The sequence below is a fragment of the Bradyrhizobium sp. NC92 genome (genome assembly GCF_025200865.1).
GTDB lineage: Bacteria > Pseudomonadota > Alphaproteobacteria > Rhizobiales > Xanthobacteraceae > Bradyrhizobium.
Window position 1 is genome coordinate 1,527,998 of the sequence record NZ_CP104171.1, and the last position, 56,118, is coordinate 1,584,115.

Consider the following 56,118-nt stretch of genomic DNA (forward strand, 5'->3'; position numbering starts at 1 on the left):
TGATGGGCGTTCGCCATCCCAGCATCTGCGCAACGTCCCCCGCGCGGAAAGCAACCGAAGCTGCCCAGGATGGCAGCTGCAGGCGGTACGCCGGCCTCCAGCGCAGCCAGGTCCGAAACAGCCCAACCGCGTCGCTGAAGGCGATCTGCCGTGGGCCGGCCAGATCGATGGCGATGCGGCAAGGCGCGCCCGGCTGCAGAAAGAACAGCACGGTCTCAACGACGTCGTCGAGATGCACCGGTTGAATCGCCGCCGTGTCGGGCACGACCGGTAGAATCGGCAGCGCCGCCAGTCCTCGCAACAGCGCGCTGCCGCCAGAGGCGGCGCGGCCGATCACGACGGAGGGTCGCAGGATGACCCAATCGAGGTCGCGCGCCATCAAGGCGGCTTCGCCCTCCCGCTTGGTACGAGAAAAATCGCTGGGGGCATCGACATTGCTGCCGATGGCCGAGAACAGGACGACGCGGCGGACGCCTGCGCTTTCGCAGGCGCTGTAGAGTGCCGCGCTTCCGGCGACATGAACCCCGTGTAGATCCCGTCCCTGGAGCGCTCCGGCCAGGTTGATCACCGCATCGACGCCCGCAAGGACGTCCTTCCATTGCGAGGAATCGGTTGTGCGGGCGACGTCGAGGCTGGTATGGCGCCGATCGCGCTCTGCTGCCGGGTGGCGCGACACCGACATACATTCGTAGCCTTCGGCCGACAGCCTGGCGTGGATCGCCGAGCCGAGAAACCCTGTACCGCCAACGAGGAGAATTCGCATGACTCCTCCTTCGATCGGCAACCGAATGCCGACAAACGGCTGATCTCATCGGACGGACAAGGCGGGGCCACCGCACTTGTTCCTTCAGGCGGAACCGGTTAGCCCCACGAACCAGGCTGGCTCTATGCCGCAAGACCTGAGGCAGATGAGTCATTCACGTCATCGAGAGCTGCTGCTACAAATCGGCACAAGCCATAAGGAAGGCGACCGGGAGAGAGCGATGCCGCCCAACGGGACAGGTTCAGGCTTTGCTGCCGGCGATGTCACGCCCGCGGTGCTCGCCATCGGCCGCTCGAATTTTCCAAACGTTCTCATCGACACGCTGCGCCGGCAGGCGGACGTCGGCCATTGCATGGTGTTCGCGCTGAGCCGGGCCGGCGCGGCAAGCTGCCTGCTCGATGCCGGCAACATCCCGATCGGCGGCGATCTCGGCGCCGCCTATGCCGGCCAGTTTCACGAAACGGATCCCAACCGCGACGCGCTGTTCGAAGGCGAGGGCGGCGCGCCGATCGTGCTGCCCCACTTCGCGCCGCGCATGTACGGGGCGCGTTACCGAAAAATCTTCTTCCAGGATTCCGGCATCGTCGACAAATGCGCGACCGCGATCTGGGCCGGCGATACCTGCTTCTACGTCAATTTCTACCGCATCGCCGCGCAGGGCCGCTTCAGCGCCGCCCAGCGCCACCGGCTCGGGACGATCGCGCCGGCGATCGCAGCCAGCGTCGCCCGCCATTTCCAGCAGACGGAGACCGCGACACCCGACCAGAACATCGCCGCGTTGTTCGCCACGCGCGCGCCGCTCTCCGCGCTGACGCCGCGCGAGCAGGAGGTCTGCCGCCGCATCCTCGCAGGCTTCAGCTCGGAGGCGATCTCGCAAGCGCTCGGCATCAGCCTGCATTCGACCCTGACCTACCGCAAGCGCGCCTATGAGCGGCTCGGCATCTCCTCGCAGAGCGAATTGTTTGCGATCGTGTTGCGCCTGCTGACGCGCAGCATGAACTAAGGCGTCGGCAACCCTGCAGCGCTCGACGAGCGCCTTGCTATGCGGAAAGTCGCGAACGATAGGGCGCGGTGAGCAGCAGCATGAAAAGCGCTCGTTCGGCCCGGTACTTTGCGGCCGCTCGGCTGGATTCCCGGCCCTGCATCACGACCGCCCCTTGAACGGTGCAGACGCTCCAGTTCCATTTCCTGCGCCTGCGCTGCGCCAGGGTCATCTCGAAAATCGGAAATTCCGGTCCCGCCATCGCCGCCGCTTCTCGCCAGAGATCCAATTTGGGCGGAGTTGAACCCGGAGCGTCGGCCTGTGTCTTCACCCATTTGGGTGAAGCGGAGCTTGCTCCTGCCGGGGCAGGCTGTTGCAGAGCTTTTTCCTGCGGCCATCCTTCGAGACGCCCGCTTAAGGCGGGCTCCTCAGGATGAGGATAGAGTTCGCGGCAGCAGTTTCAACGAGAACTGAAGCCGATGAGCCTCATCCTGAGGAGGCGCGTCAGCGCCGTCTCGAAGGACGAGGCGTGCGCGCAGGCCGCTGCTACGAGTCACGGGCGACAAGTCTGGCGTCAGTCCCTCAGCGGCAATTTGGGGATCGCGCCGAAGAGTGCAGCTGCGCTCTTCTGGTTCCGCGTTCCCGTCTTGGCGAGGACGGCCTTGACCTGCGTGCGGATGGTTTCGCGGCTGAGTCCGTGATGCGCGGCGATGTCGCCGATCGTCTGTCCTTGCGCAATTCCGCGCGCAACGCGCGCTTCGCTCGGGGTGAGATCGAACAGGCCACGAATGAGGGCAAGGCTCGGTGCTTGCGAGGCAGCGACCGGTGTCGCGATGAGAAGGCCAACCGCCCCATCGAAGAGATCGCGGGCTTCGCCCGGCATCGCAACGAGATGAAGGACCACCCGATCGAGATCGCTGGTGCGACGCGCGGCGAAGGAGCATACAGCCTTGTTCGGCGCATCGAGTTGAGCAAGGCCGGAGCGCAGCAGGGTGTCGGCCGCGCGGTCCCTGATGGCGATCCGGTCCTTCGGCAGCCATTGCAGAACATCCGTCATGGCTTCGATCAAGGCGTTCGCGGCCAGAACCCGCCCGGAGCGCGTGATCGCGAGGGCCGGTAGGCCGACCAGCGACAACGCCTCGGTTGCCGCCCGCATCCGGGTGAGGCGCCAGCGCGTCGACAGCAAAGCTGCCCGCGCGAGATGGGGGCGAAAGCGGTCGAGAAAATCGAGGTCCTGCCGCGAAAAGGCGGGCCGGCCGGCCAGTCTTTCCATGTGGAAGACGATGATCTCACCGGACGGGCTGCGGACCGCCGTCGCGCAAGCATGCTCGAAGCCCCACTTCTTGTTCCATTCCACCCGATATGGATCGCGGTCCCATTCTTCCGGCGAAAACACCTCCTGCTCGCCGACGAAGCCTGGATGATCAAGCGCCAGGAGTCTCGGCGTCGTCTCCGTCCGGCTGGAGAGGTCGCTACGCAGGAACGCCGAGAAGGCCTCGCGGATCGACGGCGACGTCACGACACCATTCCAGACACCGGACCACTGATCGGAGTCCGTGGTGATCATGACCATGCCATGCGCGCCCGCGGCATGTGCGATTTGCTCCAGGACATCAGGCCAGAGCTCCGGAACGGTCGCTGCCTCGTGGATGCGGTCCACGATCTGCTCGAAATCGATGCCCGTCATTGCTGCGCTGGACCCATCAGATTCGACCGATCTTTCAGACGCACGGCGTGCATCTTTGCAGGAGCGTTCGTGCTTTGCTCGTCCAAGGCCCTTGATACCAACCCGATTCAGCGGAACTCAATTGCTACTATTTCCCGGGTGGGCACCAATAGACGCCTAGCAGAAATCATGTTCATATTTCAACTATTTGAGAGATATTGCGTTATCCCAGCGTCGCGCGATCTCAGGACCTGGAGCCCGGGTGATCCGGGCTCCAGCGGGCCGTTGGCGGGGCGTTTCGTGTCTGCTCCGCCGAATAGGGACAGAGTGTCCCAGGGTCACATCCGAGGAGCAACAACATGACCCTACTTCCTGAGCTGGTTACCGCCGGGACCGACCGGCATGTCTTTGCGGTCATGACCAACACGATGCCGCCCCGAGATCCTGATGACGACGAAGAGGATGAGGACGAGCAAGACGATGAAGAAAACCAAACCGACGAACCGGCGGTCGTGCGCGAGCCGGACGAGGACTAGGCAGGACGCTTGGACATAGTCTGAGCTTCGGTGAGCGCGATCTCCAGCCTGCGTGCAGCGCGCTGGTCCGCCCGGCGGCTTTCAAGGTCGGTCTGATTCCGCGGGCAGACGTTGAATGGGCCACGGTTCTCGGCGCCGCAACCTATCGGCGTTCGCGGGTAGAGGAGGTGAGCATGACTCTCATATTGCTTGGAGTGCTCCTTGTTTTCGGAGGCGTGTTCCAAATGGCGTATCAGCCCATTTGGCGAGGCCGGTTCAGCGGTGGGAAGTGGCTTCGCTCCGGGAGTGATACGCTGGAGCCTGAAAGGCCCGGTAGCGGCTTCGGCGTCAAATCGAACTGGCCTGGACTTGTGATGGTCGCGCTTGGCGGCGTTTTCTTGCTGGCCGGAGCTGCCATCTGAGTTGAAAGCAGACAAGGATACACGATGGCCGAACCCGTCGAGCTGGGCCAGGCCCTGACGGGAGCGTACCGACGTTCGTGGACGCCGATATGCTTTGATGCGAGGGTGCGTATATCCGCCTGGACCTGCGCCAAATATTGCTTACGCTCGGGTTGGGAGCATCGGGGATTGGCGATGCAGCGACGGCACTTCATCACGCTTGTGAGCGGTGCGGCAGCCGCCTGGCCGCTCGCGGGGCGAGCACAGCAGGCGCGGCGGCAACACCGCATTGCGTTGGTTCATTCGGGTATCCCTGCTGATCAGCTGACCGAGAGTGCTGGCCCCTTCTGGGTGCGGCGGTTTTATCAAACGCTGCGTAAGCTCGGTTATGCCGAAGGCAGCAATATCGTCGTCCAGCGTTATTCAGCCGAGGGGCGCTCCCAGCACTTTACGTCTCTCGCCGCTGCCGTCGTTGGCAGCGATCCGCAAGTGATCGTTGTAAATCTTAACGAGCTGATCGAAGCGTTCGCCGCGGCCACGACCACGATACCGATTGTCGCGATCATGGGAGACCCGATCGCGACAGGATTGGTTGCAAACCTCGCGCATCCCGGAGGCAACCTGACGGGTGTCAGCATCGATGCAGGTTACGAAATCGTCGCGAAGCGCCTGCAAATCCTGAAGGAGGCGATGCCCTCGGCCGCTAAGGTCGCTTACCTGACATCGTCGCGTACCTTGATGGATACTCCCCTGGGATTGTCGCTTCAGAAGGCAGGGCAGGCCCTGGGCATCGTGCTGAGCTGGAATTTCCTCCCAGAGGTGAACGATGAGCAACTCCGACGGACCTTTGCCGAGTTGACGTCACAGCGGTTCGACGCTGCCATGGTTGACGCGAGCGGCAGCTTTTTGGCACGACGCGCCTCGATCACCGAGCTAGCCGGGAAACTTCATCTTCCGATCATCTATCCCTTCCGCGACTATGCGGATTCGGGTGGGCTGATCAGCTATGCGCCGGATCTCGGTGAGCTTGCCGAACGACTTGCCGTTGATGTCCACCAGGTTCTCAACGGGACCAGGCCGGGCGACATCCCAATCTACCGGCCCAGCAAATTCCACCTGGTGATCAACCTGAAGGCCGCCAGCGCCCTGAGCCTCGAAATGCCGCCGACGCTGCTTGCGCGTGCCGACGAGGTCATCGAATGAGGAAGCCATTTGCTGCGGTGCAAGGGGCTGAAAACGGCCCTTAACGAAAGTCCGCCTATGCATCTTCAGCATCCCCCGTTGTGGGCAATGCGGACCTCGCTGTCTCGCCCGCGCGTGCTTTGGTCTTGAAGGTACGCCCCCCGAGGCCGCCCGTCCCAATCGCTGGGGACAGACGGCGGCTCGCGAAGGCGCTAGCCTTGGCATCAAGGAGACGACAAGGGAGCGAAGCTTGAGCACCGCGCCGCGCATCGACATCGACCCGGCCGCCTTCTGGGCCGATCCCTATCCGATGCTCGCCCGGATGCGGAAGGAGGCGCCGATCGCGTTCGTGCCGCAGCTCGGCTCGACGCTGCTGACGAGCCGCGACGACATCTCGATCTCCGAGAAGCAGATCGACGTGTTCTCCTCCCACCAGCCCGCCGGCCTGATGAACCGGCTGATGGGCCACAACATGATGCGCAAGGACGGCGAGGCGCATCTCGTCGAGCGTCGCGCGATGTTTCCGACGGTCTCGCCGAAGACGGTGAAGGCGCACTGGACCGCCCAGTTCCAGGACCATGCGGATCGCATCATCGCTTCGCTCGAACCGGGACGGATCGATCTCATGCGCGACTTCGCGCTGCCGTTCTCCGGCGAATGCCTGAAGTCGATCACCGGCCTCACCAATATCGGCTTTCAGGACATGGACGCGTGGTCGCAAGGCATGATCGAGGGCATCGCCAATTATGCCGGCGACCCCGAGGTCGAGGCGCGCTGCCATGCGGCGACCGCGGGCATCGACGCCGCGATCGACGACATCCTGCCGGTGATGCGCAAGAACCCGGACCAGAGCATTCTCGGCGTGCTCCTTAGCTCGGGCATGCCGATGGAGAGCGTGCGCGCGAATGTAAAACTCGCGATATCAGGCGGCCAGAACGAGCCGCGCAAGGCGATCGCCGGCACGGTCTGGGCGCTGCTGACCCATCCCGACCAGCTCGATCTGGTCCTGCGCGGCGAGGTGACCTGGCTGCAGGCCTTCGAGGAATATGCCCGCTGGATCTCGCCGATCGGCATGTCGCCGCGCCGCATCGCCAAGCCCTGGACCATTCGCGACGTCTCGTTCGAGCGCGACGAGCGCGTGTTCCTGATGTTCGGATCAGCCAACCGCGACGAGAAGCATTTTGACCGCGCCGATCAGTTCGATGTGCGACGCGACACCTCCAAGAGCGTCGCCTTCGGCGCCGGCCCGCATTTCTGCGCCGGCGCCTTCGCCTCGCGCGCCATGATCGCCGACGTCGCGCTGCCGACATTGTTCGCGCGCGCGGGGCGCATCGAGCTCGCCGAGGACGAGGAGGTGCGGATCGGCGGCTGGGCCTTCCGCGGGCTGCAGAATCTGCCGGTGAGGTGGCGGCATTAGGCCGGTCGTGCTTGGGGCACGTGGCGCGTCACACGTTCGGTGTCATCGCCCGGCTTGACCGGGCGATCCAGTACTCCGAGACAGTTGTGGTTGAATCGATGGGCCACGGCGTACTGGATTCCCCGCCTTCGCGGGGAATGACAGTGGGAGAGGGGGCTTCACACCTCAGCCCTTGATCCGCGATCATGCCATTCTGCTCCTGTTTTGCCCGACGAGTCAAACGTGCTTCGGATAATACGTAAGTCATTGTTTTCGCGCGCCCCGGCTACTGTGCATGGGGTTGTTTTGCGACTTTTTGTGTTCCGTTCGTCTGGCCTGGACAAAATCCGTGCAGCTCTCACATTCGCGTGCAGAAAAATTCCATCCTCATTCGCCTCGCCGCTTGAAAGATTGATCACGCGCGCAGCATGAACCGCAGTGCTCGCATCGCTATTTTCCCGGACGTCTCGACACTTCTGACGGCCCGCACCATCATTCCGTAAACGTGAATGATGACGGCCGCCCGCGGCCCGGAGTGTGGAATGCAGCGTCGAGACTTTCTGAAGCTATCGGCTGGAACGGCGGCCGCCGCTGCGTTCGCATCACCCGCGATCGCGCAAGGCGCGGTGAAGGAAATTCGTATCGGCTATCAGAAGACCGGCGTGCTGGTCATCACGCGCCAGCAGGCCGCCCTGGAAAAACATTTCACGTCGCAAGGCATCGAGGTGAAATGGATCGAGTTCTCCTCGGGGCCGCCGATGATGGAGGCGATGAACGTCGGCAGCGTCGATTTCGGCGCGGTCGGGGATTCCCCGCCGGTGTTTGCCCAGGCCGCGGGCGCGGCGATCGTCTACGCCGCCGGCCAGCCCATCACCAACGGCCAGGGCATCCTGGTGCCCAAGGATTCGCCGATCCGCGACATCGCCGACCTCAAGGGCAAGCGCATCGGCTTCACCAAGGGCTCCAGCGCCCACAACGTCGTGGTGCAGACGCTGGAGAAGGCCGGCCTCACCTACGCCGACATCACGCCGGTCTACCTGACGCCGCCCGACGCCGGGCCCGCCTTCGCCAATGGCAGCATCGAGGCCTGGGCGATCTGGGATCCGTATTTCGCGATCGGCGAGACCAAGCAGAACGGCCGCATCCTGATCAATGCGCGCGAGGTCACCAAGACCAATTCCTTTTTCATCGCCAACCGCGAGTTCGCGAAGAACCACGGTGCCATCCTGCAGCAGATCGTCGAGGTCACAGCTGCGGCCGGCAAATGGGCCGAGCAGCATCGCGACGAGGTCGCCAGATCGCTCGCCGCGATCACCGGCGTTCCCTTGGATATCCAGACCGTCGCCGCCAACCGCGCAAACTTCGTGATCGGTCCGGTCACCGACGAGATCGTCGCGACCCAGCAGGGCGTCGCCGACCGCTTCTACAAGCTCGGCCTGATCCCGAAGCCGATCCAGATCCGCGACATCGTCTGGCGCAACCCCGCGGCCTGACCGTGCCTACAACTCTTCCCATTTCCAAAGGTCTGAACATGAGGCGTATCGTTCAACGCATGATCGCAGCCATCGTGCTCTCGATCGGCATCGTCGCCGCCGCTGTCGGCACGACTTACGGCTAGGGGCACATCGATGAGCCAATCCAACGCCAACATCCTCTGGTTCCTGCCGACCCATGGTGACGGCCGCTATCTCGGCACCGGCATCGGCGGCCGCGAGGTCAACTTCAACTATCTGCGCCAGATCGCGCAGGCCGCCGATCAGCTCGGCTATTTCGGCGTGCTGTTGCCGACCGGGCGGTCCTGCGAGGATTCCTGGATCGTCGCTTCCTCAGTCGCGCCGTTCACCGAGCGGCTGCGCTATCTCGTCGCCGTTCGTCCCGGCCTGCAATCGCCGAGCGTTGCCGCGCGCATGACCGCGACACTCGATCGCATCTCGAACGGCCGGCTGCTCGTCAACGTCGTCACCGGCGGCGATCCCGTCGAGAACAAGGGCGACGGCATCTTCCTCGCTCACGACGAGCGCTACGAGGTCACCCGCGAGTTCCTCAACGTCTACAGCGACCTGCTCGCCGGCAAGACGGTGGACGTCGAGGGTAAGCACTTCCATATCGAGGGCGGCAAACTGCTGTTTCCCCCGGTGCAGTCGCCGCGCCCGCCGCTCTATTTCGGCGGCTCCTCCGATGCCGGCATCGACGTCGCCGTCGACACCGTTGACAAATATCTCACCTGGGGCGAGCCGCCGGCGCTCGTTGCCGAGAAGATCGCCAAGGTGAGGGAGGTCGCGAGCGCGCGCGGCCGAAGACTCTCCTTCGGCATCCGTCTTCACGTCATCGTCCGCGAGACCAATGAAGAAGCCTGGCGCGCGGCCAACGAATTGATCAAGCATGTCAGCGACGACACCATTGCGCTGGCGCAGAAGAACTTTGCCCGCATGGATTCGGTCGGCCAGCAACGCATGGCGCAGCTCCATGGCGGCAAGCGCGACAAGCTCGAGATCGCCCCGAACCTGTGGGCCGGCGTGGGCCTCGTCCGCGGCGGCGCCGGCACCGCGCTGGTCGGCGACGCCCAGACCGTCGCGGCCCGCATCAAGGAGTATCAGGATCTCGGCATCGATACCTTCATCATGTCGGGCTACCCGCATCTGGAGGAAGCCTATCGGTTCGCCGAGCTGGTGTTCCCGCTGCTTGCGCTGGAGCAGCCTTCCAACGTGACCAAGCTGCATTTCAACGGCGGTCCGTTCGGCGAGACGGTCGGCAGCGATTTCCGTCCGCAGCACCGGGTGTCGCAATCATGAGCCTCATCGACAGCATTTCGCTTCCGCGCAGCATCCGCCTGCCGCGCGCCGACGGCCTGATCCAGTGGATCGTGCCGCTCGCCATCATCGCGATCTGGCAGGTCGCGAGCGTGACCGGCTTCGTGCCGACGCGGGTGCTGCCGGCGCCCAGCGACGTCGTGCTCTCCGGCTGGAAGCTGCTGCTTTCCGGCGAGCTCGTCCGCAACATCTGGGTGTCGTTCTGGCGTGCCTCGATCGGCTTCTTGATCGGCGGCAGCATCGGCTTCGCCTTCGGCCTCGCCAACGGCCTGTCGCAGCTCTCGGCCAAGCTGACCGACACCACGCTGCAGATGGTGCGCAACGTGCCGCATCTGGCGCTGATCCCGCTGGTCATCCTCTGGTTCGGCATTGACGAGAGCGCAAAGCTCTTTCTGGTGGCGCTGGGCGTGTTCTTCCCGATCTACCTCAACACGCTGCACGGCATCCGCACCGTCGATCCGCAGCTGATCGAGATGGGCCGCATCTACGGCATGACTGACGGCGAACTGTTCCGCCGCGTCATCTTCCCGGGCGCGCTGCCCTCGATCTTCGTCGGCATCCGCTTCGCGCTCGGCATCATGTGGCTGACCCTGATCGTCGCCGAAACCATCGCGGCCTCCTCGGGCCTCGGCTACATGGCGATGCAGGCGCGTGAGTTCATGCTGATCGATGTCGTCGTGCTCTCGATCCTGATCTATGCCCTGCTCGGCAAGCTCGCCGACAGCGCCTCCCGCGTGCTGGAGCGCCTGACGCTCTCCTGGCACCCCGCCTTCCAGAAACGTTGAGCAGAAATACTGTGAATCACATGCAGACAGCGCTTCGTACCTCTCTTCCCGAGACCGAGCTCGCCAGCCGCGCCAATTTCGCGCCTCACGCCCGCGTGGCGCGCGAGGAGCGGCAAGAAGAACGCCGAGTTCAGGCCAGCGGCCTGCCGCTCAGCATCCGCGGCCTGCGCAAATCGTTCGGTGACAACGAGGTGCTGCGCGGCATCGACCTTCACATTCCCGCCGGCCAGTTCGTCGCCATCGTCGGCAAGAGCGGCTGCGGCAAGAGCACGCTGCTGCGCCTGATCGCCGGGCTGGAGAAGATCGACGCCGGCAGCATCAGCTTCGGTCAGGAGATCCAGCCCGAGGACATCCGCGTCATGTTCCAGGAGCCGCGGCTGTTGCCGTGGGCCCGCGTGCTCGCCAATGTCGAGGTCGGCCTCGGCCGCGATCGTGCTTCCAGCGATGCGCATGCGCGCGCCGAGAAGGCGTTGATCGAGGTCGGCCTCGCCGACAAGCGCGACCAATGGCCCTCGGTGCTCTCAGGGGGCCAGAAGCAGCGCGTCGCGCTCGGCCGTGCGCTGGTCTCCCGGCCACGCGTGCTCGCCTTCGACGAGCCGCTCGGCGCGCTGGATGCGCTGACCCGCATCTCGATGCAGCGCCTGTTGGAGCGGGTCTGGCGCGACCAGGGCTTCACCGCAATCCTGGTGACCCACGACGTTGCCGAGGCGGTCGCGCTGGCCGACCGTGTGCTGGTCATCGAGGAGGGCCGCATCGCCCACGACGTCACGGTTAACGCCGCCCGGCCGCGCCAGCGCGGCTCGGCCGAGCTGGCAGGCCTCGAAGGCTCGATCCTGAGCCACCTGTTGTCAGCGGACGATCGTACCTAGATAAAAGGAACCCCGCTTCTGGGGAGCAACGCCATGAATGTAGTGCCCCGCGATCTCATGACCGAAATCCCCGTCTCGTCCGCCGATTTCCGCGGCGCCATGCGCCACCTCACCGGCGGCGTCAGCGTCATCACCGCCGGGCGGGGCAAGGACATCACCGGCATGACGGTGACCTCGGTGGCCTCACTGTCGGTCGAGCCGCCGACGCTGCTGGTCAGCATCAACCGCGACGCCTCGTCGTTTCCGCTGATCCGCCGCCACGGCGCTTTCGGCGTGAATATCCTCAATGCCGACCAGCTCGACATTGCCGAGCGTTTTGCCGGCAAGGGCGGGCTGAAGGGCGCGGATCGCTTTGCAGGCAGCCAATGGGTGACGGCAGTCTCGGGTGTTCCGCTGCTGGTCGGCGCGCTCTCGGCCTTCGATTGCGAAGTGGAGGAGATCGTCGAGCGCCACTCGCACGGCATCGTCATCGGCCGTGTCAGGGACATCAGGAGCTCGACCCGCACCGCCGCGCTGGCCTATTGGCACGGCCAGTACGTGGCGGTCGATCAGGACGAAGACGCGGCCAGGCTCGCCGATGTCAGTCTTCCCGCGCGCGGCCGGCGCGGCATTTGATCGCCGACGGCGCGCCTCGCGCAAGGCTGGTCTTTTCCGCCTCATCGCTCTAGAAGCGCTGCTTGAGCCTCCCGCCGGGATGACCATGGAGCGGATCGATGAAGCGCGTCGCGACTCTAGCCTTCTACGCCATCGGCGCGCTCGCGATCGCCTATCTCGCGCTCTACGCCTACGCGATGTTCTCGGGACACCCGATCGTGCCGGGCGACCCCATCCACATCTTCCGAAAGCCCGACGCGCCGAGTTATTCGTAACGGTCTCGTAGGGTGCGTTAGTTTCGTAGGGTGGGCAAAGCGAAGCGTGCCCACCGTTTCTACCCAGCGAAGCCAGATGGTGGGCACGGCGCAAGTGCGCCTTTGCCCACCCTACGGCACCGCGGTTGCGGCAATCAGCCCCTTAGAATCGCCAGCGCCAGCGCCTGCGCGCGCGGCACGATGCTGTCGATCTCCAGATATTCCTCCGGCGTGTGCGCGAGCCCGCCGACCGGGCCGAGGCCGCAGATGGTCGGCGTGCCGACCGCGGCGGTAAAGCCGGAATCGGCGCAGCCGCCGGAGAACTCGCCCTGCAGCGTGGTGAGGCCCACCTGCCTTGCGGCCGCCTGATAGTCTTCGAACAGGGCCTTCGACTCCGCGCTCTGCACCACCGGCACGAACTCGCCCTTGATCGTCAGCGTCGCGCTGGTGCCCGGCACATAGGAGGTCGCGACGATCTTTTCGATCGCAGCCATGATGCGCGCGCGATCGGCCGGATCGACATAGCGCAGATCGATCTGCCCTTCCGCGTAAGGCGCCGTCGTGTTGACGGATTGCCCGCCCGAGACGAGGCCGACATTGAGCGTGATGCCTTTGTCGAGATCGGTGAGCGCGTGGATCTGCACGATCTTGTGCGCGAGCTCGCCAATGGCGCTGACGCCGGCGGCGAAATTGGCGCCGGAATGCGCGGCCTTGCCGGTGATGGCCATATGCATGAAGATGCCGCCCTTGCGCCCGGTCACGACGTTGCCCGTGGGCCGGCCCGGCTCGGAATTGAACACCGCGCGGGCCGCGCGTCCCTCGCGCTCGATCACCGGGCGCGAGGAGGGCGAGCCGATCTCCTCGTCCGAGGTGATCAGCACCCTGATCGGATGCGGTGAGCTGCCGAATTTGTGGAAGGCGGTGGCCACGAACACGTTCATGACGAGGCCGGACTTCATGTCGGCGACACCCGGTCCATAGGCGCGGCCATCCCGGATCGTGAACGGCCGCCGCCCAGCCTCGCCCTTGCCGAACACGGTGTCGCGATGCCCCATCAACAGCACCGGCTTTTCGTTGCTGCCGGGCTTTGCCACCTCGGCATGGATCGCGTCGCCGAAGGTGGCGTTGGCCTCGCGTCGGAACGGAATGCCGTGCTCGGCAAAATGCCGCTCGAACCGCGCACCGACCGTATCGACGCCTTCCTTGTCGTAGGAGCCGGAATCGATGTTCACGACGTCGCGGAGCAGGTCGATCATCGCCTGCTTCTGCGACGCCAGCCAATCCGTGATTTGAGCTTCAGACATGTGGTCCCTCGCGTGGTTTCGGGCGGGGTTTATAAGGCCTGGCGCGAGGATGGCCTAGTCGCGTGGCGCGATCCCGTTATGCGACGAGCGCTCTCAACGCGTCATTGCGAGCGCAGCGAAGCAATCCAGAGCCTTTCCGCGGAGGAATTCCGGATTGCTTCGCTGCGCTCGCAATGACGTGCTGGCGGCCTGCATCAAGCAAAAATGCCCGGGTCTAGCCCGGGCATTCGTCGTCAGCTCGTGTGCTTCGAGGGATCACGCCCCCATCATCGGCATCCGCGGATATTCACCGGGCGTGCCCGCGGGCGGGATCGGGATGCCGCCGTCGGCATATTCGTTGAGCTTGTTGCGCAGCGTGCGGATCGAGATGCCGAGGATGTTGGCGGCATGGGTGCGGTTGCCGAGGCAGTGCTTCAGCGTCTCCAGAATCAGGTCGCGCTCGACGTCGGCGACGGTGCGCCCCACCAGCGCGCGCGTCACCTGCTCGGCGGCCATGGTGGCATGCGCCACGGCCGGTGCGGTCTTGGCGAGGTCGAGGCGGTCGCCGTCCGGCGTGATGATGGCGTCGGGTCCGATCTCGTCGCCCTGCGCCATCAGCACCGCGCGGTGCATGGTGTTTTCGAGCTCGCGGACGTTGCCCTGCCAGCGGTTGGCGGAGAGCACGCGGCGCGCCTCGGCCGAGAGCGGGCGCATCGGCACGCCGTTGGCCTCGGCGTATTTCTTCACGAAATGCTGAGCGAGCTCGAGGATGTCGGCGGGACGCTCGCGCAGCGGCGGAATCTTCAAGTTCACGACGTTGAGGCGGAACAACAGGTCCTCGCGGAACGTGCCTTCGCGCACGGCTTCCGCCAGGTTGCGGTTCGAGGTCGCGATGATGCGGATGTCCACCGGTACCGGCTTGGTGCCGCCGACGCGATCGATCACGCGCTCCTGAATGGCGCGCAGCAGCTTGGATTGCAGTCGGACGTCCATCTCGGAGATTTCGTCGAGCAGCAGCGTGCCGCCGGTCGCCTCCTCGAACTTGCCGATGCGGCGGGCGACCGCGCCGGTGAAGGCGCCCTTCTCGTGGCCGAACAGCTCGGATTCCAAGAGATGCTCGGGGATCGCGGCGCAGTTGATCGAGATGAACGGACGCTTGGCGCGGGCCGAGCGGGTGTGGACGTAGCGGGCCAGCACTTCCTTGCCCGTGCCGGATTCGCCGGTGATCATCACCGAGGCGTCCGAGCCGGCGATCTGCTGGGCGAGCTTGATCACCTTCGCCATCGCATCGTCACGATAGACCAGTTCGCGGGAATCATTGGCGACGGCGGCCAGCACCGCGGCGATCAGCTCCGGATCCGGCGGCAGCGGGATGTATTCCTTGGCCCCGGCATGGATCGCGGCGACGGCGGCGCGGGCGTCGTTGGTAATGCCGCAGGCGACGATCGGGGCGTGGATGTGCTCGGCTTCCAGCCGCAGCACGAGGTCGCGGATGTCGAGCGCGACGTCGACCAGCAGGAGGTCGGCGCCCTTGCCCCCGCGCAGCACGCGCATCGCCTGCTCGTGATCCTCGGCATGGGTCACGGTGGCGCCGTTCTCCATCGCGATCTTGGTGGCGGTGGTGAGCTGGCCCTTCAATGTGCCAACGATGAGAAGCCGCATGTCAGTCTCCTGTCCGTCTGTTCGCGCCGGCGCGCGTCATGTCCTTGCGTGTCAGCCGCGGTCGGCCTTGATGATTTCCGTCATGGTCACGCCGAGCTTGTCCTCGACCAGGACGACCTCGCCGCGGGCGACCAGCTTGTTGTTGACGTAGATGTCGATGGCCTCGCCGACGCGCCGGTCGAGCTCGAGCACGGTGCCGGGTCCGAGCTTCAGGAGCTCGCCGACGTCCATCTTGGAGCGGCCGAGCACGGCCGAGACCTGCACCGGCACGTCGAACACCGCTTCGAGGTCGGCGGCGGCGCGCGCCGCATATTCGTCCTCGTTGTAGCCGACGTCGGTGCCGGCAGGCGGCATCGGGCCGTTGAGATCGGGCAGCGGGACCTGTCCGTCAGTGTCGCTCATGGCTTAGCTCCCCCTGCGGGACGCGATGTAGCGTCCGACCATTTCGTCGATCTTGGCCGCGATGGCGCCGCGCTCCAGCACGACGCCGCCATCGGCCCATTCGATCCGGCAGTCGCCGGTGGCAATGTCCGGCTCGGCCAGGATCACCAGCCGGCCCTCGAAGCCGCTCTGCTTGGCGAGCCGCTCGATCCTCTCGCGCGCGCTGTCGTAGAGCGCATCGTTGATGCGGACGACGAGATGCGGCGTCGCGACCAGATGCGAGAAGCAGTCCTTGACCAGCGCGACGATCTCGCCGAGCGGCTCGGCGGCGACGAGGTCGGCGCACAGCTTGCGCGCCACCGCGACCGCGACCTCGACGGCCTCCGTCTCCATCCTGGTCTCGATGTTGCCGATTCCGGCGGCGACGCCGCGGATGGCGATGTTGATCTCTTCCATCGCGAGCGCGACGCGGCGGTCGCTCTCGGCCTTGGCCTCGCGCTGGCCGGCGGCAAAGCCGTCCTGATAGGCGCGCGCCTCGGCTTCCGCGACCTTCTGCGCGATTTCGGCCGCGGTCGCGGCCTTCTCGCGCGGCGAGCGCTCGGGCGCCGCGAAGTCGGTATCGAACAGGAATTTTGCCGGAGCGGCCATCAGTACACCAGCTCGTCGTCGGCGCGGTTCTTGGTCAGCATGATCTCACCCTTGGCGGCGAGGTCCTTGGCGAGATTGACCAGCAGCGCCTGGGCCTCGTCGACATCGCGCAGGCGCACGGGCCCCATCGCAGCCATGTCGTCCTGGAGCATCTTGGCCGCGCGCGAAGACATGTTGCCGAAGAAGAAGTTGCGGACGTCCTCGTTGGCGCTCTTGAGCGCGACGCCGAGCTTGTCCTTGTCGACGTTGCGCATCAAGGTCTGGGCCGAGCCGGAATCCAGCTTCACCAGGTCGTCGAAGGTGAACATCAGCGCCTTGATGCGTTCGGCCGATTCCCGGTTGTCCTCTTCCAGCGAGGTGATGAACCGGGTTTCGGTCTGGCGGTCGAAATTGTTGAAGATTTCCGCCATCACCTCGTGGGCGTCGCGGCGGCGGGTCTGCGACAGGTTGGACATGAATTCGGTGCGCAGCGTCTTCTCCACGCTCTCGATCACCTCCTTCTGCACCGCCTCCATCTTCAGCATGCGGTTGACGACGTCGAGCGCGAGATCCTCGGGGAAGATGCCGAGCACGCGCGCGGCATGCTCCGGTTTCAGCTTCGACAGCACCACCGCGATGGTCTGCGGATATTCGTTCTTGAGGTAGTTGGCGAGAACCTCTTCCTGCACGTTGGAGAGTTTCTCCCACATGTTGCGGCCGGCGGGGCCGCGGATCTCGTCCATGATGCCGTTGACGCGTTCCGGCGGCAGGTATTGCTGCAGCAGCCGCTCGGTGGCGTCGAAATTGCCCATCAGCGCGCCCGAGGCCGACATGCGCGAGACGAATTCGAGCAGCATGTCCTCGACCGTGTCGACCTCGACGGTGCCGAGCGTCGACATCTCCAGCGAGAGCTGGCGCACCTCGTCGTCGTCGAGCAGGCCCCAGATCTTGCCGCCATATTGCTCGCCCAGCGCCAGCATCAGGATCGCGGCGCGGCGCGGACCGGACAGCTGCGCGGCGCCCTTGCCGTCGGCGGCACGGCTGCCGGCGCGCTGACCGAGCGTGGAGATCACGCTGGTGATGTCGTTGGAGTTGGCGTTTTGCAAGGAGGCGGCCATGTCAGATCACTTCTTGATTTACTTGGCGGTTACTTGGTTGGCTCGGTGAGCCATTGGCGAATGATGGCGACGGTTTCGTTGGGATTGCGTTCGGCGAGCTCGCCGACGCGGTGAACTGACTGGGCGTGGACCTGGCCCTGGATGGTGGCGACGTCGATGGCGCTGGCGGCGCCGCTCGGCAGCAGCGGCTGGCCGGCCGGGGCGGCCTCTTCCGAAGCGGCGGGGCCACTCAGCACGCCGGAGATGGCGGCGGCGACTTCGTCCGAGGCGAGAATGCGCTTGACCAGCGGGCGGATCACCAGGAACAGCACGACGAGGCCGAGCAGCATCATCACGCCGAGCTCGACGAAGTACATGACGTCGTCCTTGGTGAACTGCAGCATGCCGAGGAAGCCTGAGGGCTCGCCGATCGGGGCGGTGGAGGGCGCGTCGGCGAAGCGCAGGTTGACGACCTCGACCTGGTCGCCGCGCTTCTGGTCGAAGCCGATCGCCGAGCGTACCAGGGTGGCGATGCGGTCGAGCTGCTCCTTGGTGCGGTCCTGGTAGGCGAGCTCGCCCTTGTCGTTCTTGGTGTAGATGCCGTCGACCAGCACCGCGACCGAGATGCGGTTGACGCGGCCGGCCTCGGTCACCTCGGTCTTGGTGGTGCGGGAGATCTCGTAATTGTTGGTCTCTTCGGTCTTCTTGCTCTGGTCCTTGGCCGCGACGCCGTTGTTCTGCTGGTTGCCGGGCAGCTCGTTGTTGACGGTGACCTGGCCGTTGTTGTCGGCGGTCATGCTCTGCTCTTCGCGGGTTTGGCTCGAGCGCAACACGCGGCCTTCGGGGTCGAACTTGTCCGAGGTCTGGGTGACCTTGTTGAAGTCGAAATCGGCGGAGAGCTGCACGCGGGCGCGGCCCGAACCGACCACCGAGGAGACGATGTCCTCGACCTGCTTGCGCATCCGCTTCTCGAAGGAGATGCGGCGTTCGTCGCCGAGCGCCTGCTCCGGATCGGTCTGGGCGCCGTCGGCGAGCAGCTGGCCGGCCTCGTCCACGATCGAGACCCGCTGCGGCTTCAGGCCGTTGACGGCGGAGGCGACGAGGTGGCGGATGGCGCGGATCTGCTGGGCTTCCAGCGCGCCGCGGACGCGCACCACGATCGAGGCCGACGGCTCCGGCGCCTCGCGCGCAAAGAGCGGCCGCTCGGGCAGCACCAGGTGGACGCGGGCGGCCTGGATGCGGTCGATGGCGCGGATGGTGCGGGCGAGCTCGCCCTCGAGCGCGCGCAGATGATTGATGTTCTGGACGAAGGAGGTGGTGCCGAGCGCGTCCGACTTGTCGAACACCTCGTAGCCGACGCCGCCGCCCTTGGGCAGGCCGCCCTCGGCGAGCTTCATCCGCAGCCGCGTGACCTTGTCCTTGGGCACCATGATGATGGAGCCCTCGTTGCGGATCTCGAACTGGATCCCCTGGCGTTCCAGGTCCTTGATGATGCTGGAGGAATCTTCGACGGACAGGTCCGTGAACAGCGTCGTCATCTGCGGCGTGGTGACGCGCATGATGACGAAGGCGAAGAAGCCGATGAGCGCGGCCGTGACCGCGATCATCGCCCCGAACCGGGCGGCGCCGATACTCTTCAGAAAGTCCGCAAGCCCTTGCAAGCAACCGCCCCACAGCTTCGGCTGCTTTCACCGGAAAGGCCGACTGGGCAATTATTGCCTAGGTGATGGTTTCGATATGGTTAACGAAGGTTAAGAGGTCGGACAAAAGTGCATCATGAAAAAAATCGGCCTCGCAGGGCGAGGCCGATTTTCGTCAAAAGCCGCAGATTTCCGGATCGCCTACTGGCGATATTGCTGGATGCGGGTGGTGCGAAGACCCGCCAGACCATGCTGGTCGATGGAAAACTGCCAGGAGAGGAATTCGTCGACCGTCAGGGTATAACGGCTGCAGGCCTCCTCGAGGGAGAGAAGTCCGCCACGGACAGCGGCGACGACTTCGGCCTTGCGGCGGATGACCCAGCGTTTGGTGCCGGGTGCAGGCAGGTCCGCGATCGTCAACGGACTGCCGTCCGGCCCGATGACGTATTTCACCCTCGGGCGATGGGGTTCTGTCATGGCGTACTCACAAACTCTCAACCACTGAACTCACGCCGTAACCGTAACCCCCGCGGCTTAAAAATCCGCTAAGCCTAAGGGTTCAATACAATTCTCGTTGAAACTTGCGGGAACGCGGCCGGCGCGGCGGGCGGAGACGCAATCTCGGCCGGCTGAGCGGGGCAGAAGGTAAATACTTTACTAACGAACGGGGTCTTCGGGGATGCCGCAAGGCCCTCTCTTGTCGTCCCGGGGCGCGCGCAGCGCGAGCTATGATGCGCAATTGCGCAGCTGAGGACCCATAACCCCAGGGAGTAGTTTGACGGAGACTCGGGGTTACGACCTCATGCGAAAACAACGTCCTGGGGTTATGGATCCCCGCCCCCGTGCGCAATTGCGCACTAGGCGGGGATGACTTCTCGGATGTGGCTCGCCCGTTCGCCTCAATTGCTGCTCGTCGCAATAATGCTCTTCACCTGGCTCAGCGTGTAGCTGGCGCCGTCGATGGTGAGCAGCGGCGGCGACTGGGTCAGGTCGACCGACGACACCACGCCCTGCACCTGCGCGGCAATGCCGACATTGTTGTTCGCGACGTCCTTGCCCGTGGCCGAGATCGTGTACTTGCCGTCGGGCCATTGCGTGCCGTCGTTGCCCATGCCGTTCCAGGTGAAGGGGATGTCGGTGCCGGCGGCGGCGCTATATTTGCCGGTGAACACGGTCTGGCCGCTGGAATTGGCGATGGTGATGTCGACGGTGGAATCGGTCGGCACGTTGAGATGCCAGGTCGCCGACGAGTTCTTCATGGTCGCGGTCGAGCCGTCGACCAGCGCGGTCTTGCCGACGAAGCCCAGCGCCTGGGTCGCCTGCGTGGTCTGCTGCAGGGTGACGAGCTGCGACAGCGCATCGTTGGTCTTGAGCTGCTGCTCGACGCCGGCGAACTGCACCAGCTGCTGGGTGAACTGGTTGGTGTCGAGCGGATCGAGCGGGTTCTGGTTCTGCAGCTGCGTCGTCAGCAGGGTCAGGAAGGTCTGGAAATTGCCGGCGAGCGTCGACCCCGTGGTCGAGCTCATCGACGAATTCGACGAGGATTTCGGAATGTCGGTCGTTCCGGAGACGACCGCGGGCGCAGTGGCGGCATTCGTGGTGGTCATTGCCTGATACTCCTCACACTCTGATATCGACGCCGCTGCTCGATCCGAGCATGCGGCCATAGCCGCGCCCGATGGGCGCTGCGGGAACGCTGTCGTCCTCGCTGACGATCAGGCGGCGGGCATTGCCGCCATTGTCGTTGTTCTGGCCGGAGTTCTGGCCCGATGAATTCTGGTCGCGCAGGCTGAAGGACAGCCCGTTGCTGCCGGTCTTGAAGCCGGCATCGTCGAGCGCGCGCTGCAATTGCGGCGCGTCCTGGCGCAGCATCTGCAGCGTCTCCGGCTTCTCCACGGTGAGATGCGAGGTGACGTTGCCGGCGCGGTCGACGTTGATGCGCACGTCGATGCGGCCGAGCTCGGCCGGATCGAGGCTGATGTCGAACCGCGACTTGCCGGCGCGAATGGCGGCCGCGATCTCGATCGGGATGCCGCTGACCGGCACCGCCGCATTGTGGGTCGCCTCGGTCGCGGTGAGCGTCGCGGTCGATGCCGTGGCGGCCGAGGTCGTATTGGTCAGCGGCGCCTGCACGGCGGAGGCGGCCTGCGCGCTAATATCCGTCGGAGCGATCGTGGCTTGCGCGCCCGCATGCGCGGGCGCGGCCGGCGTGCCCTGGGCCGGATCGGCGGCGCGATCGGCGGGGCCCGCCTTCGCCTCGGTCGCGACGTTATCGGCCTGCGGCTTCAAGCCTTGCGCATGTGCAGCGCTGGCGGCCGGTGCCTGCGCCGTGGCGAGGTTCGCCTTGCCGGTATCCTGGCCGATATTGGAGACGTCGGTGTTGGCCTGCGCCGTGGCGGCGTCCTTGAACGCGGTCTTGGGCGTGCCCTGGCTGACGGCGGCGATCAGTCCGCCACCAGCTTTTGCATCGGTCGAGGTGGTCTCGGTCGTGCCGGCCGCGGCCTCGCCGAGCGTCGTCGTGGTGTCGGCATCGACCTCGGCGCCCGCGGCCTTGGCGCTCTTGTCGCTCGTCGTCGCGGTATCGGTCTTGGTGCCGGCGATCTGCGCCGCCGTGGAGGCACTGGCGGCAAGAGCAGCCGCGGCGATCGCCAGCGGCGCGGCGGCGGCATCGCCAGCCTGGTTCGCAGCTGCATTCGGATCGACCGGGACGACCGGCGCGGCAACGATGATTCCGGGATCGGGCAGGGCGGTCTGCGTCACATCGGGCGGCGCGGCGGCAGCCGCGTCGACCGCGGCTATGACGACCTCGGTGCCGTCGGACGTTTCGCCCTCGGTCTCGTCGGATTTGTCCGCCGATTTGGCGTCCGCCGTCTCGGATTTTTCCTTGACCTTGCCGGCGTCCTTGGCCGGATCGCTGGACGCCTCGGCCTTGTCATTCTCGACCGGCGCAGACGGGTCGGTGTCGTCGCTCGCCTTGCTCTGCGACGACTGGTCCGTGGACGAGCTGTCGCGCGAAGGCCGCTCGGGCGCCGGGGCGGACGAGGTCTGCTCGCTCCGGCGCGGTGGGGTGTCCTGCGCCGGCGCGTTGTTGCTGATGGCCTGCGTGTTGCTGTCGACCAGCGAGCCGAAATCATCGCTTGCCGGCGTGTCCTTCGGGGCTTGCGACCGGGCAGGCTTCTGCTGCGCGCTCTGGATTTGCACGCTTGCCACGACATCTGACATCCGACCGACCACAGGCAACCCCTTGCAAGCAACTTCGGACCAGAGGGAGCAAGGAGTGGGCCAGCCTCCGAAATCGGGTATTTCATCAATATAATCAAGGTTTTGATGATGCAGGGGCAATGCCGGGCGGCTGGCCGCGACCCCGCCATTTCTGCCGCCCCGGCAAGAATTGCCCTAAGCGGGGGGCCCGCGTGATTGCTTCACCGGAATGCCGCCTATATTAAAGAGGTTACTCTCAGCCGCTTTCGACTTGGGCAGTCGTGCTCTTCGGGAACCAAGGTTCCGGGGGATCGCCGCTGTCCCCCGAGAAAGCACAGCAATCGCGGATCGCGCTTCGCCGCCGTCACAACGCTTCAGGGCCGATGCTCAACAGTCTGGATCTCGAAGGCCGTCCCGAGGACACCAGGGTCGTCGTTGCCATGTCGGGCGGCGTCGATTCCTCGACGACGGCTGCGCTGCTGAAGGCCGAGGGCTACGACGTCGTTGGCATCACGCTGCAGCTCTACGACCATGGCGCGGCCACCCATCGCAAGGGCGCCTGCTGCGCCGGTCAGGACATCCACGACGCCCGCGACGTCGCGGCCAAGCTCGGCATTCCCCATTACGTGCTCGATTACGAGGATCGCTTTCGCGAGTCAGTCATCGACAACTTCGCTGATTCCTACGCGCTCGGCGAGACGCCGGTGCCCTGCATCGAGTGCAACCGCAGCGTCAAATTCCGTGACCTGCTGAAAACCGCCCGCGAGCTCGGCGCCCAGGCGCTCGCCACCGGTCATTACGTCGCCTCGCGCCGTCGGGCCGACGGCTCGCGCGCGCTGGTCTGCGCGGCAGATGCCGACCGCGACCAGAGCTATTTCCTGTTCGCGACCACGCAGTCACAGCTCGACTTCCTGCGCTTTCCGCTCGGCGACATGACCAAGCCCGAGACGCGCGATCTCGCGCGCCGCTTCGGGCTTGCGGTCGCCGACAAGCACGACAGCCAGGACATCTGCTTCGTGCCGACCGGCCGCTACACCGACATCATCACGCGCCTGCGCCCGAATGCGATGGACCCCGGCGACATCGTCGATCTCGAGGGCCGCGTGCTCGGCCGGCACCACGGCATCGCCAATTTCACTGTCGGCCAGCGCCGCGGCCTCGGCATCGCCTCCGGCTCGCCGCTGTTCGTGGTGCGGCTGGACGCGGCGACCCGCCGCGTCGTGGTCGGCCCGCGCGATGCGCTGAAGATGCATCGCATCTCCCTGCGCGACGTCAACTGGATCGGCGATGGCGACATCGACCGCGCCATCGGTGCCGGCCTCGAGATGTTCGTGCGCGTGCGCTCGACCCGCAGTCCGCAAGCAGCCTGGCTGCGCGGCAGCAACGGCCGCTACGAGGTCGAGCTCGTCGCCGGCGAAGAGGGCGTCTCGCCGGGACAGGCCTGCGTGTTCTACGACGCACCTTCAGGCCAGGCCCGCGTGCTCGGCGGCGGCTTCATCCAGAGCGCCGCAGCCAAGCTCAGTGCGGGCACACCGCGCCCGCTCGCGGAAGCCGTGCGCGGCTGACGGAATGACGATTTTAAGCGCAATTGGTAGGGCCGGGTTCACCTCTCCCCAGTGGGGAGAGGTCGGATTGCGAAGCAATCCGGGTGAGGGGCCGCAACTCCCGTTGAGACTGCAACCCCTCACCCGGATCGCATCTTGCGATGCGATCCGACCTCTCCCTATGGGAGAGGTGAAGTAAGCAAGGGCAGGGGGCATGGCAGCAGACATCTCGCGGGCCGGGGTCGAGAAGGCCTATGGCCGCTGGGCGCCGGTCTATGATCTCGTGTTCGGCAAGGTGTTCGACGCCGGCCGGCAGTCGACGATCGCGGAGGCCGACCGCATCGGCGGCCGCGTCCTCGACGTCGGCGTCGGTACGGGTCTTTCGCTGTCCGACTACGCGCGCACCACGAAGGTCTGCGGCGTCGACATCTCCGAGCCGATGCTGCGCAAGGCGCAGGCGCGCGTCCGCGCGCTTCGTCTGTCCAATGTCGAGGTGCTCTCGGTGATGGATGCGAAGAACCTCGCCTTTCCCGACAATTTCTTCGACGCGGTGGTGGCGCAATATGTCATCACCGCCGTGCCCGATCCGGAAGGCACGCTCGACGAGTTCGTGCGCGTGCTCAAGTCGGGCGGCGAGCTGATCCTGGTCAACCACATCGGTGCGGAGAGCGGCCCTCGCAAGCTGTTCGAACTCGCCTTCGCGCCCATCGCCCGCCGCCTCGGCTGGCGCCCGGAATTCCCGTGGGCCCGCCTCGAGGGCTGGGCCACAAGGCACGGCGGCGTCGCGCTCACCGAGCGCAGGCCCATGCCGCCGATGGGCCATTTCTCGCTGATCCGCTACCGCAAGACCTAGCTGCGAGAGCCCGGCACGCCGCCAAGACGGCAGTGCGCTCCCTCCCCCGCGAGCGGGGGAGGGTTGGGGAGAGGGTTCTCTCCGAGCGCGATATCTCGCCAGTCATCCCGTCATTGCGAGCGCAGCGAAGCAATCCAGACTGTCTCTGCGGAGGGACTCTGGATTGCTTCGCTGCGCTCGCAATGACAAGGCAGGAAACCGGAGAGGGGGCCCGATCACATCGCACTCCGCGCCGGGAACAGCCCGCCCTCTCTGCGCGTTTCCGTCCCATGCGCACGACAAACCTCATCCTTGCGGGCCTCTTGATCGCCGCCTCGGCGCCAGCGATCGCGCAGGCCCCGCCCGCCCCGGCGACGCCGCCACAACAGACCGCGCCGCCATCCCCGCAACGCGCCGCCGGCTGCGCCCCATCCGATCGGCTGGCTACCACCCCGGACGGCACCACGACCGGCCAGTCCCGGGAACCGCTCGGCGACAAGCTCGCCAAGACGGACGGCGTGCTCTGCCCGCCCTCGGGCGTCGATCCCGATATGCACGCCCCCGCGCCCAGCACCGGCGGCAACACCCCGGTGATCCCGCCCCCGGCAGCCCCGGCGGCGACCCGAACGTCAGGCCGAAATAAGGGCCGCTTCCCTTCGCCTCTCCCCGCCGGGGAGAGGCCGGAATCCGCGCGAGAGCGCGGATTCCGGGTGAGGGGACCCTCCACGAGCCCGGCGCCGTAAAAATCGCAAATTCTGGTGAGAAATCGGGCCGAAGCGGACTTGTCGCGCCGAAGCCTTGGCGAAGGCGGAAGCTTTAGCGAAGGCGGATTGACTTACCCCCGCCCCCTTCCTTATATGCCGCGCGTTCGCGAGATCGGCCTCAAGTCGCCGCCGCGATCCCTGTGGCGGGGTAGCTCAGCTGGTTAGAGCACGGGAATCATAATCCTGGGGTCGGGGGTTCGAGTCCCTCCCCCGCTACCACCTTTCCCCACACTCCTTTCACCCGGTTTGGGTAGGCCTTTTCCCCGAGCAGGGCGTTCAGCCGGCCTGCTATCTCCACGACTACACCGCCTAGGCGTTCTCGATCACGGAACACAGTGACCGTCTCGACCAGGTCTCTGATCGCTTCTGCGGCCTCTCCGTCACCCGCACTGATACCTTTACCCAGTGCTTCTTCAAGTTGACCGAGTTGCTCTTCATATCGTTTGAGTATGGCCGGATGCAGCGCGACTTCCTTCGGTGCGGGTGGTTCGCTCTGTAAGTCCTCAAATATCCGCTTCCTTTCGGCATCTAAGGCAGTTGATCTCGGGCCGAGAACGGATGGATCGCCATGCCCCTTCGCAATCGCATCCACCAGTCGTTCTATTTCCCGGTTTAGTTGGCCAAGCTGCTGCTCAAGGCGCTGCCGTTTTGCATGTGAGGTGGCTGCGAGGCGCTTCCGCTCCTCGAGATACGTTCGCACGTATTCCGACATAACTTTCGGCGCGCGCAATTCGGCCTTTAGACCGTTGAGGACCGCGCTCTCGACAATATCTAAATAAAAAGTCTTGGCGTCCGGACACGTGGCGCTTTCGGTCGCGGCCGAGCAGCGAATGCGAACGCGACCTGATTTGTCCCGCCCATTGGTTGCCATGCCGGAGCCGCACGAGCCGCAACGGAGCAGCCCAGATAGCATCCGGCGAGGCCGTCGTTGATGGCTGGGGTGGATATGCCTGCGCTTTTCTTTGCGTTGCTGAGCGGCTGTGAATAGCTCTAGATCGACAATCGCAAGATGCGGCACATCGGCAATTTGCCAGTCACTCTTAGGATTGGGCCGTGAAAGGCGCTTTCCCGAGTCGGGATCTTTCACCATCCTGACTTTGTTCCAGACGAGGCGCCCTAAATAAAGCTCGTTCTGCAGAATGCCTGCACCCCTCTCGAGATTGCCATTGATGGTGGAGGCATTCCATGCCCGACCTCGCGGAGGTGATACCCGCTCCCTGTTGAGATCGTGCGCGATTTCGCGAGGCGTCCGACCGTCAACGTATTCCTGGAAGATGCGCCGGATCACTTGTGCCTCGGCCTCTACGATGACTCTTTCGCCGCTCTTTCCGGCGACCGCAGCATATCCGTATGTTAGGCCACCTCCGGCCAAACCTTGCTTGACTCGACCGGCTTGACCACGCCGAACCTTGTGTGCGTTGTCCTCGCGATAGAGTTGTCCGACGAGGCCGCGCAGACCAACCAGAACTGTGTTAACGACGCCCTCGTGGACCGCACGGATCTCGATGCCAAGAAATGATAATCGCTTATGGATTCCTGCCAGATCTTCCATGTCACGAGAGAGGCGATCGAGCGCTTCGACAATCACTACGTCAAAAGATCTCTCACGCGCGTGGTCCAACATGCGCAGAAGGCCTTCGCGCCCCATAACCGAGCCGCCTGAACGAGCTCGATCTTCATAAGTGCTGATGACGCTTAAGCCTTCGCGCTCGGCATAGCTTTGGCAAAGTGAAAGCTGATCTTCAATTGATCGCTCATTCTGAAGATCCGTTGAGAATCGAGCATAGATCGTCGCTCTTTTCCCTGTCGCTTCGATTTGCGAGCTCTCTTTCATGATCTTCCCTCGCGGCCAGACGAGCAAGTACGCGTGCGAGGCCTAAGATCGCCTTGTCTGGATTCGTCTGCAAGGACAATTTGCGATGTGCGTCCTGCACGATCAAACCTCTAGGTCATGTCGCAACTCAACGAGGTGCACGCACCTGCGCGGAGGCCTGGCCAGGAAATGTCCGCCTTGGTGATCATCCCGAGCATCATGCTCCGGCGGCGCCCAAGCGGAACGGCCGCTATGAGCTCGTCGAGCAATCGGACATCGTGGCGAAGAAAAAGGATGGACCATGGAACGGCTGCGCCCACCGACGTGCTCAATGCTGGGGAGCGGTATGCTCGGCTCCTTGCGACCCAGGTCACAGTAGAGCGTCTCCTGCCTCGTCAGGCTCGGACCGGACGTTGACTTCGTAGCCAGTTCGGCCTGAACCTAACCTGCAACCAGGCCGTGTGAGCGGCGGATTCGATCGGCTTTGCTGATTTTGCTACCTTTTGCTTTATTTCGAGCTGTTCAAGGAATTCCGCCAAGAGTTTACCCCGAGGTCAATCAGCTGAGGATCGAGCGCGGGGCGATATCGAGGCTCAAAGGCGTGAACTCGAACGTACTGACCGCGAGCTGACGCAGCGCTCAGCCGGCACCCAACCAATTTCGCGTTTTCAGCCCAGTCACCGCTCGGCGGAAGCACTAATGAACTAGTTCTCAAAAGGCGCAAAGTCTTGTTCAGCGAGAAGGATGTTGGTCTCGGCGTACCGTTGCTGCGCGCCGCGGCCACGCCGGAAGCCACCGTCATATCCACACTCGGGAGCGTCATCAGCCGCCGAATGACCGGATCGGACATCGCTTCACGCACGATATCCGCCTCGACGACGACGTGATCGTCATGGGTGAGTTCCTTCCTGGCGAAAGCCCCCAAGCTGTCACGGGTCATCGGAATGCAGCCGAGCTTCGTTAGATGTCCCTCGAGCAGCGCCACGGCCTCGGCCGCCGCTCGCAGATCAGGCCGGCGAACACGAGGATCGGAAGCGAGGCCCGGCAACGGAGGCTAACCAGCCGGACCTCGCCGCCGCAGATCGCGGAGAGGAACGAGGTGAGATATCGCATAGAAAGCGTGCCGTTTTTCGTCTTAGCTACGGATCGTTTCGCCGGAAAGCACCGCTTGAGGTCGGCTAGGCTACGGCGGTGTGCGCCTCAACACGCACCACTCATCCGAAGCCCCAGCCGCGCAAGCCTCGGCTGGGGCTTGAGCGCACGCGGCGGCGGAGCTACGCGTCCACGGGGACGAGCTATGATCGGCAAGTCCGATCATGATCGGAGCTGATTCTGATAATGGCGGCAATCGGCATCGCGCTGGTCGAATCAATCGTCGCCTGGTTCGAGACCAAGGCTGTGCTTGAGCTAGGGCAACTCTCAGGCCAGTCAGCACGGCCTGACTCGTCACCGCACAGCGGATCATAATTTCTGACATATCGAACTCGGCTGCAACTAAGCCTTGCTATGACAGCGCGCAGTGTGAGGCCCAGAGATGAGAACGAGCGACGTAATATGTTCCTGCTGCGGCGCCGGTTTTCGGAATTATCATCACAGCCCGGGAAGAAAGGTGAGTATCGCTGCCCAGCCTGTGATAGCTCGCTAGAGATTCTCGACGGTAGCAAGCTGGTCTGCTACCGGCTCACCATTGAGCCGCCCACCAGGGCTATGCGCGATTAGGACAAGGCGCATGCTTGCGTTGTGCTCGCTCGAGCCCTGCTATCCTGCTCGCACTTATCGGCGTCCCTAGAGTAGAGAGTTGTTAACAGAAGCCGCTTCAGCTGGTGCGCTGAGGCCGCTTGCCCACCGTTCGCCCGGCTCGCGGACAAAGCTGGTGGCTCGGCATTCGCGGTTCCGGCACTTGCCCACGCGACCCTCACACCTCGGATCCCCTTTTTTGGCTGCGTCCGTCGCCGCTCGGTCGCAGGTGCGATATCAGGCCGTGCAATCACTATGATCGGGCGACGAATGCCCACTTTCGGTCGGATAAGCCAGTGGTGCGACCAGTAAGTCATGATTGTTCTCAACCCGGGGCCGACTCTTAATCAGCGGCCCGGTCGGAGTTCGCTTATGGAACAAGCTTAGAAATCTCCTGTTCAATTAATCGCAATAATCGGGTGTTGCGCCTCCTCAATTTGACCTTACAGCTCCGCCTGTTCAAAGGGCAAACCCTGAGCTTTCGAACGGATGCCGGAGAGATCAGGATGAAAGGGCTCGGTGCCTACAATTACAGGGTCGGCACGTCCCGGCTTTTGGACTGGCAAGGCTGCGACGTGCTGTGCCCAGCGTTCGAGCGCCTCGCGCATCTCGGCCGCATACCGAGCCCGGTTATATACCCCGGCAACGCCGGCCCGGTGGCCGCTGACATGGTTTAAGATCGCCTCCACAATGTGCGGCAACACGCCAAGCCGGTCGGCCATAACCGTAGCCGCTGATCTCCTAAGATCGTGAACTGTCCAATGGGGCAGGGGCTCGCCCATGGCTTTCGCGATCCGAGCATCGAGTGCCGTCTTCGACTTTGACCAGCCGGAGAACCCACGATGGGGGTCACCGCTGCGTTGGGGTCCGTCACCAAAGAGGAAGTCTCGGCCGTTTCGGCGATGCGGGAGTAGGGCTAAGGCAGCGGGTGCCAATGGCACCGAGTGCTCGCGATGGTTCTTCGTTCGGGCGCTTGGCAGCGTCCAGACCCCCGAAATGGTGTCAAGTTCTCCCCATTGCATGCTGCCTACTTCATCGCGGCGTTGGGCTGTGAGCAGCAACAAACGCACAATGCGTCCGTAATCGTCATCGCCGCTGGCTCGCCAGATTGCTGATAGCTCCGTCTCTGAGAGGACCCGTTCGCGGCTTCCCGGCTGCACGGGGCGGTTGGTGCCGAGAACCGGGTTCGCGGCAATGTCAAGGCCCTCGCGTATTGCCCAGTTGAACATTGAGGACAGGGCAGTTCGGGCACGGGCTGCTGAGACGGCTCCATGAACTGATGCGATGTCGGCGACACGAGCCGAGATATGACGGCGGCTGATCTGGAAAACCGAGACCGGATGCAGAGATTTCCAACTGACTAACAAGTAGCGTTCAATTTCAGAATAGGTCCGGGGCTTCAGCCTTTGTTTCGCGTTCCGGAGATATTGATCCGCGATTGCCCTGAGTGTGTCGGCCGCCTGCAGGCGCGCCTTGGCTTTCTCGTCCGCCGGGTCTATGCCATTGGCAACCAGGCCCAAGAGCCGTTTGGCTTCCTTGCGGGCAAGTTGTGGCGTCCAAGGGGCGCCGTGAGGACCGATCGTGACGAAGCGCTGCCGACCGAACACTCGGTACTTGAGGACGTAGGTCGCTTGGTCGCGTTGACGCCGAACGCCAAAGCCCCGCACCGCTTCGCGGTGGTCTGCATCCCAAATAGTCTCGCCCGGCTTGAGCGCTTGCACCGCGCGGATCGTTATACTCGAAACGGCCATCCATCGTCTCTGTAGCTACCATGTAGCTACCACCATAGCCCCAAATGCAGCGCAGGTAAGGCGAGGAACGGCGGGCTTATTGATTGATAATGCTGCAATTTTCGTACGAGCGGCGGGATTGGCGTAGAGCCGGCGGAGCCCTTGCTGTGTCTGTGGAACAGGAGGTCGGTGGTTCGAGCCCACCCAACTGTACCAGCCTCATCAACTGTTTAGCTTCTGTCGCAGTTTGTCCGACCCGTTTAGGTACCGAATTTGGGTAGGGTCGCGACTAGCCCCTCACGTTCATCCAAAGTATGCACGACCCCAAGTTGCAGAATGAGGAATCGTGTGGTTTTCTGACGAAAGGGAACCGCGAGGGGGGTGCCAGCCACGGCTCTTCCCTTACGGTTGGGGGGATAAAAGAGGTTTGCTACGCCCTCGATGGCGGCAATCGGCAATACTCCCCGACGTATTTGATTCGGGGCTGATCAATTGCTGCAAGTCACTTCGCCGAAGACTATCCCGACCGCCACCTTCCACAAGGGCGACGTGTTGTCGGTACTGGGAAAGCTCCCAAACCCGTGCGCCTCGACACGGCGAGAAGGTCGCTAAGATCCCTGAAGAATGGATGCTGGCCAACAAGCGTGGAAAAAAGCGCGATGGCCAAAGCAGCTAAGAAAAAGAAGAAAAAATCAAAGGCACCTAAGCTCAACGCCGCTGAAAAGCATCAGCTGCGGATTAAGCGCACACATTTCCGAGAAGTACGAGCGATATTTGCGACTTGCGGCTTCAAGAGGGTGACCGGCGCTTCCGACAAGGAGTTTACCTACAACGGTACCACTAGCGACTTGGACGACGTGTTCGTCTACGAAAACGTCATCGTATTGAGCGAATGCACAGTACTCAAATCGGGAGAGTTGTCCGGTCATCTCAAAAAGAAAAAAGTATTGTACGACAAACTTATCGAGGATGTGCCCGCCTTCTTGAATTTCTTAGCCAATACCTTTCCCGATTTTCAGAAAGTGACCCGAAGTACCAGCCGCATCACTATCGCGCTGTAATAATCTATTGTGCGCGCAATCCTATCACTAGCGAATTGAAGGCCGAGGTTCCGGGTGTCAAATACCTCGACTACCATATTGTACGCTATTTTAAGGCAATTACTGATCGCGTAAGGCAGTCCGCACGTTACGAGCTGTTCGATTTTCTCGGGTTACTGCAGACGGACGTTGGCACGAACGTGATTTCGCCAGTGACGACGTCGTCGTCGTACAAAGGCTCGATTTTGCCAGAGGGGCAATCGCATTTTCCCAACGGTTTTAAGGTCGTTTCATTCTACGTGACGCCGGCTGCTCTCCTTGAGCGATGCTATGTACTAAGGAAGGACGGCTGGGGCGATCAAGACGGCGTCTATCAACGGATGATTAGCCGCACCAAGATCGAAGCCATCCGAAAGTATCTGCTAGACGAGCGTAGGGTGTTCATCAACAACATCATCGTCACGTTGCCTAGTAATACCCTCCTGACTGATGACAAGGGGCATACAGTTGATCCATCGAAAATCAATCAGACAGAGCCTGCGAACATTCAATTGCCGACGGAATACAATTCCATCGGCTTGATCGATGGTCAGCACAGAGTTTTTTCGTACTACGAGGGAGGAAAGGACGAGGCCGCAATCAATCTTTCTCCTTCGGCTTCAGCAAAACCTGTTAGCCACTGGCATAGGGCAGAGATCGAAGTGTTTGGAGTTACGTCAGTCCCGAAACGTGTAAGACGAGTCTTGTTCAATGCAGGCCAACCTAGTCGTCCCGTCTCGGGCATAACTACCAAATAGCGCTCTCGCTTTGTTAGCGCCACACACTCGCCGCCTATCAACCATGAAGTTAAATCTGCGCCTGCAGAGCCCATGAGCGTAATGTGGCTATCCCATGATGAATTCAGCACTCTTTGCAATGCCAAGTACCTAGCGGCACTGGATGGAAGCGCTCGAATTCGTTGGCGAAGCACCGCGTGAGCGTCACTGGCTCGACGGAGAGCTCCCTGTATCTCTCTTTCTTGCCGTTCCAGGCGTCGTTTCAACGCTCTTTGCTTTTGCTCCTCCCGACGGCGTACCTCAGCTGCAGCAACGATTTGGTCGAGTTCATCTGCGGCTCGCTGAAGTTCCTCAAACCGAGCGGCCAAAGGAGCAATATGCTGCTCCATATCGTCGATCATTTGCAAGGTAATCGGCAACGATGATGCCAGCCATTTTTCTATGGTCTCGTTGACAAATCTAACCGTTGCAGCGTCTGACGTTCCTAAGGTCGCTTCCTTTTTCCGAAGCGCTCCCGCGGTGAGATTGTGGCTTCCAACAAAACAGAAATCTTGGGCGGCAATTATTTTTGCATGGAGGTTATCAAGACGATAGAGAGTAGCACCTGCGTTTAGTAGCGCTCTTAACGTTCTGAGTGATGACGCTCCGGAGGCGAAGAGTTCAGCGCTAAAGGTGGTGAGGACGACGACGCTTGAAGCGGGAACATCGCCGATCGCCGTTTGTGCCACGTCACCCGTGAGATAGGGTGATGTGATGACTAGACGGCCCACGTGGGCGCCGAATGCTCTTTTTGCATCTGCGGGCAAATCGTCGACGATTGCGCGGATGCAAATCCGGTCTAAGTCTACTTGGGACATGAGTTGCGATATCTGTTGTTAGTGTGCACGAAGCCTGCTTGCTCTCAAAGGCGTCACAAATGGGCCGCTGGCCCGGCTCAATTTGTGCACTGTGACCGCATCTAGTGCGACGGCTCGTGGACGCAATTTCGCTACAGTCGCCGACGTCCAAGAGTCAAAGCTCATGATCAGAAATTACGGTGACAGTCCACTAATCTCTGCACGGCGCGCTCTCTGGAGCGTTGGTCCGGGCCAATTCGTTGTGTACTGTCCGCAATCACCGCAATTCGTCAGGAGATCACCGCCTTGATCTGCGCCGTATCCGCAAACTCAATCAACTCGATGATCTTGCCATCCTGAAATCTGAACAGGTCCAGGATCTCGGTGCTGAAAGTCTTTCCGCCTGGATTGTAGCGAACGAGAACCCGGGAATGGACTGCGACGCGATCTCCGTCGACGAGCTCGGCAAGGATCTCGCGGCTTTCGAAGCCGAAGGCGGCAGTGAACTGAGTGAAAGCCGCGCGCAGGGTCGGGTGCCCCTCCATGCGTCCCGTCAGTTCGAGCGCGCCCTTGTCGCCCATCAGGGTGAAGTGGCCCTCGGGATGAAAAGCCGTCACCAAGCCTTCGATGTCGCCCTTGCCGCGCGCGTCGTAAGCGGTCTTGATCAATGCGAGCATCTCTTCGCGCTGTGCCATGGGCCCCTCCCTGCAATGTGTATCAGGGCAGCCTAGCGACCTTTGCGTGCAAAGGCAAAATGATTGGAACCGTGCTGCGCTACCTCACCTCGCTACCACCTACACCACCACCGGCAACGTCACCGCCGCCAGCAGCGTCCCCAGCGCCACTGCGCCCGACACCGGGTTCACCAGCCGCTGATACTGCACGGCAAGAATGTACGCATTCGCGCCGGTCGGCATCGCCGCGAACAGCACGCTGACGCCGGCGGCAGGGTCGAGCAATCTTGCCAGACGAACGCAGCGCCTGGCATTGCCGAAAGCTGGAGCGGCATCACCAAAATGCTCAGCCGCTCGCTCTTCACCTCGCGCGAAACGAATAGATGCCGAGCTTGATCAGCGCCGGCGGCGAGCCTGAGTGCGCAAAGGGTGTGATGATTGTTCGGAAGACTGCCGAGATTGCAGGTCGTGCATCACGTAAGGCAGTCGATCTTACTCTTTGGGGCGCGACCTCAAACTCTTTTCGACGAAAGCGAGGACAGTGTAAACTGTTTCACAGCAGCGGGCTTGCTGCAATCTTAAGATCGTTCTGCACTTCTACGTTCTTGCGCGGCTCATCCGTACAAGATGTCGCTCTCTGTTGAAACAACGAGGAGCATGAAGATGAAGACGTTTCTTGCAACGAGATCTCCATTCCTGATCGTCGCCACTCTCGCAGTCTGCATCGGCACTGCGCGTGCCGATGTCATCATGGACTGGAACGCGAAAGCAGATGCGATTGCCGCCGAAAAGAAGGTGCTGCCTGTGCCACAGGCCCGCACGATGTCGATGCTTCACGTTGCCATGTTCGAGGCCGTCAACGCGATCGACAGGCGATACACTCCATACAAGCTGGATCTCGTAGCAGACCGCTCCACGTCCAAGGAAGCCGCAGCATCGACCGCGGCTTACAACATACTTCTGACGATCTATCCGGACCAGAAATCTGCCCTTGATGCGGCATTGATTGCATCGCTTTCCGGCATTCCGGACACGGAGGGAAAGGCGAATGGAATCGAGCTTGGAAAGATTGCCGCTTCCGGCGTGATAGCGTTGCGCAGGGATGACGGCAGTGACGTCCAGGAGACTTATCGTCCCTATACAGCCCCGGGGGCCTATGTGCCGACGGTGGTGCCGATCGGCACGACGGCTGGAAGAATGTCCCCTTGGGTCATGACATCGGTCTCACAATTCCGTCCAGCGCCACCACCGGCGCTTGATTCCGAGACCTGGACCAGAGACGTCAATGAAATTCGGGAGCTCGGCGCTCGCAACAGCACCACCCGAACGGCAGAGCAGACCGCGATCGGACGAGTCTGGTTTCTGGTCGGGCCTCCCAGCTTCAATCCAATCGTCCGGCAGGTCGCCTTGACCAAGCACATGGACGTCGTTGACTGCTCGCGCCTCTTCGCCCTCACCGAGATCGCTGCGAACGACGCAATCGTTGCCGTCCTTGATGCGAAGTATCATTACAACTTCTGGCGGCCTGTAACGGCCATACGCAACGCGGACATCACGCACAACCCGATGACGCCACGCGAACCGTCCTGGTTGCCGCTGGGTGAAACGCCGTTGCATCCCGAATACCCCTGCGCCCACTGCATCGTATCGGCGGCGGTTTCCACAGTTCTCCGGTCCATCGCCGGCGACGAGGTCGGAGAGCTGACGATGACCAGCCCTACTGCGCCAGGGGTGACTCGCAAATGGACCAAGCTCCAGGATTATAGCGATGAGGTCGCAAATGCCCGCATCTATGCCGGTTTCCATTACCGCTTCTCGACGGAGGTCGGAAAGGACATGGGCCGTAAGATCGGTGACTTGACTGTCGGGACACAGCTTCGCGGGCTGGAAGCGCGAGCTGAACCGAAGCAGTAAGCTGCTTCGCAGCCTCTCAGGATGAGGCTCGCCATGGTTGCGCGCCGAGACTGTTGCCGCGCACTCCGTCCTCATCCTGAGGGCCTGCGAAGCCGGCATCTCGAAGCATGCGCCGCAGGGGGACTCAGCCTCAACGCCGCGACGATCCCAGCTCGATGATCCGCCGCGCCATCCGCACGTTGGCATAGTCGATCATCTTGCCGTCCAGCGTCACTGCGCCCTGTCCCAGCGCCTCGGCCTGCTCCATCGCCTCGACCACCCGCCGCGCCTGGGCCAGCTCCGCGTCCGACGGCGTGAACGCGCGCAGCGTCGGGTCGATCTGGTCGGGGTGGATCACCTGCTTGCCGTCAAAACCCATCGCCGCGGCCTTTTGCGCGCTGGCCTCGGTCAGCCTGGCATCGCGGAATGCGCCGCAGGGGCCGTCGATCGCGCGCAGGCCGCACGCGCGCGCGGCGACCAGCAGGCGCATCATGGGATAGGCGAACAGGTCGAGCGGCGCGGAGGCGTAGCCGCTTTGCACTGAACCGAGGTGGCGATAGCCATCCGGCGAGATGCCGATGTCGGAGGTGCGGGCGCCGAGCGAGGCTGCGAGATCGCCGACGCCGAGATGCAGCGCGGCCACGCTGTCGTGGCACGCGGCGAGGGCGTCGACATTGACGAGGCCGAGCGCGGTCTCGATCAGCAGCTCAAGCGCGAGAGGCGCGGCGCGATCCGGCGCGGCCGCTTGCAGCTGGCCGGCGATGGCGACGATGTCGCTCACCCGCTCCGCCTTCGGCACGATCACAGCATCCAGCCGGGGCAGGGCCGCCAGGGCGCGAATCTCCTCGGCGATGAAGGAGCTGTCGACCGCATTGAGCCTGACCGCGACGTGCTTGTTGCCCCAGTCGAGCGAGGACAGCGCGCGGGCGGCTTCCTCACGCGCAACGCCCTTCTCGCCTGCCGGCACGGCGTCTTCGAGGTCCATGAACACCGCGTCCGCCAATGAGGCCGCCGCCTTGGCGACGAGACGGGCGCGATGCGCGGGAACGGCGAGATAGGCCCGGGCCGGCCGGAGCGAGACCATGCTCACGTTCCCTTGACGAGGCCGAGTTCGCCGAGGATCGACGCATTGTGCTCGCCGACATAGGCACCGGATCCATCCGCGGCGTCACGCCGGGAATGGTGAGCGCGGGCAGGAAGCTCATCACCGGTCCGCTCGGCGATCCCACGCTTTGCACCCGCGCGCGGGCGTGAAGCTGCTCATGCTGCAGGAAGGCCTCGACCGAGTTCAGATGCGCGTTGGCAATCGCAGCTTCGTCCAGCAGCCGCAGCACCTCCTCGCTGGTCATGGAGGCAAAGCGCCGCTCGATATGGGATTGCAGATCGTCGCGGTTCTGCATGCGCAGCGGATTGGTGCGGAAGCGCAGGTCGTCGGCGAAGCCGGCATCGCCGAGCACGATGCGGCACAGCGACCGCCATTCCCGATCGTTCTGGATGCCGAAGAAGACGGTCGTTCCGTCGCCGACCCGGAACGGGCCGTAAGGCGCGATCGTTGCGTGCCTGGCGCCGGTGCGCGGCAGCGGCCGGCCGGTACTGCCGGTGTAGAAGGCGGGATAGCTCATCCAGTCCGTGATGGAATCGAACAGCGAGGCCTGGAACGCCGTGCCCTTGCCGGTCCGCTCGCGGGCGTACAGCGCCATCAGCACGCCGTTCAGAATGTACATGCCGGTGGCGATATCGACCACCGAAAGCCCGACCTTGGCGGGCTCCGCTTCGGTGCCGTTGATGGCGAGCACGCCGGCCTCGCACTGCACCAGCAGATCATAGGCCTTCTTGTCGCTGTAGGGGCCCCCTAGGCCATAGCCGGAGACGTCGCAGGCGATCAGGCGGGGATATTTGCGCAGCAGCGATGCGGCATCGAGGCCGAGCCGCTCCGCCGCGCCAGGCGCGAGATTCTGGATGAACACGTCCGCCCGCGGCAGCAGGGCGTCGAGCACCTTGCGCCCCTCGGGGCTCTTGATGTCGATGGCGAGGCTTTCCTTGGAACGGTTGGTCCAGACGAACTGGCTCGACATGCCGTTCATCACGTGATCGTAGTCGCGGCAGAAATCGCCGGTCCCTGGCCGCTCGATCTTGATCACCCGCGCGCCCCAATCGGCGAGGTGCCGGCTCGCCAGCGGCGCCGCGATCGCCTGCTCCAGCGAAACCACCGTCACACCCGACAGCGGCAGCTCCGCCTCATTCCCCGTCATGTGACCGCCTCCACTCCCGCTCGCTTCTGATCAGCGCGGGAGAACGAGCACCATCCACGCGCATTTTGATGGTGACATGATGCCCCTGTTTTGCCCGACGAGTCAAACCTGGCTTCGAAAAATCCTAAAATTTGGCGACGTGAGTGTTTGCAATGACTTGGCTACTGTGCATGGGGTTGTTTTCGCAGTTTTTGTTTGAGGCCCCGACGGCAGGGTCGTCGTCGCGTTCCCCCGGAACTGCCGAGGCTCCTGACCCCGCCCTGTTGCCGAGACCGCACACGCGTCGGCTTTCGCAACCCCCTCGGTTGCCAACGAACCGCCGTTCACCCACTATTCGTAACCGACTCGTCATGTGGGGGGATCGATGCCGGCGTTTCGCTTGAAGTCCTTTGCTAAGCCCTCGGCCGTTGCAAGCCTCGCGCTTGCCCTGGCCGTCCTGGCGCTGCCGCGCGCCGGTTTCGCCTACACCCAGGAGGAGCAGCAGGCCTGCACGCCGGATGCGATGCGGCTGTGCGGCGAGTTCGTTCCGAACGTCGATGCCATCACCGCCTGCATGATCAAGAAGAAGGCGCAGCTCTCGCCGCAATGCGCGGTGTTCTTCCGCCGCGGACCGGAGCCCGGCCAGTCCCGTGCCGGCAAGCCAACCAGCATCGCGCCGAAGAAGGCGTCAACGACCGCGAAGAAGAGCGCCAAGCCGGCGACGAAGAAGAAATCCAGCCAAGGCTAAGCGCCTAGGCCCCGGACTCGTTTTGTTCGCACGACGCCGGCAGGCTTGCTCCGATTGACGCGCTTGGGCGCTCGAAAAGAGTCGCTGGCGGGTTTGCGCGGCAAGGTTGCATTTCACTTTCCGCCTCGTTGCTCAAAAAACGCACAGACGCCCCCCACGAGCGGCATTTCTTGCGGCCCGTGTCTTTATCCTGCGAAGCAGTGTGACTCAAAAGCCAACACGTCTTGTTATTTCGTGGCTGTCGCACAGCCCCCGACAAATTTTTCTTTCACGAATCAGCGGCGTGATTCATTTTCGCGGCCTGGGGTCAATCTGGAGGCCGAAGGTATGAACGTCATTGTTTTTGCATCGCGTAAAGGCGGCTCGGGCAAGAGTACCCTGGCTGCACATCTTGCTGCGCAGATCAAGGCAAGCAAGCAGGTCATGCTCGTGGACGCCGATCCGCAGGGCTCGCTCACGCTGTGGCACAAGCTGCGTGGCACCAACGAACCGCCGATCAAGGCGGCCGTCAACTCCGTCAGCGGCATCGTCTCCGCTGCCAAGCGCGACGGTTATGAATGGGTGTTGATCGACACGCCGCCGAACCTGTCGGCCGTCGTCGACGACGCGATCAAGAACGCCACCATGGTGGTCATCCCGGCGCGTCCCGGCGTGTTCGACGTCAACGCCGTGCAGGAAACCATCCAGATGTGCCGCGCGGCGCGCAAGCCCTACGCGGTCGTGCTCAACGGTGCTCCGGCCAAGCGCGACGAAGCCGAAAGCCCGATCGTCACCATCGCCCGCGAAGCCCTGGCGAAATTCCGCGCTCCGGTGTGGGGCGGCCAGATCACCAATCGTTCGGATTTGCTGATGGCGCTGAGCCACGGCGAAGGCGCGCGCGAGTATCAGGCCGAGAGCCGTGCGGCTCAGGAAATCGCAAGGCTCTGGGCGGCGATCGAGCGTTCGGTGAAGGCTATTCGCGGCACGGCGTCGGCATCCGGCGCGATGCACAAGCAGGCTGCTTGATTTTTCATTGTTTCATTTCGAGCGGCGAAAAACGCGCGGAAGTCCGCGCGTTTTGCGTTTCCGGGCTTTCCCTCACGCCACCATCAGCATGTAGAACACGATGACCGGCGACAGGGTCAGGATCACCGACCAGATGCCGAGGGCCCAGAGAATGTCCTCGGTGGTAAAGCTCTGCTGTTCTGCGTCGAAATGCGACGCCATTTCATTCTGACTATTCACAAACGCCCCCGCGATTTCTTCGCTTATGGGCATCAGTGATAGCAGCGATGTTTTAAGATCCGGATCGCATCGGTCCGTGGATTTTGAACACAGGTGCTACCACGGATTAACCATCCCGCGCGCCGGCCTCAGCCGATCAGCCAGACGCGAAACAGCAATACCGGCATCAGGCCGAGCATCACGGCCCAGAACCCGAACGACGAGACGACGAGAATTCCCCGCAAGAGATCGGCGGGCGCGAACTGGCTCGCGGCCGTAGGCCGGTTGCGATACCCCATGGTCATTCCCCCTTCGGTGACGTTGAGGACAACGATAGGCGCGGTCACGTAAACGAGACGTGGATGCGGATTGCGGCGGCTGCGAAGGCCGTTGGGGCGCGGTTAACCACGCGGGCCTCAACCCTCTCCCCTTGCGGGAGAGGGTGGCTCGCCGCGTAGCGGCGAGGGGTCACTCTCCTCACGAACAGTGTTGCGCGTCGAGAGAACCCCTCATCCGGCGCTTCGCGCCACCTTCTCCCGCAAGGGGAGAAGGAAGCACTCGCGCGTAGAGAGAGCGCTACGCCGCGACCTTCATCCGTCGCTCGATCTCGCGATCGATCGTTGCCGCGAGCTCGCTGCTCACTTCCACCATCGGCAGGCGCACCTCCGGGCTGTCGATCAGGCCTGATCGCCACAGCCAGTACTTCGCCGGCGCGGGGCTCGGCTCGGCGAACAACAGCCGCGTCAGCTCGGCGACCTCGTGCCAGCGCGCCTGCGCCGCATCGTGGTTGCCGCGCTTCATCTCGGCATGGACGGCCGCGAACGTCGCGGTCTCGACATGGGCCGAGAGCACGATGCCGCCGTCGGCGCCGTCACCGAGCGCCTCGAGATAATTGGCGTCCTCGCCGGTGAGCACGCGAAAACCCTTCGGCCGGTCGCGCAAGAGCGCGATCGATTGCTCGCGGCTCGCGCCGCAATCCTTCAGGCCGATGATGTTCTTGTGCTCGGCAAGCCGCAGCATGGTCTGGTTGGTGATGTTGACCGCGCAGCGATAGGGAATGTTGTAGAGCGCGATCGGCCATGCCGCGTGGTCGGCGAGCGTCTCGAAATGCGCCAGCAGGCCGCGCTGCGACGGCCGCACATAGTAGGGGCTGGCGATCAGGTAACCGTCGATCGGCCAGTCCGCGGTCTCGTCGAGGCGCTCCTGCAGGCGCGAGGTGTCGGCGCCCGACAGCCCGAGGCAGATCGGCAGGTTGCAGCCGCCGGCCGCCATCTCCTCGCGCACCACGGCGACGAGGCGTTCGAGCTCGGCCGCGCGCAGCGTCATGCCTTCACCGGAGGTCGCGCCCAGGATGAAGCCGTCGATGCCGTGCGCGCCGTAGTGCCGGGTCAGCCGCCGCAGCGACCTCTCATCCAGCGCGCCGTCCTGGAACGGCGTCACGAGCGGCAGCCACAGCCCGTGCAAATGATCTCGAAGTCCGGTCATGTTTCCATCTCCTTCTCGGGAAAAAGCCTGAGACGGAGGGCACATGAAAAAACCCCGTCCAGGCGGCGGGGTTTTCGAAGATTTGCAGCGATGACGAAGTCTGCTAGCGCGCGCAAAGATCCGAGGCCCCGGGATGGGGGCCTTTTTTCGAGACGATGGCCTCGAACGAGATTGCGCACGACTTCGTGATCATTCGGAAATGATGCGGGGGATAGGTGGAACTGTCAATACACGCGGAGCGCGAAGCCACATTTTGACGAAAAAAAGCCGGACCCGAAGGGCCCGGCTTAGGTATTGGCCACGTGAGGCCGACACAATCACCTTCCAAGAGGGATTACTGAACTCCCGCGCCACTGGAGGAGGGGGACAAATGCGCAACGCGAAGGCTCAGCGTGCAAACATTATGAGCTTGCCGAGTGCCTTGCAGCAACAGCCGAGGCCGCATGTCAGTCATGCGGAAATCAGGACGGCCAGCGTTGCGCCTTGCTCACCACGAAGTCGCGGAACACCTGCACGCGCGCGACCGTCTTCAACTCCTCGGGATAGACGAAGTAGGTGTCGAGCTGGATCGAATCCGACTCGCCGAACAGCTGCACGAGCTTGCTCTGCTCCTCGACCAGGTAATCGGGCAGGGCGGCGATGCCGAGGCCCTGCGCGCAGGCGCGCACGAGACCGAGGATGTTGTTGACCTTGAAATAGGCTTCGCGCGGACCCGAGCCGTTGCGCCCGGCTTCGATCAGCCAGTTGCGGTTCTGCAGGTGCGGCGCGAAGTTGCCGTCCGACAGCGTGATGATGCGGTGGGAGTCGAGCTCCTCCAGCGTGCGCGGCGTGCCGAAGCGCTTGATGTATTCCGGCGAGCAATAGGCGTGGAAGCCCATCGCGAACAGCTTCCGCTGGATCAGATCCGGCTGCGTCGGCTTGCGGGTGCGGATCGCAACGTCCGCCTCGCGCATCGACAGATCGAGCTCCTCGTCGGTGACGATCAACGAGATGCGGATCTCGGGATAGAGCGCGGTGAATTCGCCGAGCCGCGGGATCAGCCAGTTGATGCCGACGCCGGGCGTGGTGGTGATCTTGAGATCGCCGCTCGGCCGCTCGCGGCTGTCGGTCAGCTTGGCGCGCGCCGCCTGCAACTGCATGAACACGTCATGCGCGGTGCGGAACAACAGGTCGCCCTGCTCGGTGAGGATCAGGCCGCGGGCGTGGCGGTGGAACAGCGAGACCGAGAGCTCCTGCTCCAGCGCCGAGACCTGGCGCGATACCGCCGATTGCGACAGGCCGAGCTGCTCGCCCGCATGCGTGAAGCTGCCCGCTTCCGCCGCGGCGTGAAACACCTTCAGCTTGTCCCAGTCCATATCCGTAAATCCGTCGCGTGTTCGGGGCATGATTCTATTCCGCTGCCGCGCGCTCGCTGGCGCGAAGGGCCAAGAAACGTTCGGCTTCGAGTGCGGCCATGCAGCCGAGGCCGGCGGCCGTCACGGCCTGGCGATAGGTTTCGTCGGCGACGTCGCCGGCGGCGAACAGGCCGGGCACCGAGGTCGCGGTCGAGTTCGGGGCGACCTCGATATAGCCCGAGGGTTTCAGCTTGACCTGATCCTTGACGAGCTCGGTCGCCGGCGCATGGCCGATGGCGATGAAGATGCCGTCGGCCTTCACGTCCGTGAGCGCGCCGGTCTTGACGTTCTTGAGCCGGACATGGGTGACCTTGTTGGGGTTCTCGGTGCCGCAGATCTCGTCGACGGCGGCGTCCCAGATCACCTTGATCTTCGGATGCTTGAACAGACGCTCCTGCAGGATGCGCTCGGCCCGGAAGTGATCGCGACGATGAACGATCGTGACTTGCGAGGCATGGTTGGTGAGGTACAGGGCTTCCTCGACCGCGGTGTTGCCGCCGCCGACCACGATCACCTCCTTGCCGCGGTAGAAGAAGCCGTCGCAGGTGGCGCAGGCCGACACGCCGCCGCCCTGGAACTTGGCTTCCGACGGCAGCCCGAGCCAGCGCGCTTGCGCGCCGGTGGCCAGGATCACGGTCTCGGCGAGATAGACGTCGCCGCTGTCGCAGGTGAGGCGGAACGGCCGCCGCGCCGTCTCCAGCTTGGTGACCAGGTCGGAGACGATCTTGGTGCCGACATGGACCGCCTGCTTCTCCATTTGCTCCATAAGCCAGGGGCCCTGGATCACGTCGGCGAAGCCGGGATAGTTCTCGACGTCTGTGGTGATGGTGAGCTGTCCGCCGGGCTGGATGCCCTGGATCAGGATCGGCTCCAGCATCGCGCGCGCGGCGTAGATCGCGGCGGTATAGCCGGCCGGGCCGGAGCCGATGATGACGACCTTTGCATGAACAGGAGCGGACATTTCGATGGACGCCTTTCACGGGGGATTTGCAGCGCGGGCGCGGAATGTGCCGGGAGGCCTCGCGGAGGCGCTGAAATATCAGAGCTAATCTAAGCCTTCTGGCGAGCCATGCAAGAATTGCATTCCCTCTCGGCGGATTTTTCCAACAGGGAACAAAAGTCGATTGTGCTGCACGCGCAATAAAATTGCGCTAGCTGTGCTGGTTAGGCTATGAGGATTTCGACAAATCACCCAATACCGCCGCAAAGGCCAGGAGTTCCAATCACGTGTCGCGGAACCTAGACGAGATCGACCTCAAAATTCTCGCCGAGATTCAGGCCGATGGTCGAATCACCAATGTCGAGTTGGCCAAGCGCGTCGGCATCTCGCCGCCCCCCTGTCTGCGCCGCGTCCGGGCGCTGGAGGAGGAGGGCTATGTCCACGGCTATCGCGGCCTCCTGGACGCACGCAAGCTGGGCTTCGACGTCACCGTTTTCGCCGCCGTGCACCTGTCCAGCCAGGCCGAGGCGGATTTGCGCGCGTTCGAGGAGTTCGTCCGCGCCGAGCCTTTGGTGCGGGAATGCTGGATGCTGTCCGGCGAGGTCGATTTCATCCTGAAATGCGTCGCCCCCGACATGGCGACCTTCCAGGATTTCGTGACGCACCTGACCGCGGCGCCGCATGTCCGCAACGTGCGTACGTCATTGGTGCTGCACAATTCGAAATACGAGGCGGCGGTGCCGCTGGAGGTGAAGGGGCGGCGGTGAGGGTCTACTCCCTCTCCCGTTCTTACGGGGAGAGGTGAAGACCGGTCCACAGTCCTCTCCGTCATTGCGAGCGCAGCGAAGCAATCCAGAGTCTTTCCGCGGAGGCAGTCTGGATTGCTTCGCTGCGCTCGCAATGACGTGTGGTGAGAGCGTGTGTCCACCACAACCCCAGCAACCCGCCGACGCAAAAAGGCCGGGCGTCGCGCGGCCTTTTCGAAACGTCAGCGCAGCGGCAAATCCTTACCGCCACTCCACCTTGGTGATCTCGTACGCCTTGGCGCCGCCAGGCGTGTTGACCTCGACCGTGGCGCCCTTCTTCTTGCCGATCAAGGCGCGTGCGAGCGGCGAGGTGATCGAGATGCGGCCCTTCTTGGCGTCCGCCTCGACCTCGCCGACGATCTGCCACACCGTCTTCTTCTCGGTGTCCTCATCGACCAGCGTCACGGTGGCGCCGAACTTGATGGTGTCGCCGGAGAGCTTGGAGATGTCGATGATGTCGGCGCGCGCGAGCTTGTCCTCGAGCTCGGCGATGCGGCCCTCATTGTGCGACTGCTCTTCCTTCGCGGCATGGTATTCCGCGTTCTCCGACAGGTCTCCGTGCGAGCGCGCCTCGGCGATATGCTCGATGATCCGCGGACGGTCCACGGACTGGCGCTGCTTCAATTCTTCCCCGAGCGCGACAAAGCCGGCCTGGGTCATCGGAACCTTTTCCATCGTCTCTCTCGTCCTTCGATCGTGCGCCCCAGAATGCGGATGGGCGCCGCAACCTTGATTCGTCAGTCCTCCAGAGCCCAAAGAGGGGCTTCCGGACCTTGACAGATATGGGCTTTAGCGCCGGAACAGAACTGCCACCTGGCCGGACAGTTCCTCCGGCCATTGTGGCTTCATTGCCAATCACTTAGCGGAAGCTTCGCTGCCGCTAGCGATCAGGTTTCCGAAAAGTAGCTCTGCAGGGTACGAACCTCAAGGTCCCCGCCCAGATAGGCGCGGATGCCCTGCGCGGCCGCCACGGCCCCGGAAAGAGTGGTGTAATATGGCACTTTATGCAAGAGGGCCGCGCGCCGCAGCGAGCGGCTGTCGGCCAGTGCCTGCGGGCCTTCGGTGGTGTTGAAGACGAGCTGGACGTCGCCATTGGTGATGGCATCGACGATGTGCGGCCGCCCCTCCAGCACCTTGTTCACCTTCTCGGTCGGGATGCCCTGGTCGGTCAGGAAGCGTGCGGTGCCCGAGGTCGCCAGCACCTTGAAGCCGAGCGAATGCAATTCGCGGACGGCATCCGCAATGCGCGTCTTGTCGCTTTCGCGCACCGAGACGAACACCGTGCCCTTGCGCGGCACCCGCGTTCCGCCGCCGAGCTGACTCTTGGCGAAGGCCACCGCAAACGAGCGGTCGATGCCCATGACCTCGCCGGTCGAGCGCATCTCCGGGCCGAGCACGGTGTCGACGCCGGGGAAGCGTGCGAACGGGAAGACCGATTCCTTGACACCGACGTGCTTGAGCGTCGCCTTCTTCAGCTTGAAATCGGCGAGCTTCTCGCCGGCCATGATGCGCGCGGCGATCTTGGCCACGGGCGTGCCGACCACCTTGGCGACGAACGGCACGGTGCGCGAAGCGCGCGGATTGACCTCGAGCACGTAGATCTCGCCGTCCTTGATGGCGTATTGCACGTTCATCAAGCCGATGACGTCGAGGCCGAGCGCGAGCTCGCGCGTCTGCCGCTCCAGCTCCTCGATCATTTTCGCATCGAGCGAGTGCGGCGGAAGCGAGCAGGCGCTGTCGCCGGAATGGATGCCGGCTTCCTCGATGTGCTCCATGATGCCGACGATGAAGGTGTCCTTGCCGTCGCAGAGGCAGTCGACGTCGATTTCCGTGGCGTCCGACAGATAGCGGTCGAACAGCAGCGGGTTCTTGCCGAGCACGGTGTTGATTTGCCCGGTCTTGTCGTTGGGATAGCGCGCCTTGACGTCGGCCGGCACCAGCTCCGGGAGCGTGCCGAGCAGATAATCGTTGAGCTGGTTCTCCTCGCGGATGATCTGCATCGCGCGGCCGCCGAGCACGTAGGACGGGCGCACCACCAGCGGCAGGCCGAGATCGGCAGAGACGAGGCGAGCCTGCTCGACCGAATAGGCGATGCCGTTCTTCGGCTGCTTGAGGCGAAGCTTGTCGAGCACGCGCTTGAAGCGGTCGCGGTCCTCGGCGAGGTCGATGGCGTCGGGCGAGGTGCCGAGGATCGGCACTTCGGCGGCTTCCAGCGCGCGCGCCAGCTTCAGCGGCGTCTGGCCGCCGAACTGCACGATGACGCCGTGCAGCGTGCCCTTGCTGCGTTCCTTGGCGATGATCTCCAGCACGTCCTCGGCGGTCAGCGGCTCGAAATAGAGCCGGTCGGCGGTGTCGTAGTCGGTCGACACCGTCTCGGGATTGCAGTTGACCATGATGGATTCGTAGCCGGCGTCATGCAGCGCGAAGCAGGCGTGACAGCAGCAATAATCGAACTCGATGCCCTGGCCGATGCGGTTGGGACCGCCGCCGAGAATGATGACCTTCTTCTTGTCGGACGGCGTGCTCTCGTCCGCAGGTGCGCCGGCGAACGGCGCCTCATAGGTCGAGTACATGTAGGCGGTCGGCGAGGCGAACTCGGCCGCGCAGGTGTCGATGCGCTTGTACACCGGGTGAACGCCGAGCGCGTGGCGCTTCGCCTTGACCTCGGCCTCCGTCGTCTCGGCCAGCACGGCGAGCCGCGCGTCGGAGAAGCCCATGGCCTTCAGCGTGCGCATGCCGAAGGCGTTGCCGGGCAGGCCGTTCTTCCTGACCTTCTCCTCCATCTCGACGATGCCGCGCATCTCGGCGAGGAACCACGGATCGATCTTGCAGGAGTTGAAGATGTCTTCGTTCGACCAGCCGAGCCGCATGGCCTGGGCGACCTGGAGAATGCGGTTCGGCGTCGGCGTGCCGAGCGCGGCACGGATCGCGTTCTTGTCGTCGTCGCGGCCGAGGCCCTCGATCTCGATCTCGTCGAGCCCGGTCAATCCGGTCTCGAGCCCGCGCAGGGCCTTTTGCAGGCTTTCCTGGAAGGTGCGGCCGATCGCCATGACTTCGCCGACCGACTTCATCGAGGTGGTCAGCGTGGTCGAGGCGCCCGGGAATTTCTCGAAGGCAAAACGCGGCACCTTGGTGACCACGTAGTCGATGGTCGGCTCGAACGAGGCCGGTGTTGCGCCGCCGGTGATGTCGTTGGCGATCTCGTCGAGCGTGTAGCCGACCGCGAGCTTGGCGGCGACCTTGGCAATCGGAAAGCCGGTGGCTTTCGAGGCCAGCGCGGAGGAGCGCGACACGCGCGGATTCATCTCGATGACGACCATGCGGCCGTCCTCGGGATTGACGCCGAACTGCACGTTGGAGCCGCCGGTCTCGACCCCGATCTCGCGCAGCACCGCCAGCGAGGCGTCGCGCATGATCTGGTATTCCTTGTCCGTCAGCGTCAGCGCCGGCGCCACCGTGATGGAATCGCCGGTGTGCACGCCCATCGGATCGAGGTTCTCGATCGAGCAGACGATGATGCAATTGTCTTTCTTGTCGCGCACCACCTCCATCTCGTACTCTTTCCAGCCGAGCACGGATTCTTCGATCAGCACTTCGTTGGTGGGAGACGCATCGAGGCCGCGCTCGATGATGTCGAGGAACTCTTCCTTGTTGTAGGCGATGCCGCCGCCGGTGCCGCCCATGGTGAAGGAGGGACGGATGATCGCGGGCAGGCCGATCTCGGACAGCGCCATCATCGCCTGGCCCAGCGCATATTCCTGATAGCGCTTGCGGCGGTCGCCTTCGCCGAGGGTCCATTGCCGGTCGAGCTCTTCGAGCGCCGCGCCCGACAGCTTCTCGCGTTCGGCGTGATATTTGTCGCGGAACGACTTCTTCAGCTCCGAGGCGTTGGCAAGCCGCGACTTCGGCGTCTGCAGCCCGATCTTGGTCATAGCGTTGCGGAACAGCTGGCGGTCTTCGGCCTTGTCGATGGCATCGGCGGTGGCGCCGATCATCTCGACGCCGAACTTCTCCAGCGTGCCCTGCCGGCGCAGCGACAACGCGCAGTTCAGCGCGGTCTGGCCGCCCATGGTCGGCAGCAGCGCGAAGCCGCCAGGAATGACGTGACGTTCCTTCTCGATGATCTTGGCGACGATCTCGGGCGTGATCGGCTCGATATAGGTCGCATCCGCCAATTCCGGGTCGGTCATGATGGTGGCCGGGTTGGAATTGACGAGGACGATGCGATAGCCCTCTTCCTTCAGCGTCTTCACCGCCTGCGTGCCCGAATAGTCGAACTCGCAGGCTTGGCCGATCACGATGGGGCCGGCGCCGATGATCAGGATGGTGGTGATGTCTGTACGTTTGGGCATCAACTCTCGCCGAAGTGGAATTTGGGCACAAAAAAAGGGCGCGCTTGCCGCGCGTCCCTTTTGCGAGAGCGCGGGGTCTTCCCTCGCGCGCGGGTGGGTCTTAGACCAGTTTTCAGGACGGCGAAACCCCGAAAAACGCCCATCAACCGGCAATTTTGACCGGTTTTGGCCGTGCCTGCCAGCCGCGGGCGAGGTGCACCAGAAGCGAGGCCGCAACGCTCGTTCCGCCGATCCAGCCGAGGTCATCAGGCGAGAGGGTGGCCAGCACCGCGCCGCCCAGCGCTCCACCAATGGCGAAGCCGAGATACATCGACGAGGCGTTGAGCGAGAGCGCGATCATCGAGGCCTGCGGCTCGATCCGGATGATGCTGGCGATCTGGGCCGGATAGAACGCCCAGCCCGAGACGCCCCAGAGGAAGATCGTGCCGAGCACCGCATAATGCGCCTGTGCGGGCATTAGCTTCAGGACCAGCGAATGCAGGATCAGGGCGCCCGCCATGCCGGCGAGCCCGAGGCCTGCGGTCGCGAGCGTGCCGAGCCGGTCGGCCAGGACGCCGCCGAACATGTTCCCGATCGCCGCCGCGCCGCCGAACACCAGCAGAGCAAGGCTGATCTGCGAGGCGTCGAAGCCGAGGCCGCGCAGCGGGACTGCGAAATAAGTGAACACCGTGAAGCCGCCCAGGGCCCACAACATCGTGATCAGCAGCGCGACCACGACGTTGCGATGGCGCGCCACCGCCAGCCTCTCGCTGAGCGAGGCCGTATTGCGCGGCAGACCGCGTGGCAGCCCGAGCAGCAGGCCGGCGAGCGCAACGGCGCCGATCAGGGCGACCATGGCGAAGGTTGCACGCCAGCCGAACAGGCTGCCGACGAGATTGCCGAAGGGAACGCCGACAACGGTCGCAACCGTGAGGCCGGCGGTCACGAGCGCCACCGCGCGGCCGCGCCGTTCGGGCGCGGCGACCGCCACGGACACGGCAAGCGCCGTCGGCATGCACAGCCCTGAGCCCAGCGCCATCAGCATTCGGGAGGCCAGCAGCAGGGCGTAGTTGGATGCGACCATCGCGGCGAGGTTGCCGGCGATGAAGGTCGATAGCGCCAGGGCCAGCACGGTCCGGCGATCGATATTGTTCAGCACGACTGCGAGGATGGGCGAGCCCACCGCATAGGTGAGGGCGTAGGCCGTGACCAATTGGCCTGCGGCCGAGACGGAAATCGACAGGTCGGAAGCGATCGCCGGCAAAAGCCCTGCAATGACAAAACCTTCAGTGCCGATCGCAAAGGCCGCCAGGGCCAGCCAGAGCACGCTCATCGGAAACGCTCCTTATGTTCAAGATTCATTGAACTATCGAACGAGGCGATTTCGCTGTCAATTGGTTCAAGAACTATTGAACATTGCCGGCGCATCGTTATGATTTCCGGACCATGAGCCGCACGCCGCACCATCCCACCCGCGAGCAGATCGAACTGCCGATGGTCCTGGATTGCCTGAGCGATCCGATCCGTCTGGCGATCGTCTACCAGCTCGCCCAGCAGGAACGTGTCAGCAGCGAACTCCGCTGCAGCGACTTCAGCGCGCTGAGCGGCAAGTCCAACCTCGCCTATCACTTCGCCAAGCTGCGCGAATGCGGCCTGATGCAGACGCGCATCGCGGGCACCAACCGCTTCATGCGGCTGCGACGAGAGGATCTGGAGGCGCGCTTCCCGGGCCTGCTCGATGCGGTGCTCAGCTCCGCAGCTAAGGATGCCGACCGGCTTCCGCTCGTGTCCGGCTGCGACTTGATCGAGGTCGATCGAAAATGAGACGGTTGCCCGCCGCCGCTCTGCGAGCTACGGCGCGGCAAGGCTGGCTTGCCGAGCCGAAGCTGCGGTAGCAGCGAAGGCTGGAGACCCGGCCTGGATTTGAACCAGGATGTAGAGCGTTGCACCGCCCTCGCGTAGACGCTTCCGCCACCGGGCCGCGGCGATCATTACCGATTGCAGTGCGACAAGCCACAACGGCTAATTGTTATGCTTAACGGATCAGAGGCGGCCTGGCGATGAACGTCATGCGCCAGCGGTTGTGGCCGATATTGCTGTGGGCGCGCTGGGCCGCGAAGCCCGCCGCCTTCAGCTTGGCCGTGACCTCGTCCTCGCTGTAGCGCTGCAGCCCGATCTTCGAGCGCAGCTGGCGATAATCCGACAGCGCGGTGCTGGTCAGCCCGATCAGCGCGTCCTTCAGAAAGCCGTGGCGCAGACCGAAGCCGAGCAGCGCCATCACGTCCCTGGCCATGCCGACCTGCGGCTGGAGAATATCGCCGAGCACCAGCTTGCCGGAGGGTTTCAGGATCCGGCGGATGTTCAAGAGCGCCGCATCGAGCTCGTCCGGCGTCATGTATTGCGCGACCGAGTTCATCACGACGAGGTCGATCGATTGGTCCTGCATCTTGCGGACGTCGTCGAGCGAGCGGACGCGGATCTTGGTGTTCGGGGCAAAGCGCGCGATCAGCCGGCCGCGCACGCCGGGCGCGGGCTCGGCCAGGATCAGCTTGCCGCAGGCGGCTGCCACCTGGTTCGCCGACAGCGCTTCCCCGCAGGCATAGTCCAGCACTGTCGCATCGGGCGAGGGGATGTAGCCGATGATGTCCCGCGCAATGATCTGGAAGTGCAAGTCGCGATGCAGCTTGCTGACATAGATCGTATGCGTCGAGTCGTAATAATCGATCCAATCGTCCATGGTATTCGAAGGTCCCGGCCTAACGGTTCCGCTAGCGGAACCGGCGCTGTCCGCCTTGCGTTAGGGGTGCGACGGCGCGCCGTCAATGTCCGCGTCCTAACAGGAAGGTCTCCCGTGAGCAAAACCAACAACAAGGTCTCGCCCGAACTCGATACCCCCACTGATCTGTCGCCCGACGGGGTCAAGAAAGTCTCGGAGGCGCTCAACGTGCTTCTGGCCGACGCCTTCGCGCTTTATCTCAAGACCAAGAATTTCCACTGGCACATCAGCGGGCGCCACTTCCGGGATTACCACCTGCTGCTCGACGAGCAGTCCGACCAGATCTTCGCCACCACCGACCAGCTCGCCGAGCGTGTCCGCAAGATCGGCGGCACCACGCTGAAGTCGATCGGCCAGGTCGCAAAGCTCCAGACCATCAAGGACAACAACGAGGACTACGTCCCGCCGCGCGAGATGCTGCGCGAGCTGATGCAGGACAACAAGCTCGTCGCAGCCGCGATGCGCAAGGCGCACGACGTCTGCGACGAGGCCGGCGACGTCGCCAGCGCCAGCATTTTGGAAAACTTCATCGACGAGACCGAGCGGCGGACCTGGTTCCTGTTCGAAGCGACCCGGCAGGAAGGTGGCAACGAAGCGTAGGACACAGGGCGGTAGGGTGGGCAAAGCGAAGCGTGCCCACCAACTGGATTGTACGGATGGAGTAGTGGGCACGGCGCGCAAGGGCGCGCCTTTGCCCACCTATCGCACCGCGCTTGTGGCTACCGCCACAACCGCATCAATGCCCCATCCTTCCCCGTCACGGGATCAGCCGGCGGCAGCGCGACGCGTGGAATCGTCTTCAGCGCTTTGGCATGATTCTCCGGCGTTGCCCGCGTGATCTCCATCTTCGCGCCCGATGGATAGGCGCCGATCACGCAGAAATCATCGCTCGCCTTGATGCATTGATGCCCGGTGCCGGCGGGCAGGATCGCAACGTCGCCGGCCTGGATCTGAAGCTCCTGGCCATGGTCGCCGCCGAAGCGGACGCGGGCGCTGCCGCGCGCGACGCCGAGCACCTCATGCACCGTCGCATGATAATGCAGATAATCGTAGACGCCGTTGCGCCACGTCCCGCCCCAGCCGTTCGCTTCGAACAGAAGTTCGATCGTCTCTTCCGGGCGCTTTGGGTCGAGCTTCACCGCGCCCTGGTAGACCAGGAACGGAAGGATGTTGTTCGGCACGAGACCGTCATCCTCGAACACGATGGCGAGCGGCTCGGCCTTGTCGCGGACGACGGACATGGCTGGGCTCCTGCGTCAGGGTAGCAGGAATCAACGAGAACAGTGAGGCGGCGTTCCTGGTTCTGTCATTCCGGGGCGACGCGCAGCGTCGAACCCGGAATCCATCGTGCTGCAGATCTGTTGGCCGATGGATTCCGGGCTCGCGCTACGCGCGCCCCGGAATGACGAAAAAGCCCGGGCTTTGTCGTGAAGTATCCGAGGAGAACGCGTCTCACGCGCTCTTCTTCTGCCGCATCAGGTCGGCGAAACGCTGGAACAGATAGTGCGAGTCGCGCGGGCCGGGTGAGGCCTCGGGGTGGTACTGCACCGAGAACACCGGCTTGCCGTCGAGCTGGATGCCGCAATTGGAGCCGTCGAACAGCGAGATGTGGGTTTGCGTAGCGCCCTTCGGCAGCGTCGTCTCGTCCACCGCAAAGCCGTGGTTCATCGAGGTGATCTCGACCTTGCCGGTGGTCTCGTCCTTGACCGGGTGATTGGCGCCGTGATGACCCTGATGCATCTTCTTGGTTCTGGCGCCGACGGCGAGCCCCAGCATCTGGTGGCCGAGGCAGATGCCGAAGGTCGGCGTGCCCGACTTGATCACGTCGCGGATCACGGGCACGGCGTACTTGCCGGTCGCGGCCGGATCGCCGGGCCCGTTCGACAGGAACACGCCGTCCGGCTTCAGCGCCAGGATGTCCTCTGACGACGTCGTCGCCGGCACCACCGTCACCTTGCAGCCGACGCCGGCGAGCAGGCGAAGGATGTTGCGCTTGATGCCGTAATCGATGGCGACGACGTTGAACTCGGGCTTGTCCTGCCGGCCGAAGCCCTTGTCCCAGGCCCAGGGCGTCTCGTCCCAGGTGAAGCGCTGGCCGCTCGTCACCATCGGCACGAGGTCCATGCCTTCGAGGCCCGGCCACTCGCGCGCCTCTTTCTTGAGGCCATGCAGATCGAACTCGCCGGTCTTCGAGTGCGCGATCACGGCGTTGGGCATGCCCTTGGAGCGGATCAGCGCGGTCAGCGCGCGGGTGTCGATGCCGGAGAGGCCGATGATGCCGCGGGCCTTGAGCCAGGCGTCGAGATGCTTGGTGGCGCGATAGTTCGAGGGATCGGTGATCGCGGTGCGCAGGATCACGCCGCGCGCGCCCGGCGTCGCCGCCATATTCACCGTCTCGATGTCGTCCTCGTTGGTGCCGACATTGCCGATATGCGGGAAAGTGAAGGTGATGAGCTGGCCGGCATAGGAGGGATCGGTCAGGATCTCCTCATAGCCGGTCATCGCCGTGTTGAAGCAGACCTCACCGACGGCGTGGCCTTCGGCGCCGAGGCCAAAGCCCTCGAGTACCGTGCCGTCGGCAAGCACGAGGAGCGCGGTCGGTTTATGGTCCGGCCAGGCGGGATCGTTGTCATGTTGTGTCATGAGCGCGTTTCATAGTCCCCCCGCGCGCGCCCGTCAAAGCGGGAGAGGCCGGATTCACATGCGTTTTTGCATATTTGACAGGCCTCCTCCCGCCCTTAAGCTCGGCCGGCTAATTTCCGGCAAATCTTGGGGCTTGCGAGGCAACAATGGACCGGACGACCCCGATTGTGCTGGTTCCGGGGCTGGCGTCCACGGCCCGCATCTATGCGCCCGTGATCCCCGCGCTCTGGCGTTTCGGACCGGTGACGGTTGCCAACCACATCCGCGACGACAGCATGGCGGCGATCGCCCGCCGCATCCTCGCCGAGGCGCCGCCGCGCTTCGCCCTCGCCGGCCATTCCATGGGTGGCTACATCGCGTTCGAGATCATGCGCCAGGCCAGCGAGCGCGTGACGAAGCTCGCGCTGATCAACACGCAGGCGCGGCCCGACACGCCGGAGGCAACCGCGCGCCGCCGTGCCCAGATGGAGCGCGCCAGGCGCGGCGAGCTCCGCGCCGTCCGCGAGGAGAGCTTTCCGGAGCTCGTGCATCCGTCGCGGCGCGATGACGCTGAGATTCTCGAGCTCGTGCATGCGCAAGACGAGGACGTTGGCGTCGAAGCCTATCTGCGGCAGCAGACCGCGATCATCGCCCGGGTGGATTCGTGCCCCTTGCTGGCGACGATCAAGTGCCCGACGCTGGTGCTGACGGGCGATACCGACAACACCATCCCCAACGCGTTCTCCAAGGAGATGGCCGAGGGCATCGCCGGCGCGAGGCTCGTGATCCTCGATCGCTGCGGACACCTGCCGCAAGCCGAACAGCCGGAGGCGACGGTGCGGGCGCTCACCGAATGGCTCGCGAGCTAAGCACTCACCCGCAATAGGCGGCCTTGGTCCATAGCGGCACGAGGAAGAAGCCAACCACGGCGATATCCACCGCGTAAAGCACGCGCCGGGTCTTGGTGGACACCGGATTCGTCGAGAATTCGCCCTCGTAGACCACGAGCGGATCGAACTTTGGCTCCCAGCCGAGCTTGTAGGTCAGCAGGGATATGAAGTCGTAGACCGGCAGGTACAGCAGAAGGACCAGAAAGAGGCCGTTCGCCGCGATCGCAAGCCAGGACGATCCGGTTTCTCCGGTGAAGGCTGGAAGCGAGCCGCAGGTGTAGGGGCCGAAACGGCTTGCCCAGAGCACCACGAGGCAGACTGCCAACATGGCGAGATGCTTTCCGGTCTTCATCCAAGCACCTATATTGACGCGACATCTTGTTGTAGACCACGAGTCTTTCCGGACTGTTTCCAAACGAGGCGATCATGCTGCGCGACGACATCAACAATGCGGTCAAGGAGGCCATGAAGGCCAAGGACGAGCGCAAGCTGTCCACGCTGCGCATGGTCAACTCGACCATCAAGAATGCCGACATCGACGCGCGCGGCAGCGGCAAGCCGCCGCTGTCGGATGGCGACATTCTCGCGGTGCTACAGAAGATGATCAAGCAGCGCCAGGAGGCGGTCGAGCTCTACGACAAGGGCGGCCGCGCCGAGCTTGCCGCGCAGGAGCGCGAGGAGATCGCGGTGATCTCGGCGTATCTGCCGAAGCAGATGTCCGAGGACGACGTGAAGAAGGCGATTGCGGACGCGATCGCCGAGACCGGCGCAGCCGGCATGAAGGACATGGGCAAGGTGATCGCCGTGCTGCGTTCGAAATACGCAGGGCAGATGGATTTCGGCAAGGCCAGCGGTTTGGTGAAGGCCGCGCTGTCGGGTTAGCCGTCATTCCGGGGCGACGCGAAGCGTCGAGCCCGGAATCCATCGTGCTGCCGGCTCTGTTGC

At 63.7% G+C, this 56,118-nt stretch carries 51 protein-coding genes, 2 tRNA genes and 3 pseudogenes (1 of these 56 running past the window's edge); 24 read left to right on the forward strand and 32 right to left on the reverse strand.

What is annotated here, in order from left to right; translation table 11 throughout:
* Positions 1 to 763 carry the 5' portion of an SDR family oxidoreductase gene (locus tag N2602_RS07205; RefSeq protein WP_260382179.1) on the reverse strand. Its footprint begins 512 nt before the window's first position, so only the first 763 of its 1,275 coding nucleotides appear in the window; the start codon lies at positions 761 to 763; the stop codon falls past the left edge of the window.
* Positions 764 to 983: 220 nt separating this feature from the next.
* Here N2602_RS07205 and N2602_RS07210 point away from each other — a divergent pair, with 220 nt between their 5' ends.
* Entirely contained in the window at positions 984 to 1,766 is a 783-nt protein-coding gene (locus tag N2602_RS07210; protein WP_260382180.1) for a helix-turn-helix transcriptional regulator, read from the forward strand.
* Between the two features lie 37 nt (positions 1,767 to 1,803).
* Here N2602_RS07210 and N2602_RS07215 read toward each other — a convergent pair whose 3' ends face one another.
* Together N2602_RS07215 and N2602_RS07220 are read right to left on the reverse strand one after the other, a co-directional pair.
* Positions 1,804 to 2,007: a hypothetical protein gene (locus tag N2602_RS07215; RefSeq protein ID WP_172784677.1), complete on the reverse strand. Its 204-nt coding sequence runs from the start codon at positions 2,005 to 2,007 to the stop codon at positions 1,804 to 1,806.
* A 312-nt stretch (positions 2,008 to 2,319) separates the two neighbouring features.
* Complete coding sequence (locus tag N2602_RS07220; protein WP_260382181.1) at positions 2,320 to 3,432, reverse strand: helix-turn-helix transcriptional regulator; 1,113 nt, start codon at positions 3,430 to 3,432, stop codon at positions 2,320 to 2,322.
* A gap of 338 nt (positions 3,433 to 3,770) precedes the next feature.
* On the opposite strand from N2602_RS07220, the gene N2602_RS07225 reads away from it, so the two are divergent.
* The 9 genes from N2602_RS07225 (at position 3,771) to N2602_RS07265 (ending at position 12,238) form a co-directional block, all read left to right on the forward strand.
* Entirely contained in the window at positions 3,771 to 3,947 is a 177-nt protein-coding gene (locus tag N2602_RS07225) for a hypothetical protein (RefSeq protein WP_260383841.1), read from the forward strand.
* 425 nt (positions 3,948 to 4,372) lie between these two features.
* Positions 4,373 to 5,530: an ABC transporter substrate-binding protein gene (locus N2602_RS07230; protein ID WP_260382182.1), complete on the forward strand. Its 1,158-nt coding sequence runs from the start codon at positions 4,373 to 4,375 to the stop codon at positions 5,528 to 5,530.
* Positions 5,531 to 5,759: 229 nt separating this feature from the next.
* Positions 5,760 to 6,926: a cytochrome P450 gene (locus tag N2602_RS07235; RefSeq protein WP_260382183.1), complete on the forward strand. Its 1,167-nt coding sequence runs from the start codon at positions 5,760 to 5,762 to the stop codon at positions 6,924 to 6,926.
* Between the two features lie 521 nt (positions 6,927 to 7,447).
* Positions 7,448 to 8,398: a sulfonate ABC transporter substrate-binding protein gene (locus N2602_RS07240; protein WP_260382184.1), complete on the forward strand. Its 951-nt coding sequence runs from the start codon at positions 7,448 to 7,450 to the stop codon at positions 8,396 to 8,398.
* Between the two features lie 135 nt (positions 8,399 to 8,533).
* Positions 8,534 to 9,697 (forward strand): FMNH2-dependent alkanesulfonate monooxygenase, encoded by a 1,164-nt coding sequence (ssuD, locus tag N2602_RS07245; protein WP_260382185.1) that lies wholly within the window; start codon positions 8,534 to 8,536, stop codon positions 9,695 to 9,697.
* On the forward strand, positions 9,694 to 10,500 hold the full coding sequence (gene ssuC, locus N2602_RS07250; RefSeq protein WP_172784670.1) for an aliphatic sulfonate ABC transporter permease SsuC: 807 nt from the start codon (positions 9,694 to 9,696) through the stop codon (positions 10,498 to 10,500). Before ssuD ends, ssuC begins: the two co-directional genes overlap by 4 nt.
* A 20-nt stretch (positions 10,501 to 10,520) precedes the next feature.
* Complete coding sequence (locus tag N2602_RS07255) at positions 10,521 to 11,369, forward strand: ATP-binding cassette domain-containing protein (protein WP_212254340.1); 849 nt, start codon at positions 10,521 to 10,523, stop codon at positions 11,367 to 11,369.
* A 33-nt stretch (positions 11,370 to 11,402) separates the two neighbouring features.
* On the forward strand, positions 11,403 to 11,984 hold the full coding sequence (locus tag N2602_RS07260) for a flavin reductase family protein (protein WP_260382186.1): 582 nt from the start codon (positions 11,403 to 11,405) through the stop codon (positions 11,982 to 11,984).
* Positions 11,985 to 12,082: 98 nt separating this feature from the next.
* Entirely contained in the window at positions 12,083 to 12,238 is a 156-nt protein-coding gene (locus N2602_RS07265) for a hypothetical protein (protein WP_260382187.1), read from the forward strand.
* A 134-nt stretch (positions 12,239 to 12,372) separates the two neighbouring features.
* Here the strand turns inward: N2602_RS07265 and N2602_RS07270 are convergent, their stop codons facing one another.
* The 9 genes from N2602_RS07270 to N2602_RS07310 form a co-directional block, all read right to left on the reverse strand.
* Positions 12,373 to 13,521, reverse strand: a complete 1,149-nt coding sequence (locus N2602_RS07270; protein WP_260382188.1) for a M20 family metallopeptidase — start codon at positions 13,519 to 13,521, stop codon at positions 12,373 to 12,375.
* 255 nt (positions 13,522 to 13,776) lie between these two features.
* On the reverse strand, positions 13,777 to 15,162 hold the full coding sequence (locus N2602_RS07275; RefSeq protein WP_212254343.1) for a sigma-54-dependent Fis family transcriptional regulator: 1,386 nt from the start codon (positions 15,160 to 15,162) through the stop codon (positions 13,777 to 13,779).
* Between the two features lie 51 nt (positions 15,163 to 15,213).
* The gene (fliN, locus tag N2602_RS07280; RefSeq protein ID WP_172784664.1) at positions 15,214 to 15,564 is read right to left on the reverse strand and encodes a flagellar motor switch protein FliN; all 351 of its coding nucleotides are present in this window, start codon (positions 15,562 to 15,564) and stop codon (positions 15,214 to 15,216) included.
* A 3-nt stretch (positions 15,565 to 15,567) separates the two neighbouring features.
* Positions 15,568 to 16,191: a FliH/SctL family protein gene (locus N2602_RS07285; RefSeq protein ID WP_260382189.1), complete on the reverse strand. Its 624-nt coding sequence runs from the start codon at positions 16,189 to 16,191 to the stop codon at positions 15,568 to 15,570.
* The gene (fliG, locus tag N2602_RS07290) at positions 16,191 to 17,288 is read right to left on the reverse strand and encodes a flagellar motor switch protein FliG (protein ID WP_172784662.1); all 1,098 of its coding nucleotides are present in this window, start codon (positions 17,286 to 17,288) and stop codon (positions 16,191 to 16,193) included. The genes N2602_RS07285 and fliG overlap by 1 nt, the downstream gene beginning before the upstream one ends.
* A gap of 29 nt (positions 17,289 to 17,317) precedes the next feature.
* Positions 17,318 to 18,928 (reverse strand): flagellar basal-body MS-ring/collar protein FliF, encoded by a 1,611-nt coding sequence (gene fliF, locus N2602_RS07295; RefSeq protein ID WP_260382190.1) that lies wholly within the window; start codon positions 18,926 to 18,928, stop codon positions 17,318 to 17,320.
* 180 nt (positions 18,929 to 19,108) lie between these two features.
* Positions 19,109 to 19,384, reverse strand: a complete 276-nt coding sequence (locus N2602_RS07300; protein ID WP_002714638.1) for a DUF1153 domain-containing protein — start codon at positions 19,382 to 19,384, stop codon at positions 19,109 to 19,111.
* Positions 19,385 to 19,806: 422 nt separating this feature from the next.
* Complete coding sequence (locus N2602_RS07305) at positions 19,807 to 20,514, reverse strand: flagellar hook assembly protein FlgD (protein WP_260382191.1); 708 nt, start codon at positions 20,512 to 20,514, stop codon at positions 19,807 to 19,809.
* 13 nt (positions 20,515 to 20,527) lie between these two features.
* Positions 20,528 to 22,141 (reverse strand): flagellar hook-length control protein FliK, encoded by a 1,614-nt coding sequence (locus N2602_RS07310; RefSeq protein WP_260382192.1) that lies wholly within the window; start codon positions 22,139 to 22,141, stop codon positions 20,528 to 20,530.
* Between the two features lie 350 nt (positions 22,142 to 22,491).
* Here N2602_RS07310 and mnmA point away from each other — a divergent pair, with 350 nt between their 5' ends.
* From mnmA to N2602_RS07330, 4 genes and pseudogenes are all read left to right on the forward strand, one after another.
* Positions 22,492 to 23,673, forward strand: coding sequence for a tRNA 2-thiouridine(34) synthase MnmA (gene mnmA, locus N2602_RS07315; protein WP_260382193.1), 1,182 nt, complete (start codon positions 22,492 to 22,494; stop codon positions 23,671 to 23,673).
* Between the two features lie 193 nt (positions 23,674 to 23,866).
* Complete coding sequence (locus N2602_RS07320) at positions 23,867 to 24,505, forward strand: class I SAM-dependent methyltransferase (protein ID WP_172784657.1); 639 nt, start codon at positions 23,867 to 23,869, stop codon at positions 24,503 to 24,505.
* 269 nt (positions 24,506 to 24,774) lie between these two features.
* Positions 24,775 to 25,127 (forward strand): annotated as a pseudogene (locus tag N2602_RS07325) (hypothetical protein).
* A gap of 263 nt (positions 25,128 to 25,390) precedes the next feature.
* Positions 25,391 to 25,467 (forward strand) — tRNA-Met (locus N2602_RS07330).
* Here the strand turns inward: N2602_RS07330 and N2602_RS07335 are convergent.
* From N2602_RS07335 to N2602_RS07345, 3 genes and pseudogenes are all read right to left on the reverse strand, one after another.
* Positions 25,424 to 27,082, reverse strand: a complete 1,659-nt coding sequence (locus N2602_RS07335) for a recombinase family protein (protein WP_260383617.1) — start codon at positions 27,080 to 27,082, stop codon at positions 25,424 to 25,426. The genes N2602_RS07330 and N2602_RS07335 overlap by 44 nt on opposite strands.
* 847 nt (positions 27,083 to 27,929) lie before the next feature.
* Positions 27,930 to 28,067: pseudogene (locus tag N2602_RS38895) on the reverse strand (IS110 family transposase); the annotation flags it as partial.
* A gap of 1,174 nt (positions 28,068 to 29,241) precedes the next feature.
* The gene (locus N2602_RS07345) at positions 29,242 to 30,549 is read right to left on the reverse strand and encodes a site-specific integrase (RefSeq protein ID WP_260382195.1); all 1,308 of its coding nucleotides are present in this window, start codon (positions 30,547 to 30,549) and stop codon (positions 29,242 to 29,244) included.
* 638 nt (positions 30,550 to 31,187) lie between these two features.
* Here N2602_RS07345 and N2602_RS07350 point away from each other — a divergent pair.
* Together N2602_RS07350 and N2602_RS07355 are read left to right on the forward strand one after the other, a co-directional pair.
* A complete protein-coding gene (locus N2602_RS07350) occupies positions 31,188 to 31,589 on the forward strand; it encodes a hypothetical protein (RefSeq protein ID WP_260382196.1) in 402 nt (133 codons plus the stop codon).
* Positions 31,590 to 31,624: 35 nt separating this feature from the next.
* Positions 31,625 to 32,365 (forward strand): DNA sulfur modification protein DndB, encoded by a 741-nt coding sequence (locus tag N2602_RS07355; RefSeq protein WP_260382197.1) that lies wholly within the window; start codon positions 31,625 to 31,627, stop codon positions 32,363 to 32,365.
* Between the two features lie 1,105 nt (positions 32,366 to 33,470).
* Here N2602_RS07355 and N2602_RS07360 read toward each other — a convergent pair.
* Together N2602_RS07360 and N2602_RS38900 are read right to left on the reverse strand one after the other, a co-directional pair.
* Positions 33,471 to 33,875 carry a nuclear transport factor 2 family protein gene (locus N2602_RS07360; protein WP_260382198.1) on the reverse strand — a complete coding sequence of 135 codons (405 nt, stop codon included), beginning with the start codon at positions 33,873 to 33,875 and terminating at the stop codon, positions 33,471 to 33,473.
* Positions 33,876 to 33,974: 99 nt separating this feature from the next.
* Positions 33,975 to 34,139, reverse strand: a complete 165-nt coding sequence (locus N2602_RS38900) for a hypothetical protein (RefSeq protein WP_260382199.1) — start codon at positions 34,137 to 34,139, stop codon at positions 33,975 to 33,977.
* A 378-nt stretch (positions 34,140 to 34,517) separates the two neighbouring features.
* Between N2602_RS38900 and N2602_RS07370 the strand changes: the two genes are divergently transcribed.
* On the forward strand, positions 34,518 to 35,768 hold the full coding sequence (locus N2602_RS07370) for a vanadium-dependent haloperoxidase (RefSeq protein ID WP_260382200.1): 1,251 nt from the start codon (positions 34,518 to 34,520) through the stop codon (positions 35,766 to 35,768).
* A 130-nt stretch (positions 35,769 to 35,898) separates the two neighbouring features.
* Here N2602_RS07370 and N2602_RS07375 read toward each other — a convergent pair whose 3' ends face one another.
* Together N2602_RS07375 and N2602_RS07380 are read right to left on the reverse strand one after the other, a co-directional pair.
* The gene (locus tag N2602_RS07375) at positions 35,899 to 36,831 is read right to left on the reverse strand and encodes a CoA ester lyase (protein WP_260382201.1); all 933 of its coding nucleotides are present in this window, start codon (positions 36,829 to 36,831) and stop codon (positions 35,899 to 35,901) included.
* Positions 36,832 to 36,833: 2 nt separating this feature from the next.
* A pseudogene (locus N2602_RS07380) lies at positions 36,834 to 37,999 on the reverse strand (CaiB/BaiF CoA transferase family protein).
* Between the two features lie 364 nt (positions 38,000 to 38,363).
* On the opposite strand from N2602_RS07380, the gene N2602_RS07385 reads away from it, so the two are divergent.
* Positions 38,364 to 38,726: a hypothetical protein gene (locus tag N2602_RS07385; RefSeq protein ID WP_260382202.1), complete on the forward strand. Its 363-nt coding sequence runs from the start codon at positions 38,364 to 38,366 to the stop codon at positions 38,724 to 38,726.
* A gap of 327 nt (positions 38,727 to 39,053) precedes the next feature.
* The gene (locus N2602_RS07390; protein WP_025032179.1) at positions 39,054 to 39,731 is read left to right on the forward strand and encodes a ParA family protein; all 678 of its coding nucleotides are present in this window, start codon (positions 39,054 to 39,056) and stop codon (positions 39,729 to 39,731) included.
* A 72-nt stretch (positions 39,732 to 39,803) separates the two neighbouring features.
* On the opposite strand, the gene N2602_RS07395 is transcribed toward N2602_RS07390, so the two are convergent.
* From N2602_RS07395 to trxB, 5 genes are all read right to left on the reverse strand, one after another.
* Positions 39,804 to 39,983 (reverse strand): hypothetical protein, encoded by a 180-nt coding sequence (locus N2602_RS07395; RefSeq protein ID WP_260382203.1) that lies wholly within the window; start codon positions 39,981 to 39,983, stop codon positions 39,804 to 39,806.
* A 95-nt stretch (positions 39,984 to 40,078) separates the two neighbouring features.
* On the reverse strand, positions 40,079 to 40,234 hold the full coding sequence (locus N2602_RS07400; protein WP_260382204.1) for a hypothetical protein: 156 nt from the start codon (positions 40,232 to 40,234) through the stop codon (positions 40,079 to 40,081).
* Positions 40,235 to 40,505: 271 nt separating this feature from the next.
* Positions 40,506 to 41,414 (reverse strand): 4-hydroxy-tetrahydrodipicolinate synthase, encoded by a 909-nt coding sequence (locus tag N2602_RS07405; RefSeq protein WP_212259953.1) that lies wholly within the window; start codon positions 41,412 to 41,414, stop codon positions 40,506 to 40,508.
* A gap of 461 nt (positions 41,415 to 41,875) precedes the next feature.
* The gene (locus N2602_RS07410) at positions 41,876 to 42,799 is read right to left on the reverse strand and encodes a LysR family transcriptional regulator (protein WP_025032176.1); all 924 of its coding nucleotides are present in this window, start codon (positions 42,797 to 42,799) and stop codon (positions 41,876 to 41,878) included.
* A gap of 4 nt (positions 42,800 to 42,803) precedes the next feature.
* Positions 42,804 to 43,769, reverse strand: coding sequence for a thioredoxin-disulfide reductase (gene trxB / locus N2602_RS07415; RefSeq protein WP_260382205.1), 966 nt, complete (start codon positions 43,767 to 43,769; stop codon positions 42,804 to 42,806).
* Between the two features lie 266 nt (positions 43,770 to 44,035).
* On the opposite strand from trxB, the gene N2602_RS07420 reads away from it, so the two are divergent.
* Positions 44,036 to 44,515, forward strand: a complete 480-nt coding sequence (locus N2602_RS07420; protein WP_172788989.1) for an Lrp/AsnC family transcriptional regulator — start codon at positions 44,036 to 44,038, stop codon at positions 44,513 to 44,515.
* 240 nt (positions 44,516 to 44,755) lie between these two features.
* Here N2602_RS07420 and greA read toward each other — a convergent pair whose 3' ends face one another.
* The 3 genes from greA to N2602_RS07435 form a co-directional block, all read right to left on the reverse strand.
* Positions 44,756 to 45,229 carry a transcription elongation factor GreA gene (gene greA, locus N2602_RS07425; RefSeq protein WP_036009537.1) on the reverse strand — a complete coding sequence of 158 codons (474 nt, stop codon included), beginning with the start codon at positions 45,227 to 45,229 and terminating at the stop codon, positions 44,756 to 44,758.
* 212 nt (positions 45,230 to 45,441) lie between these two features.
* Positions 45,442 to 48,906 (reverse strand): carbamoyl-phosphate synthase large subunit, encoded by a 3,465-nt coding sequence (carB, locus tag N2602_RS07430; RefSeq protein ID WP_260382206.1) that lies wholly within the window; start codon positions 48,904 to 48,906, stop codon positions 45,442 to 45,444.
* Positions 48,907 to 49,048: 142 nt separating this feature from the next.
* A complete protein-coding gene (locus N2602_RS07435) occupies positions 49,049 to 50,218 on the reverse strand; it encodes an MFS transporter (RefSeq protein WP_260382207.1) in 1,170 nt (389 codons plus the stop codon).
* A gap of 113 nt (positions 50,219 to 50,331) precedes the next feature.
* Here N2602_RS07435 and N2602_RS07440 point away from each other — a divergent pair, with 113 nt between their 5' ends.
* On the forward strand, positions 50,332 to 50,709 hold the full coding sequence (locus N2602_RS07440; protein WP_172788992.1) for a helix-turn-helix transcriptional regulator: 378 nt from the start codon (positions 50,332 to 50,334) through the stop codon (positions 50,707 to 50,709).
* A gap of 81 nt (positions 50,710 to 50,790) precedes the next feature.
* On the opposite strand, the gene N2602_RS07445 is transcribed toward N2602_RS07440, so the two are convergent.
* Positions 50,791 to 50,866, reverse strand: a tRNA-OTHER gene (locus N2602_RS07445).
* Between the two features lie 54 nt (positions 50,867 to 50,920).
* Positions 50,921 to 51,622 carry a class I SAM-dependent methyltransferase gene (locus N2602_RS07450; RefSeq protein ID WP_260382208.1) on the reverse strand — a complete coding sequence of 234 codons (702 nt, stop codon included), beginning with the start codon at positions 51,620 to 51,622 and terminating at the stop codon, positions 50,921 to 50,923.
* A gap of 114 nt (positions 51,623 to 51,736) precedes the next feature.
* Between N2602_RS07450 and N2602_RS07455 the strand changes: the two genes are divergently transcribed.
* Complete coding sequence (locus N2602_RS07455; RefSeq protein WP_172788994.1) at positions 51,737 to 52,261, forward strand: Dps family protein; 525 nt, start codon at positions 51,737 to 51,739, stop codon at positions 52,259 to 52,261.
* 119 nt (positions 52,262 to 52,380) lie between these two features.
* Here the strand turns inward: N2602_RS07455 and N2602_RS07460 are convergent, their stop codons facing one another.
* Positions 52,381 to 52,902 carry a cupin domain-containing protein gene (locus tag N2602_RS07460; protein WP_260382209.1) on the reverse strand — a complete coding sequence of 174 codons (522 nt, stop codon included), beginning with the start codon at positions 52,900 to 52,902 and terminating at the stop codon, positions 52,381 to 52,383.
* Positions 52,903 to 53,113: 211 nt separating this feature from the next.
* Positions 53,114 to 54,304, reverse strand: a complete 1,191-nt coding sequence (gene carA, locus N2602_RS07465) for a glutamine-hydrolyzing carbamoyl-phosphate synthase small subunit (protein ID WP_260382210.1) — start codon at positions 54,302 to 54,304, stop codon at positions 53,114 to 53,116.
* A 146-nt stretch (positions 54,305 to 54,450) separates the two neighbouring features.
* Here carA and N2602_RS07470 point away from each other — a divergent pair, with 146 nt between their 5' ends.
* Complete coding sequence (locus tag N2602_RS07470) at positions 54,451 to 55,152, forward strand: alpha/beta fold hydrolase (RefSeq protein WP_260382211.1); 702 nt, start codon at positions 54,451 to 54,453, stop codon at positions 55,150 to 55,152.
* 4 nt (positions 55,153 to 55,156) lie between these two features.
* Here N2602_RS07470 and N2602_RS07475 read toward each other — a convergent pair whose 3' ends face one another.
* Positions 55,157 to 55,525, reverse strand: coding sequence for a hypothetical protein (locus N2602_RS07475; RefSeq protein ID WP_260382212.1), 369 nt, complete (start codon positions 55,523 to 55,525; stop codon positions 55,157 to 55,159).
* A 74-nt stretch (positions 55,526 to 55,599) separates the two neighbouring features.
* On the opposite strand from N2602_RS07475, the gene N2602_RS07480 reads away from it, so the two are divergent.
* A complete protein-coding gene (locus N2602_RS07480; protein ID WP_260382213.1) occupies positions 55,600 to 56,055 on the forward strand; it encodes a GatB/YqeY domain-containing protein in 456 nt (151 codons plus the stop codon).
* The last annotated feature ends 63 nt before the right edge of the window (positions 56,056 to 56,118 follow it).

Excerpts from the sequence above, each read along its gene's own strand:
- N2602_RS07405 (WP_212259953.1), bottom strand. The coding sequence starts at position 41,414 with ATGACCGGACTTCGAGATCATTTGCACGGGCTGTGGCTGCCGCTCGTG.
- N2602_RS07240 (WP_260382184.1), top strand. The coding sequence starts at position 7,448 with ATGCAGCGTCGAGACTTTCTGAAGCTATCGGCTGGAACGGCGGCCGCC.
- N2602_RS07435 (WP_260382207.1), bottom strand. The coding sequence starts at position 50,218 with ATGAGCGTGCTCTGGCTGGCCCTGGCGGCCTTTGCGATCGGCACTGAA.
- N2602_RS07450 (WP_260382208.1), bottom strand. The coding sequence starts at position 51,622 with ATGGACGATTGGATCGATTATTACGACTCGACGCATACGATCTATGTC.
- N2602_RS07225 (WP_260383841.1), top strand. The coding sequence starts at position 3,771 with ATGACCCTACTTCCTGAGCTGGTTACCGCCGGGACCGACCGGCATGTC.
- fliN (WP_172784664.1), bottom strand. The coding sequence starts at position 15,564 with ATGAGCGACACTGACGGACAGGTCCCGCTGCCCGATCTCAACGGCCCG.
- N2602_RS07260 (WP_260382186.1), top strand. The coding sequence starts at position 11,403 with ATGAATGTAGTGCCCCGCGATCTCATGACCGAAATCCCCGTCTCGTCC.
- N2602_RS07320 (WP_172784657.1), top strand. The coding sequence starts at position 23,867 with ATGGCAGCAGACATCTCGCGGGCCGGGGTCGAGAAGGCCTATGGCCGC.
- N2602_RS07335 (WP_260383617.1), bottom strand. The coding sequence starts at position 27,082 with ATGAAAGAGAGCTCGCAAATCGAAGCGACAGGGAAAAGAGCGACGATC.
- N2602_RS07360 (WP_260382198.1), bottom strand. The coding sequence starts at position 33,875 with ATGGCACAGCGCGAAGAGATGCTCGCATTGATCAAGACCGCTTACGAC.
- N2602_RS07300 (WP_002714638.1), bottom strand. The coding sequence starts at position 19,384 with ATGACAGAACCCCATCGCCCGAGGGTGAAATACGTCATCGGGCCGGAC.
- N2602_RS07350 (WP_260382196.1), top strand. The coding sequence starts at position 31,188 with ATGGCCAAAGCAGCTAAGAAAAAGAAGAAAAAATCAAAGGCACCTAAG.
- ssuC (WP_172784670.1), top strand. The coding sequence starts at position 9,694 with ATGAGCCTCATCGACAGCATTTCGCTTCCGCGCAGCATCCGCCTGCCG.
- trxB (WP_260382205.1), bottom strand. The coding sequence starts at position 43,769 with ATGTCCGCTCCTGTTCATGCAAAGGTCGTCATCATCGGCTCCGGCCCG.
- N2602_RS07215 (WP_172784677.1), bottom strand. The coding sequence starts at position 2,007 with ATGGCGGGACCGGAATTTCCGATTTTCGAGATGACCCTGGCGCAGCGC.
- greA (WP_036009537.1), bottom strand. The coding sequence starts at position 45,229 with ATGGAAAAGGTTCCGATGACCCAGGCCGGCTTTGTCGCGCTCGGGGAA.
- N2602_RS07270 (WP_260382188.1), bottom strand. The coding sequence starts at position 13,521 with ATGTCTGAAGCTCAAATCACGGATTGGCTGGCGTCGCAGAAGCAGGCG.
- N2602_RS07395 (WP_260382203.1), bottom strand. The coding sequence starts at position 39,983 with ATGCCCATAAGCGAAGAAATCGCGGGGGCGTTTGTGAATAGTCAGAAT.
- N2602_RS07230 (WP_260382182.1), top strand. The coding sequence starts at position 4,373 with ATGGCCGAACCCGTCGAGCTGGGCCAGGCCCTGACGGGAGCGTACCGA.
- N2602_RS07210 (WP_260382180.1), top strand. The coding sequence starts at position 984 with ATGCCGCCCAACGGGACAGGTTCAGGCTTTGCTGCCGGCGATGTCACG.
- N2602_RS07375 (WP_260382201.1), bottom strand. The coding sequence starts at position 36,831 with ATGGTCTCGCTCCGGCCGGCCCGGGCCTATCTCGCCGTTCCCGCGCAT.
- N2602_RS07345 (WP_260382195.1), bottom strand. The coding sequence starts at position 30,549 with ATGGCCGTTTCGAGTATAACGATCCGCGCGGTGCAAGCGCTCAAGCCG.
- fliG (WP_172784662.1), bottom strand. The coding sequence starts at position 17,288 with ATGGCCGCCTCCTTGCAAAACGCCAACTCCAACGACATCACCAGCGTG.
- N2602_RS07410 (WP_025032176.1), bottom strand. The coding sequence starts at position 42,799 with ATGCCCCGAACACGCGACGGATTTACGGATATGGACTGGGACAAGCTG.
- N2602_RS07440 (WP_172788992.1), top strand. The coding sequence starts at position 50,332 with ATGAGCCGCACGCCGCACCATCCCACCCGCGAGCAGATCGAACTGCCG.
- N2602_RS07390 (WP_025032179.1), top strand. The coding sequence starts at position 39,054 with ATGAACGTCATTGTTTTTGCATCGCGTAAAGGCGGCTCGGGCAAGAGT.
- N2602_RS07475 (WP_260382212.1), bottom strand. The coding sequence starts at position 55,525 with ATGAAGACCGGAAAGCATCTCGCCATGTTGGCAGTCTGCCTCGTGGTG.
- mnmA (WP_260382193.1), top strand. The coding sequence starts at position 22,492 with ATGCTCAACAGTCTGGATCTCGAAGGCCGTCCCGAGGACACCAGGGTC.
- N2602_RS07385 (WP_260382202.1), top strand. The coding sequence starts at position 38,364 with ATGCCGGCGTTTCGCTTGAAGTCCTTTGCTAAGCCCTCGGCCGTTGCA.
- N2602_RS07285 (WP_260382189.1), bottom strand. The coding sequence starts at position 16,191 with ATGGCCGCTCCGGCAAAATTCCTGTTCGATACCGACTTCGCGGCGCCC.
- N2602_RS07370 (WP_260382200.1), top strand. The coding sequence starts at position 34,518 with ATGAAGACGTTTCTTGCAACGAGATCTCCATTCCTGATCGTCGCCACT.
- carA (WP_260382210.1), bottom strand. The coding sequence starts at position 54,304 with ATGACACAACATGACAACGATCCCGCCTGGCCGGACCATAAACCGACC.
- N2602_RS07220 (WP_260382181.1), bottom strand. The coding sequence starts at position 3,432 with ATGACGGGCATCGATTTCGAGCAGATCGTGGACCGCATCCACGAGGCA.
- N2602_RS07480 (WP_260382213.1), top strand. The coding sequence starts at position 55,600 with ATGCTGCGCGACGACATCAACAATGCGGTCAAGGAGGCCATGAAGGCC.
- carB (WP_260382206.1), bottom strand. The coding sequence starts at position 48,906 with ATGCCCAAACGTACAGACATCACCACCATCCTGATCATCGGCGCCGGC.
- N2602_RS07470 (WP_260382211.1), top strand. The coding sequence starts at position 54,451 with ATGGACCGGACGACCCCGATTGTGCTGGTTCCGGGGCTGGCGTCCACG.
- N2602_RS07400 (WP_260382204.1), bottom strand. The coding sequence starts at position 40,234 with ATGACCATGGGGTATCGCAACCGGCCTACGGCCGCGAGCCAGTTCGCG.
- N2602_RS07275 (WP_212254343.1), bottom strand. The coding sequence starts at position 15,162 with ATGCGGCTTCTCATCGTTGGCACATTGAAGGGCCAGCTCACCACCGCC.
- N2602_RS07305 (WP_260382191.1), bottom strand. The coding sequence starts at position 20,514 with ATGACCACCACGAATGCCGCCACTGCGCCCGCGGTCGTCTCCGGAACG.
- N2602_RS07265 (WP_260382187.1), top strand. The coding sequence starts at position 12,083 with ATGAAGCGCGTCGCGACTCTAGCCTTCTACGCCATCGGCGCGCTCGCG.
- N2602_RS07255 (WP_212254340.1), top strand. The coding sequence starts at position 10,521 with ATGCAGACAGCGCTTCGTACCTCTCTTCCCGAGACCGAGCTCGCCAGC.
- N2602_RS07460 (WP_260382209.1), bottom strand. The coding sequence starts at position 52,902 with ATGTCCGTCGTCCGCGACAAGGCCGAGCCGCTCGCCATCGTGTTCGAG.
- ssuD (WP_260382185.1), top strand. The coding sequence starts at position 8,534 with ATGAGCCAATCCAACGCCAACATCCTCTGGTTCCTGCCGACCCATGGT.